The 57,671-nt window shown below is 65.5% G+C and carries 45 protein-coding genes and 1 tRNA gene (1 of these 46 running past the window's edge); 15 read left to right on the top strand and 31 right to left on the bottom strand.

Annotated elements, in window-relative coordinates; genetic code table 11:
• The 7 genes from kdsA to LJ656_RS17505 all read right to left on the bottom strand — a co-directional run.
• Positions 1–699: the 5' portion of a 3-deoxy-8-phosphooctulonate synthase gene (kdsA, locus tag LJ656_RS17535; RefSeq protein ID WP_230510653.1), read on the bottom strand. 156 nt of this gene lie to the left of the window's left edge; only the first 699 of its 855 coding nucleotides appear in the window; its start codon is at positions 697–699; its stop codon lies beyond the left edge, outside the window.
• Entirely contained in the window at positions 696–2,369 is a 1,674-nt protein-coding gene (gene pyrG / locus LJ656_RS17530) for a CTP synthase (protein WP_230510652.1), read from the bottom strand. Before pyrG ends, kdsA begins: the two co-directional genes overlap by 4 nt.
• A gap of 167 nt (positions 2,370–2,536) precedes the next feature.
• Positions 2,537–3,340 carry an alpha/beta fold hydrolase gene (locus LJ656_RS17525; RefSeq protein WP_230510651.1) on the bottom strand — a complete coding sequence of 268 codons (804 nt, stop codon included), beginning with the start codon at positions 3,338–3,340 and terminating at the stop codon, positions 2,537–2,539.
• A gap of 171 nt (positions 3,341–3,511) precedes the next feature.
• Complete coding sequence (locus LJ656_RS17520) at positions 3,512–6,175, bottom strand: ComEC/Rec2 family competence protein (RefSeq protein WP_230510650.1); 2,664 nt, start codon at positions 6,173–6,175, stop codon at positions 3,512–3,514.
• Between the two features lie 122 nt (positions 6,176–6,297).
• Positions 6,298–7,086 carry a TatD family hydrolase gene (locus LJ656_RS17515; protein WP_230510649.1) on the bottom strand — a complete coding sequence of 263 codons (789 nt, stop codon included), beginning with the start codon at positions 7,084–7,086 and terminating at the stop codon, positions 6,298–6,300.
• Between the two features lie 138 nt (positions 7,087–7,224).
• Complete coding sequence (lolD, locus tag LJ656_RS17510; protein WP_230510648.1) at positions 7,225–7,953, bottom strand: lipoprotein-releasing ABC transporter ATP-binding protein LolD; 729 nt, start codon at positions 7,951–7,953, stop codon at positions 7,225–7,227.
• 31 nt (positions 7,954–7,984) lie between these two features.
• The gene (locus LJ656_RS17505) at positions 7,985–9,238 is read right to left on the bottom strand and encodes a lipoprotein-releasing ABC transporter permease subunit (RefSeq protein WP_230510647.1); all 1,254 of its coding nucleotides are present in this window, start codon (positions 9,236–9,238) and stop codon (positions 7,985–7,987) included.
• A gap of 301 nt (positions 9,239–9,539) precedes the next feature.
• Between LJ656_RS17505 and LJ656_RS17500 the strand changes: the two genes are divergently transcribed.
• The 5 genes from LJ656_RS17500 to LJ656_RS17480 all read left to right on the top strand — a co-directional run bounded on the left by LJ656_RS17500 (position 9,540) and on the right by LJ656_RS17480 (position 16,445).
• Positions 9,540–10,649: a regulator gene (locus LJ656_RS17500; RefSeq protein WP_230510646.1), complete on the top strand. Its 1,110-nt coding sequence runs from the start codon at positions 9,540–9,542 to the stop codon at positions 10,647–10,649.
• A gap of 40 nt (positions 10,650–10,689) precedes the next feature.
• Positions 10,690–12,396: a single-stranded-DNA-specific exonuclease RecJ gene (recJ, locus tag LJ656_RS17495; RefSeq protein ID WP_230510645.1), complete on the top strand. Its 1,707-nt coding sequence runs from the start codon at positions 10,690–10,692 to the stop codon at positions 12,394–12,396.
• A gap of 188 nt (positions 12,397–12,584) precedes the next feature.
• Positions 12,585–13,689 (top strand): peptide chain release factor 2 gene (gene prfB, locus LJ656_RS17490; protein ID WP_230510644.1). Its coding sequence is split into 2 segments (ribosomal slippage): positions 12,585–12,665 and positions 12,667–13,689, totalling 1,104 coding nucleotides; the frame shifts between segments, so codons are not numbered across the junction.
• Positions 13,690–13,831: 142 nt separating this feature from the next.
• Positions 13,832–15,376: a lysine--tRNA ligase gene (gene lysS / locus LJ656_RS17485; RefSeq protein ID WP_230510643.1), complete on the top strand. Its 1,545-nt coding sequence runs from the start codon at positions 13,832–13,834 to the stop codon at positions 15,374–15,376.
• 331 nt (positions 15,377–15,707) lie between these two features.
• Positions 15,708–16,445 (top strand): glycine zipper 2TM domain-containing protein, encoded by a 738-nt coding sequence (locus LJ656_RS17480; RefSeq protein ID WP_230510642.1) that lies wholly within the window; start codon positions 15,708–15,710, stop codon positions 16,443–16,445.
• Between the two features lie 114 nt (positions 16,446–16,559).
• Here the strand turns inward: LJ656_RS17480 and iscX are convergent, their stop codons facing one another.
• The 10 genes from iscX to LJ656_RS17430 all read right to left on the bottom strand — a co-directional run bounded on the left by iscX (position 16,560) and on the right by LJ656_RS17430 (position 23,660).
• Positions 16,560–16,757 carry a Fe-S cluster assembly protein IscX gene (iscX, locus tag LJ656_RS17475; protein ID WP_027198111.1) on the bottom strand — a complete coding sequence of 66 codons (198 nt, stop codon included), beginning with the start codon at positions 16,755–16,757 and terminating at the stop codon, positions 16,560–16,562.
• A gap of 16 nt (positions 16,758–16,773) precedes the next feature.
• Complete coding sequence (gene fdx / locus LJ656_RS17470) at positions 16,774–17,115, bottom strand: ISC system 2Fe-2S type ferredoxin (RefSeq protein WP_230510641.1); 342 nt, start codon at positions 17,113–17,115, stop codon at positions 16,774–16,776.
• 130 nt (positions 17,116–17,245) lie between these two features.
• Entirely contained in the window at positions 17,246–19,117 is a 1,872-nt protein-coding gene (hscA, locus tag LJ656_RS17465; RefSeq protein ID WP_230510640.1) for a Fe-S protein assembly chaperone HscA, read from the bottom strand.
• 97 nt (positions 19,118–19,214) lie between these two features.
• Complete coding sequence (hscB, locus tag LJ656_RS17460) at positions 19,215–19,742, bottom strand: Fe-S protein assembly co-chaperone HscB (RefSeq protein WP_230510639.1); 528 nt, start codon at positions 19,740–19,742, stop codon at positions 19,215–19,217.
• Positions 19,743–19,909: 167 nt separating this feature from the next.
• Positions 19,910–20,233 carry an iron-sulfur cluster assembly protein IscA gene (iscA, locus tag LJ656_RS17455; RefSeq protein ID WP_169496103.1) on the bottom strand — a complete coding sequence of 108 codons (324 nt, stop codon included), beginning with the start codon at positions 20,231–20,233 and terminating at the stop codon, positions 19,910–19,912.
• A gap of 68 nt (positions 20,234–20,301) precedes the next feature.
• On the bottom strand, positions 20,302–20,712 hold the full coding sequence (gene iscU, locus LJ656_RS17450) for a Fe-S cluster assembly scaffold IscU (protein ID WP_230510638.1): 411 nt from the start codon (positions 20,710–20,712) through the stop codon (positions 20,302–20,304).
• A 72-nt stretch (positions 20,713–20,784) separates the two neighbouring features.
• Positions 20,785–22,008 carry an IscS subfamily cysteine desulfurase gene (locus tag LJ656_RS17445; protein ID WP_230510637.1) on the bottom strand — a complete coding sequence of 408 codons (1,224 nt, stop codon included), beginning with the start codon at positions 22,006–22,008 and terminating at the stop codon, positions 20,785–20,787.
• Positions 22,009–22,086: 78 nt separating this feature from the next.
• Entirely contained in the window at positions 22,087–22,617 is a 531-nt protein-coding gene (gene iscR / locus LJ656_RS17440; protein WP_230510636.1) for a Fe-S cluster assembly transcriptional regulator IscR, read from the bottom strand.
• Positions 22,618–22,779: 162 nt separating this feature from the next.
• Positions 22,780–23,277 carry a low molecular weight protein-tyrosine-phosphatase gene (locus LJ656_RS17435; RefSeq protein WP_230510635.1) on the bottom strand — a complete coding sequence of 166 codons (498 nt, stop codon included), beginning with the start codon at positions 23,275–23,277 and terminating at the stop codon, positions 22,780–22,782.
• A 149-nt stretch (positions 23,278–23,426) separates the two neighbouring features.
• Positions 23,427–23,660, bottom strand: coding sequence for a hypothetical protein (locus LJ656_RS17430; RefSeq protein ID WP_230510634.1), 234 nt, complete (start codon positions 23,658–23,660; stop codon positions 23,427–23,429).
• 276 nt (positions 23,661–23,936) lie between these two features.
• Between LJ656_RS17430 and LJ656_RS17425 the strand changes: the two genes are divergently transcribed.
• Positions 23,937–24,479, top strand: coding sequence for a hypothetical protein (locus LJ656_RS17425; protein ID WP_230510633.1), 543 nt, complete (start codon positions 23,937–23,939; stop codon positions 24,477–24,479).
• Between the two features lie 125 nt (positions 24,480–24,604).
• On the opposite strand, the gene LJ656_RS17420 is transcribed toward LJ656_RS17425, so the two are convergent.
• Positions 24,605–26,020, bottom strand: a complete 1,416-nt coding sequence (locus LJ656_RS17420; RefSeq protein ID WP_075301381.1) for a lactate utilization protein B — start codon at positions 26,018–26,020, stop codon at positions 24,605–24,607.
• Positions 26,021–26,054: 34 nt separating this feature from the next.
• Positions 26,055–26,777 (bottom strand): (Fe-S)-binding protein, encoded by a 723-nt coding sequence (locus LJ656_RS17415; protein ID WP_230510632.1) that lies wholly within the window; start codon positions 26,775–26,777, stop codon positions 26,055–26,057.
• A gap of 177 nt (positions 26,778–26,954) precedes the next feature.
• On the opposite strand from LJ656_RS17415, the gene LJ656_RS17410 reads away from it, so the two are divergent.
• Positions 26,955–27,779 carry an IclR family transcriptional regulator gene (locus LJ656_RS17410; protein ID WP_230510631.1) on the top strand — a complete coding sequence of 275 codons (825 nt, stop codon included), beginning with the start codon at positions 26,955–26,957 and terminating at the stop codon, positions 27,777–27,779.
• Between the two features lie 92 nt (positions 27,780–27,871).
• Here the strand turns inward: LJ656_RS17410 and pbpG are convergent, their stop codons facing one another.
• Positions 27,872–29,065: a D-alanyl-D-alanine endopeptidase gene (pbpG, locus tag LJ656_RS17405; RefSeq protein WP_230510630.1), complete on the bottom strand. Its 1,194-nt coding sequence runs from the start codon at positions 29,063–29,065 to the stop codon at positions 27,872–27,874.
• Positions 29,066–29,847: 782 nt separating this feature from the next.
• Here pbpG and LJ656_RS17400 point away from each other — a divergent pair.
• The gene (locus tag LJ656_RS17400) at positions 29,848–30,420 is read left to right on the top strand and encodes a phasin family protein (protein WP_075301389.1); all 573 of its coding nucleotides are present in this window, start codon (positions 29,848–29,850) and stop codon (positions 30,418–30,420) included.
• A gap of 377 nt (positions 30,421–30,797) precedes the next feature.
• On the opposite strand, the gene lpdA is transcribed toward LJ656_RS17400, so the two are convergent.
• The 3 genes from lpdA to aceE all read right to left on the bottom strand — a co-directional run bounded on the left by lpdA (position 30,798) and on the right by aceE (position 37,235).
• Positions 30,798–32,561 (bottom strand): dihydrolipoyl dehydrogenase, encoded by a 1,764-nt coding sequence (gene lpdA / locus LJ656_RS17395; RefSeq protein ID WP_230510629.1) that lies wholly within the window; start codon positions 32,559–32,561, stop codon positions 30,798–30,800.
• Between the two features lie 262 nt (positions 32,562–32,823).
• Positions 32,824–34,455 carry a dihydrolipoyllysine-residue acetyltransferase gene (gene aceF / locus LJ656_RS17390; RefSeq protein WP_230510628.1) on the bottom strand — a complete coding sequence of 544 codons (1,632 nt, stop codon included), beginning with the start codon at positions 34,453–34,455 and terminating at the stop codon, positions 32,824–32,826.
• An 83-nt stretch (positions 34,456–34,538) separates the two neighbouring features.
• Complete coding sequence (gene aceE, locus LJ656_RS17385; RefSeq protein WP_230510627.1) at positions 34,539–37,235, bottom strand: pyruvate dehydrogenase (acetyl-transferring), homodimeric type; 2,697 nt, start codon at positions 37,233–37,235, stop codon at positions 34,539–34,541.
• Between the two features lie 276 nt (positions 37,236–37,511).
• Between aceE and fixL the strand changes: the two genes are divergently transcribed.
• The 4 genes from fixL (at position 37,512) to LJ656_RS17365 (ending at position 44,409) form a co-directional block, all read left to right on the top strand.
• A complete protein-coding gene (gene fixL, locus LJ656_RS17380) occupies positions 37,512–40,028 on the top strand; it encodes an oxygen sensor histidine kinase FixL (RefSeq protein ID WP_230510626.1) in 2,517 nt (838 codons plus the stop codon).
• Positions 40,025–40,669, top strand: coding sequence for an oxygen response regulator transcription factor FixJ (gene fixJ / locus LJ656_RS17375; protein WP_075301399.1), 645 nt, complete (start codon positions 40,025–40,027; stop codon positions 40,667–40,669). The genes fixL and fixJ overlap by 4 nt, the downstream gene beginning before the upstream one ends.
• A gap of 445 nt (positions 40,670–41,114) precedes the next feature.
• Positions 41,115–41,978 carry a bifunctional methylenetetrahydrofolate dehydrogenase/methenyltetrahydrofolate cyclohydrolase FolD gene (gene folD / locus LJ656_RS17370; protein ID WP_230510625.1) on the top strand — a complete coding sequence of 288 codons (864 nt, stop codon included), beginning with the start codon at positions 41,115–41,117 and terminating at the stop codon, positions 41,976–41,978.
• A gap of 325 nt (positions 41,979–42,303) precedes the next feature.
• Positions 42,304–44,409 carry a M3 family metallopeptidase gene (locus tag LJ656_RS17365; protein WP_230510624.1) on the top strand — a complete coding sequence of 702 codons (2,106 nt, stop codon included), beginning with the start codon at positions 42,304–42,306 and terminating at the stop codon, positions 44,407–44,409.
• 93 nt (positions 44,410–44,502) lie between these two features.
• Here LJ656_RS17365 and LJ656_RS17360 read toward each other — a convergent pair whose 3' ends face one another.
• Positions 44,503–45,813, bottom strand: coding sequence for an amidohydrolase family protein (locus LJ656_RS17360; RefSeq protein ID WP_230510623.1), 1,311 nt, complete (start codon positions 45,811–45,813; stop codon positions 44,503–44,505).
• 213 nt (positions 45,814–46,026) lie between these two features.
• Here LJ656_RS17360 and LJ656_RS17355 point away from each other — a divergent pair, with 213 nt between their 5' ends.
• A complete protein-coding gene (locus LJ656_RS17355; protein WP_230510622.1) occupies positions 46,027–46,725 on the top strand; it encodes an aspartate/glutamate racemase family protein in 699 nt (232 codons plus the stop codon).
• 114 nt (positions 46,726–46,839) lie between these two features.
• On the opposite strand, the gene LJ656_RS17350 is transcribed toward LJ656_RS17355, so the two are convergent.
• Positions 46,840–46,916: transfer RNA gene (locus LJ656_RS17350), tRNA-Met, on the bottom strand.
• A 288-nt stretch (positions 46,917–47,204) separates the two neighbouring features.
• On the opposite strand from LJ656_RS17350, the gene xth reads away from it, so the two are divergent.
• Positions 47,205–47,981 carry an exodeoxyribonuclease III gene (xth, locus tag LJ656_RS17345; protein WP_230510621.1) on the top strand — a complete coding sequence of 259 codons (777 nt, stop codon included), beginning with the start codon at positions 47,205–47,207 and terminating at the stop codon, positions 47,979–47,981.
• Between the two features lie 54 nt (positions 47,982–48,035).
• Here xth and LJ656_RS17340 read toward each other — a convergent pair whose 3' ends face one another.
• From LJ656_RS17340 to glnA, 4 genes are all read right to left on the bottom strand, one after another.
• Positions 48,036–50,159 (bottom strand): prolyl oligopeptidase family serine peptidase, encoded by a 2,124-nt coding sequence (locus LJ656_RS17340; RefSeq protein WP_230510792.1) that lies wholly within the window; start codon positions 50,157–50,159, stop codon positions 48,036–48,038.
• Positions 50,160–50,327: 168 nt separating this feature from the next.
• Entirely contained in the window at positions 50,328–51,866 is a 1,539-nt protein-coding gene (ntrC, locus tag LJ656_RS17335) for a nitrogen regulation protein NR(I) (RefSeq protein ID WP_230510620.1), read from the bottom strand.
• A gap of 34 nt (positions 51,867–51,900) precedes the next feature.
• Positions 51,901–53,043 (bottom strand): nitrogen regulation protein NR(II), encoded by a 1,143-nt coding sequence (gene glnL, locus LJ656_RS17330; RefSeq protein WP_230510619.1) that lies wholly within the window; start codon positions 53,041–53,043, stop codon positions 51,901–51,903.
• Positions 53,044–53,203: 160 nt separating this feature from the next.
• Positions 53,204–54,619, bottom strand: a complete 1,416-nt coding sequence (gene glnA / locus LJ656_RS17325; protein ID WP_230510618.1) for a type I glutamate--ammonia ligase — start codon at positions 54,617–54,619, stop codon at positions 53,204–53,206.
• Positions 54,620–55,090: 471 nt separating this feature from the next.
• Between glnA and LJ656_RS17320 the strand changes: the two genes are divergently transcribed.
• Positions 55,091–55,555: a rhodanese-like domain-containing protein gene (locus LJ656_RS17320; protein WP_230510617.1), complete on the top strand. Its 465-nt coding sequence runs from the start codon at positions 55,091–55,093 to the stop codon at positions 55,553–55,555.
• Between the two features lie 409 nt (positions 55,556–55,964).
• On the opposite strand, the gene LJ656_RS17315 is transcribed toward LJ656_RS17320, so the two are convergent.
• A complete protein-coding gene (locus tag LJ656_RS17315; protein WP_230510616.1) occupies positions 55,965–56,810 on the bottom strand; it encodes a competence/damage-inducible protein A in 846 nt (281 codons plus the stop codon).
• An 11-nt stretch (positions 56,811–56,821) separates the two neighbouring features.
• A complete protein-coding gene (locus LJ656_RS17310; protein WP_230510615.1) occupies positions 56,822–57,664 on the bottom strand; it encodes an EI24 domain-containing protein in 843 nt (280 codons plus the stop codon).
• Positions 57,665–57,671 lie beyond the last annotated feature (7 nt).

Genomic DNA, 57,671 nt, shown 5'->3' with positions numbered 1-57,671 from the left:
CGCCACCCCGACCGCAACCGCGGCGCGCGCGAGCACCGGGACGAATTCGCGCTGGCCGCCCGAGCTCGTGCCCTGGCCGCCCGGCAGCTGCACCGAGTGCGTCGCGTCGAACACGACCGGCGCATTGGTTTCGCGCATGATCGCGAGCGAGCGCATGTCCGACACGAGGTTGTTATAGCCGAACGACACACCGCGCTCGCACGCCATGAAGCGGTCTTCCGACAGACCCGCTTCACGCGCGGCGTCGCGCGCCTTGTCGATCACATTCTTCATGTCGTGCGGCGCGAGAAACTGGCCTTTCTTGATATTGACCGGCTTGCCCGAACGCGCACACGCGTGAATGAAGTCGGTCTGACGGCACAGGAACGCGGGCGTTTGCAGCACGTCGACCACCGACGCGACCTGCTCGATCTCGTGCTCGGCATGCACGTCGGTCAGCACCGGCAAGCCGAGCTGGCGCTTCACTTCCGACAGGATACGCAGGCCTTCGTCCATACCCAGACCGCGGAACGACTTGCCGCTGCTGCGGTTGGCCTTGTCGTACGACGATTTGTAGATGAACGGAATGTTCAGCTTCGCGCAGATTTCCTTCAGGCGGCCGGCCGTGTCGATCGTCATCTGTTCGGATTCGACGACACAGGTACCGGCGATCAGGAAAAACGGCTTGTCGAGCCCGATTTCGAAATCGCCCAGTTTCATGCTTTCTCCTGGACCTCATTGACTGCGCGCGACTGCTGATGCGCAAGCGCCGCTTCGACGAACGACTTGAACAGCGGGTGACCGTCACGCGGAGTCGACGTGAATTCCGGGTGGAACTGCACGCCGACGAACCACGGATGCATGCTGCGCGGCAATTCCATCATTTCCGGCAGATCCTCGCTCGGGGTACGGGCGCTAATGATGAGGCCGCCGCCTTCGAGCTGGGGCACGAAACGGTTATTGACTTCATAACGGTGACGATGGCGCTCGTTCACGTCCTTGCCGTAAATCTCTTCGGCGAGCGTGCCCGGCTTGATCGGGCAGCGCTGCGAGCCGAGGCGCATCGTGCCGCCCAGGTCCGACTCTTCGGTGCGCTTCTCGACGCGGCCTTCGCGGTCGTACCACTCGGTGATCAGCGCGACCACGCGGTTCTTCGTGTCCTGATCGAACTCGGTGCTGTTCGCGTCCTTCAGGCCGACCACGTCGCGCGCGAATTCGATCACCGCGAGCTGCATGCCGAGACAGATGCCGAGGTATGGCACCTTCGCTTCACGCGCATAGCGGATCGCCGCGATCTTGCCTTCGGTACCGCGCCGGCCGAAGCCGCCCGGCACCAGCACCGCGTCGAGATGACGAAGGCTTTCGACGCCTTGCGTTTCGATCTCTTCGGAGTCGATGTACTCGATGTTCACGCGCGTCGACGTATGCATCGACGCATGGCGCAGCGCTTCGATCAGCGACTTGTACGACTCGGTCAGATCGACATACTTGCCGACCATGCCGATCGTCACTTCGTTCTTCGGGTTCTGCAGCTTTTCGACGAGGTCGGACCACATCGACAGATCGGCGGGCTTCGGCGTGAGCTTCAGCTCATCGCAGATGATCGCGTCAAGACCCTGGTCGTGCAGCATCTGCGGAATCTTGTAGATGCTGTCCGCGTCCCACACCGAAATGACCGCGTCTTCGGGCACGTTCGAGAACAGCGAGATCTTCGCGCGCTCGTCGTCCGGAATGCGGCGATCGGCACGGCACAGCAGCACGTGCGGCGAAATACCGATTTCGCGCAGCTTCTGCACGCTGTGCTGGGTCGGCTTGGTCTTCAGCTCGCCGGCCGTGGCGACCCAGGGCACCAGCGTCAGGTGCACGAAGCACGCGCTGTTGCGGCCCAGGCGCAGGCTCATCTGACGCGCGGCCTCGAGGAACGGCAGCGATTCGATGTCGCCGACCGTGCCGCCCACTTCGACGATCGCGACATCCGGCTCGCCGCAGGTCGCGGAAGCCGCGCCCCGTTCGACGAATGCCTGGATTTCGTTCGTGATGTGCGGGATCACCTGCACCGTCTTGCCGAGATAATCGCCGCGGCGTTCCTTGCGGATCACCGATTCGTAAATCTGGCCCGTGGTGAAGTTGTTGGCCTTGCGCATCTTCGTGCTGATGAAGCGCTCATAGTGGCCGAGGTCGAGGTCGGTTTCCGCTCCGTCTTCCGTCACGAACACTTCGCCGTGTTGGAACGGGCTCATCGTGCCGGGGTCGACGTTGATGTACGGATCGAGCTTGAGGAGGGTGACTTTAAGACCGCGCGATTCGAGGATCGCGGCGAGGGAAGCGGCGGCAATACCCTTGCCGAGGGAAGATACTACGCCGCCGGTGACGAAAACATATTTGGTCATCGCTGGATGCTCGCGGGAAAAACGGATTATACCGTAAAGCAAGGGCCCGACCCAGCAAAAAACGACCGACCCGCACGCGTCGATCCACCTCGCGCGGCATCGGCCGTCGCGAGTCGAAATAGCGAATCGAAATAGCGATAAGCAGCGCGGCGAGCCGCGCCGCGCCGTCAGGCGCCCCGCTCCAGTTCGCGCAACATCCGTTGCACCGCGCGCGCGGTTTCGAGCGGCTTTTCCATCGGATACAGGTGGCTGCCCTCGATCCACTCGATGTGGCCGCCGGTAGCGCGGCGAGTCGCGTCGAGTCCGGCCTGACGGATTTCCTTCGAGCGCGTGCCGGCGATGAAACCGACCGGCACCGGCGCGCCGCGCGCGAGCCGCGCGCCGAGCGTATGCGGCAGCGTCCGGTAGATCTGGTATTCGGTGCGGCGGTCGAACGCGAGCGCGCGGCTGCCGTCGGGCGAGCTTTGCGGAATACCGAAGTCGATGTAGTCGGACAGCATCCGTTCGTCCCAGCGCGCGAACGCGGGCTTCGAGTGGAAATGACGCCACGCTTCGTCGCGGCTCGTCCAGTGGGTGCGGCGGTTGCGCGTCGCGGCGGCCGGCGAGAGTCGCTCGTCGAGCCCGGTCCATTGCGAGACCCGCAGCATGCTGCTGCGCCAGCCGGCGATCACCGGCGAGTCGAGCATCACCACGCCCCTCACCCACTGCGGCTTTTTCAGCGCCGCCATCATTGACAGATAGCCGCCGAGCGAATGGCCGACCAGCCACACCGGCTGCTCGTACGTGCGGGCGATGTCGTCGAGCAGTTGTTCGACCAGATGCGGCCAGTCCTGGGTGACCGGAAAGCGCGGGTCGTGGCCGATGCGCTCGATCGAACGCAGCTCGTAGTCGTCGGAGAGCTCGGCGAAGATGGTCCGGTAAGTCGAGGCCGGAAAGCCGTTCGCATGCGAGAAATGGATGATGTTTTTCAACTGCGGCTATCTCCGTGGTGTTCTCGTTGTGTTTTCTTCGTGCTTTTCCGCGCGTGGCGGTCCGCAGCGCAGGGTCCGCACCGCGCGGGTTCGCTGTGCCGGGACCGCCGCCCGCGCGCCGGCGTTTGTTTGCGCGGTTCCCCGCCATGCGTGCTTCCGTCCACTCCGCGCTCAGCGGTCCATCCAATAGCGCCGCTGCGTCTCGCGATAGCGCTCGAGCGTCAATGCCGGCCCCTCGCCGCGCGGGTCCACGTCGACCCGCACCGCGCCGTGCTGATCGCTGCGCGCCAGCTCGATGCCGCGCGCGACGTAACGCGCATAGACGCCCGCATGCGGGTGATGAAAGCGATTTCCGAAGCCTACCTGAAATACCGCGATGGACGGATCGATAGAGTCGAGGAACGGTTCGGTCGACGAGGTCCGGCTGCCATGATGCGGCACGATCAGCAGTTGCGCGCGCAATGCGGCGGGATCGCGTGCGAGCAGCACCCGTTCGGCGGACGCTTCGAGGTCGGCGCTCAGCAGCGCGGCGAAGCGCGCCGGCTCGTTGCCGGGCCGCGGCGGCTTCAGTGATTGGGGCGTTGGCGGGCCACTCGCGGCGGCCGCCGACGTGCGCACGCTGAGCACGCAGCAATGCTCGTTCGGCTTGCCGGACAGCGGCCCCGGGTCCGGCCACAGCATCGCGAATTCGACCCCATCCCACTGCCAGCGCTGCCCGGCCGCGCACGGCGCGGTCTGCGCGCCGTGCTGTCGGGCGACCGACCACAGCGGATGATCTACCGCGAGCGCGGCCACCATCTGCCGCACGTCGATCGCGTCGAATACCGCCGGCACGCCGCCCGAGTGATCGGAATCGGAGTGACTGACGATCAGCGTATCGAGCGTCGTCACCCCATGCGCGCGCAGGAACGGCACGACCACCCGTTCGCCCGCGTGGCTCGATTCGGGACCTGGCCCGGCGTCGAACAGCAACGCGTGATGGGCGGTCTGCACCAGTACTGCGGTGCCCTGGCCGACGTCGAGCGCGGTCACGCGAAACCCGCCGGACGGCACAGCCGGCGCGCCGTCCGCCCCGGGAAGCAGCAGCGGCAGCCACGTCAGCGGCGCGGCCCAGCGCAGCGGCCAGCCGCGCGGCGCGAGACACCAGAGCACGCCGAGCGCCGCCGCCGCGAGCGCCCACGCGGACGGTTGCGGTAGCCACCAGACGGCCCAGCGCGGCCCCGTCAGCAGCTGCAAGCCCGCCATCAGCCACTCGAGAAGTGCGTGCGCGGCGTGCCATGTAAAGCCGTCGAGTGGCGCGGGCAGCGCGACACCCAGAAGCACGGCGGGCGTGACCAGCACGCTCACCCAAGGAATCGCGAACGCGTTCGCGAGCGGCCCGACGAGCGGAATCTGCGAGAACCAGTAAACGGTCAGCGGCGCGAGCGCGATGGTCACCGCGAACTGCACGTACGCGGCGCTGCGCAGCCGTTCGCACAGCGTGCGCAGATGCCGAAGCGCTGCGCCGCGCAGCGCCAGGCAACGCGGCGGCGCCGCCTTGTGCTGCTCGCCGCGCCGACCGCCCTGCCGCTGCCGGTCGTCGTCCCGCTCGCGCCGCGGCTGATCGGAAGCCGCCTCGGCCTGCTCCGTCACGGCCATGCGCGGCCGCCCCGACAGCGCGTACAGAATCGCACCGACCGCGCAGAACGACAGCCAGAATCCGGCCGACACGACCGCCCACGGATCGACCAGCAGCACGAGGCCGAGCGCCCACGCGAACACGGTCGAGCGCGCGAGCTGCCGCCCGCCGACGAACGCCAGCGCGGCAAGCATCGCCATCCACAGCGCGCGCTGCGCCGGTACATTGAAGCCGGCGAGCGCCGCGTGCAGCACCGCGAACAGCGCGCCGGCCGTCACGCCGACGAGTTGCGCCGGCAACCGCAGCGGCCAGTTGCGGCCGAGCCAGCCCGAGCGTCGCCACAGCGCGGCGGCAAGCCACCCGGTCAGTCCCGCGACGATACCGATATGCAGCCCCGAGATCGCCACCAGATGACTGGTGCCGGTGGCGCGCAGCAGCTGCCAGTCGGCATCGCTGATGTCGTCCTGCGCACCGATCGCCAACGCAATGACAATGCCGCGCTGCGGCGCATCGGCGAGCACGCTGTCGATCCGCGCGCGCAACGCGGCACGCCAGCGGTCGATCAGCACCGCAACGCCCTGCTCGCGGCCGGCGAGCCGCCTCGCGCGCTGCGGCGCGCTCACATAGCCCGTCGCCCGTACGTTGCGCGCGAGCAGACTCGCTTCGGCATCGCGCACGCCGAAGTTCGCGTTGCCGTGCGGGCGCTTGAGCCGCACCGGCAGCCGCCAGCGCTCGCCAGGTTCGAGCGCTGGCGGCGGCGCATCGCCGGCGATCCACGACAACCGGATCACCGGCGGAAATGCGGCGAGCCGCGCGTCGTTCGAGTCGACCGCGAACAGAAAGCGCGCGCCGTTCGCGTCGCGCGAGGGCAAGCCCTTGATGCTGCCGGTGACCTCGATGTCGCGCCCTTCCCACCCGGGCGGCAGGTTCACCGCGAGCCGCGCCTGCGCACGCAGTGCCGCATAGCCGAAGCCGATGCAAGCTGCCGCGCAGCAGAGCGCCAGCCAGCCGGCGCCGCGCCGCGCGCGGGCGGTCAGCCGGTGGCGGCGCGCGGGCGCGGAGCCACTGGCTGACCACCCGCGCAAGCCCCACACCGCAACACCGGCCCCCGCGCCGCCCGTCAGCACCAACACCCACCAGTCGCCCGCCTCAGGCAACACCGCCTGCTGCTGCAGCCAGAACACCCCCAGCGCAAACCCGCTCCATACCGCCCGCATTCGCCCTCCGCGCCACCGGCGCCGGCTTCGTCACACGCCGGACCGCGCACCGCAAACAGGCAGCAGCGAGCCCGCCGGGCGTGCAATTGCGCGGCGCGTAATTCGTTCGACCAACCAGTCGATTATGCAGACGAAAGTGCGAGTCGCGGCAGCGCGGCGAGCGCGTTAGCCGTTGTGCCTAGGGCCGTTGCGTCGGCAGTGAGGCCGCGCAGTTGCGCGAGGCCCGCGCCGATCGCGGGAATCTGCTCGGGCGAGTTGCGCTGCTTGTAGATCCACGACGGTGCGATGTCGGGCGCGTCGGTCTCGACCACCAGCGCGTCGAGCGGCAGTTGCTCCGCGAGCCGGCGAATCTGGCGCGCGCGCTCGAAGGTCAGATTGCCGCCGAAGCCCAGATGCATGCCCTGATCGAGATAAGCCTGCGCCTGCTGGAAGCTGCCGTTGAACGCGTGCGCGATTCCGCGATGAATCTGATGGCGGCGCAGCCCCGCGATTACCTGATCCTGCGATTTGCGCACGTGGCAGATCACCGGCAGATCGAATTCGCGCGCGAGCTGCAACTGGCCGTTGTAGAAAAACTGCTGACGCGCTTCATCGAGTCCCTCGACGAAAAAGTCCAGTCCGATCTCGCCGATACCGACGAAGCGCGGATCGTCCAGACTCGCCTCGATTTCCATGCGCAGCAGGTCGAGGTCGCCGTCGGCGGCGTTCGGGGTGAACAGCGGATGAATGCCGAGCGCGTACGCGCCGCCGTCGACGCGGTGCGCGAGCTCGCGCACCGCCGCGAAGTTCTGTCGCCCGATCGCCGGAATCACGATGCGCGACACGCCGGCGCGGCGCGCCGCCGCGGCGACCGCGTCACGGTCGGGGTCGAACTCCGAGGCGTCCAGATGACAGTGGGTGTCGATCCACATGGGCTGTCTCGCTAGCAATGGAACAGGCGCCGCCCGGCTCGCGCCGGCGGCGCCCGCAAGTGCGGGTCAGCGCGCAACGATCATGCCGCGCTTTACGTGGCCTTTACGTCGCGCTTTATGCCGCTCCGCCTGCCGCCGTCACACCGGCACCGGCGGCTCCTCATGCAGCACGCCGTCGCGCAGCCGCATGATGCGGTCGCAGCGGCCGGCCAGTTCCTGATCGTGCGTGACGATCACGAAGCTGGTTTCGAGCGTGCGCGACAGTTCGAGCATCAGGTTGAAGACGGTGTCGGCGGTGCCGCCGTCGAGGTTGCCGGTCGGCTCGTCGGCGAGCACGCACGCGGGCTTGGTGACCAGCGCGCGGGCAATCGCAACGCGCTGCCGCTCGCCGCCCGACAGTTCGCCCGGCCGATGCTTCGCGCGATGCCCCATGCCGACCCGCTCCAGCACCGCGAGCGCCTCGCGGCGCGCGACTTCGGGCGTCTCGCGGCGAATTCGCAGCGGCATCGCGACGTTATCGAGCGCGGAAAACTCCGGCAGCAGATGGTGGAATTGATAGACGAAGCCGAGCGCGCGATTGCGCAGGTCGTTGCGCTCGCGCTCGGACAGCTTCGTGAACGGCTTGCCGAGCACCGACACCTCGCCCGCGCTCGGATCGTCGAGACCGCCGAGCACGTGCAGCAGCGTGCTCTTGCCGGAGCCCGACGCGCCGACGATCGCCAGCTTCTCGCCGCGCCGCACCGACAGTTGCGCGTTATCGAGCACCTGCACGTTCAGCCCGCCCTGCACGAACGATTTGGAAATGCCGGTGGCTTCGAGCACGTACGGATGCGAGGCGGGCTGCACTGCGGGGTCCTGAGCGGTCATGGATGAATCGTTGGAAGAGTGAGCGAGGCGGTCATTCATAACGCAGCGCCTCCGCCGGACGGACCTTCGCGGCGCGCCAGCTCGGATAAAGCGTCGCCAGCGCCGACAGCACGAACGCGATGATGCCGATGCGCGCGACGTCGGCCGGCACCAGTTCGGACGGCAGTTCGCTGATGAAATACACCGACGGCGGCAGAAACTGCACGCCGAGCAGATGTTCGATCATCGGCACGAGCCACGGAATGCTCCACGCGATCAGACAGCCGAGCGCGACGCCGAGCGCGGTGCCGATAAAGCCGATCGTCACACCCTGCACGACGAAAATCTTCATGATCGAGCCGGGCTGCGCGCCGAGCGTGCGCAGGATCGCGATATCGGCCTGCTTGTTGGTCACCGTCATCACCAGCGACGAAACCAGATTGAACGCCGCCACCGCGATGATCAGCGTGAGGATGATGAACATCATGCGTTTTTCGATCTGCACCGCGGAGAACCAGGTCTTGTTCTGCTGGGTCCAGTCGCGGATGTAAAGGTCGCCCGACAGGCTGCGCGCGAGCTGATGCGCGACTTCCGGCGCGCGCTGCATGTCCTGCAGACGCAGCCGCACGCCGCTCGGCGCCGGCAGCCGGAACAGCGCCTGCGCGTCCTTGATGTTGATCAGCGCGAGCGTGCTGTCGTATTCGTAATGGCCCGACTCGAAGATGCCGACCACCGTGAACTGCTTCAGGCGCGGCAGCATGCCGGCCGGCGTGATCGTGCCTTCGGGCGCGACCAGCGTGATCTTGTCGTTCAGCTGCACGCCGAGACTGGCGGCGAGGTCCGCGCCGAGCACGATGCCGAAGTCGCCCGGCGTCAGGTCGGTCAGCTTGCCGCCTTTCATTTCCTTGCCGATGTCGGACACCTGCGGCTCCAGCGACGGCTCCACGCCGCGCAGCGCGACGCCGCTGACCGCGTTCTGGCGCGTGAGCAGCGCCTGCGCGTCGATATAGGGCGCGGCGCCGATCACCGACTTGTTCTGCCGCGCTTCCTGCGCGGTCAGCTGCCAATCGGGCATCGAGCCGGTCGGCGAGAAAATTTCGACGTGCGCGAGCACCGACAGCATGCGGTCGCGCACCTCCTTCTGGAAGCCGTTCATCACCGACAGCACGACGATCAGCGCGGCGACGCCGAGCGCGATGCCCGACATCGACACCAGCGCGATGAACGAGATGAAGCCGTTACCGGTCGTGCGTTTGCCGGCGCGGGTGTAGCGCCAGCCAATCTGCCATTCGTAGGGAAATTTCAAGCGAATCCTTTGTGCGTTTCTGCGGCGGTGTGCCGTGCTGCGCGGCAAACGCAAAGCGTCTGCCTGGGCGCCTGACGTCGTGATCGTTGGGCCTGCGGCGCGGCCGATCGTTCCGGGTCCGAGCGCGGGACCGACCGCGGGTCCGATCGGTCCGCGGCGCTCGCCGCCTGCCGCGATCAAGCGCGAAGTTTGCCATACAATGCCGCCGCCTCGCGTAACGCGCATGCGCGGCGAAGCCGCCGTCGATACCGCGGCGCCCGCCCACGCGCCGGCTCGAATCAACCGCCCCGTTTGCCCTACAATGCGCAGCATCATGCCTGCCGACCGCCTCCATCTTCTGCTGCCGTTCGCGCTGCCCGCCGCGGCCGATGCCTCCACCGCCCTGCACGACATCCATAGTCCCGCGCTCGACAAACTGATCGCGCGCGCCACCCTGGTCGAACGGGTGGCCGGCGAGGATTTTCAGCGCACGCTGCCGCACGAACGCTGGGTCGCCCGGCAATTCGGCGCGCTGGCCGACGGCGCGTCCGCCGCCGCCGACGAAGCGCCGCTCGCGCCCTACATGCTGCGCGCCGACGGCGGCGAGCCCGGCGACGCGACGTGGGCCTGCGTGCAGCCGGTGCACGTGCGCATCGCGCATGACCATCTGGTGCTGATCGACCCTGCATCACTGGAGCTGTCCGACGCCGATGCCAGCGCGCTGCTGGCGGTCGCGCGGCCGCTGATCGAGGAACTGGGCGTGCGTATCGAGGCGCCGCGGCCGGCCCGCTGGTATCTGTCGAGCGAGAACTTCGGCACGCTCGCCGGCGCATCGCCGCTGCGCGCGAGCGGCCGCAATATCGAGATCTGGCTGCCGCACGAAGCGCATTCCGGCGAGCGTTCGCGCGCGTGGATGAAGCTGCAGAACGAAGTGCAGATGGCGTGGTTCGAGCATCCGGTCAACGAAGCGCGCGAGGCGCGCGGGCTGCCGGCCGTGAACTCGATCTGGTTTCATGCGCAGGGCGTCGCGCGGCCGGTGCGCAGTCCGTTCGGGACGGTGCTCTCCGATGCCGCCGCGACCCGCGGACTCGCGCTCAGCGCGGGCGTGCCCATCGGCGCGCCGCCGGCATCGTTCGGCGGCCTGGCGGCGGTGCGGCGTGACGCCACCAACGGCGCCGCCGGCACCCTCGTCGAACTCGACCCGTTCTCCGCGCCGTACATCGAGCAGGACTGGGCGCGCTGGAACGACGCGTTCGCCGCGCTGCAAATCGACTGGTTCGAACCCGCGCTCGCCGCGCTGCAAGCCGGCGAACTGGCCGAACTCGGTCTGACGCTGTGCGGCGACACCGGCTCGGTCACGCTCAACATCACGCGCGGCGATCTGCGCAAATTCTGGCGACGGCGCGTGCTGGCCTCGCTGTTCATCGAATGACCGATCGCTTTGCCGATCGACTGATTGACGGCCTTTCCGCATGACCCAAATCGTTACACGCCCCTGCTCCCCGGTCGACGCCGAAGTGCTGACCCGCCACGGCCTGCACCCGGTGCTCGCGCGCCTCTATGCGTCGCGCGGCGTGTGCCTGCCCGAGGACATCGAAACCGGCCTCGCGCGGCTGGTGCCGCCGGCTGCCCTGAAAGGCTGCGACGACGCCGCCGCGCTGCTCGCCGACGCGATCCAGCACAAACGCCGGATGCTGGTGGTGGCCGACTACGACTGCGACGGCGCGACCGCCTGCGCGGTCGCGGTGCGCGGGCTGCGCATGTTCGGCGGCCGGATCGACTATCTGGTGCCGAACCGGATGGAGCACGGCTACGGCCTCACGCCGGACATCGTCGCGCTGGCGGCGAGCGCGCCAGCCGGCAAGCCCGATCTGCTGATCACCGTCGATAACGGCATTGCCAGCGTCGACGGCGTCGAGGCGGCCAACGCGTTCGGTATCGACGTGCTGGTCACCGACCACCACCTGCCCGGCGACGAGCTGCCCGCCGCGCGCGCGATCGTCAATCCGAACCAGCCGGGCTGCACGTTCCCGAGCAAATGCATCGCCGGCGTCGGCGTGATGTTCTACGTGCTGCTCGCGTTGCGCGCGGAACTGCGCCGCCGCGGCGCGTTCGGCGACGCGCTGGCCGAGCCGCGTCTGGACGGCCTGCTCGACCTGGTCGCGCTCGGCACCGTCGCCGACGTGGTCAAGCTCGACGGCAACAACCGCGTGCTGGTCGCGCAAGGATTGCAGCGGATCCGCAAGGGCCGCATGCAGCTCGGCATCGCGGCGCTCTTTCGCGCCGCCGCGCGCGATGCGCGCAGCGCGTCCGGCTTCGACCTCGGCTTCGCGCTCGGCCCGCGTCTGAACGCGGCGGGCCGGCTGTCGGACATGTCGCTCGGAATCGAATGCCTGACCACAGACGATGTCGGCCGCGCATGGGAACTCGCGCAGCAGCTCGACACGATGAACCGCGAGCGCCGCGAGATCGAGGCGGGCATGCAGCAGCAGGCGCTCGACGATCTGGCCACGGTCGATCCCGCGGGCTCGACCACGATCACGCTGTTCAACCCGAGTTGGCATCAGGGGGTGATCGGCATCGTCGCCGGGCGGCTGAAAGAAAAATTCCACCGGCCGTCGTTCACCTTTGCGCCGGCCGACGACAGCGGCGTGATGGTCAAGGGCTCGGGCCGCTCGATCGCGGGCTTCCATCTGCGCGACGCGCTCGATCTGATCTCGAAGCGCGAACCGGACCTGATCGTCAAGTTCGGCGGCCACGCGATGGCCGCGGGTCTGTCGATCGCCGCCGCCGACGTGCCGCGCTTCACCGCCGCGTTCGAGGCGGTCGGCCGCGAATGGCTGTCTCCCGAAGCGCTCGCGCGCACGGTCGAAACCGACGGCGAGCTCGAAGATGCGTACTTCACGCCGCAATTCGTCGAGATGCTCGATGCGGCCGTGTGGGGTCAGGGCTTTCCCGCGCCGCTCTTTTCCGGCGAGTTCGAGATCGCCTCGCAGGCGCTCGTCAAGGACAAGCATCTGAAACTGCAACTGCTGCGCGGCCGCCAGCGTTTCAACGCGATCTGGTTCAACCATACCGACACGCTGCCCGCGCGCACCACGCTCGCGTACCGGCTAGCGAGCGATACGTGGAACGGCGTGTCGCGCGTGCAGCTGATCGTCGAGCACGCGCTGAGCTGAAGCCTGTGGGCAACGCCGGCCGCGCCGGGCTGCGGCATTGTGCTTCCCGTGCGGAATGCCAGCCCGGCCAAAGCCTCGAAAATCTCCGCAAAATCAACCGCAAACCCACGCCGGATCGCCCGTAAGGCTCCGGCGCGGCGCGCCGATCGGCTATAATTTCTGCCTTTTACGCAGAATAGAAGATCGACATGGAAGCGGAACGTCTCAACGCGATCGAAGCCTCTCTGGCCGACCTGCGCAAGCGCGCGGACGACCTACGGGGGTATCTTTGACTACGACGACAAAGCACTGCGTCTAATCGAAGTCAACCGGGAACTCGAAGACCCGAACGTCTGGAACGACGCTAAACACGCCCAGGCACTGGGCAAGGAAAAGAAACTGCTCGACGACACGGTCGGCAAGCTCACGTCGCTCAGCAACGACGTGCGCGACGCCCAGGACCTGTTCGAGATGGCGCGCGAAGAAGCCGACGACGACACGCTGCTCGCGTGCGAAGCCGATGCGCAGGGCATCGAGGCGCGCGTCGCCGACATGGAATTTCGCCGCATGTTCGCGAACCCGGCCGACCCGAACAACGCGTTTCTGGACATCCAGGCCGGCGCCGGCGGCACCGAGGCGTGCGACTGGGCGTCGATGCTGCTGCGCCAGTATCTGCGCTACTGCGAACGCAAGGGCTTCAAGACCGAAGTGCTCGAACAGACCGAAGGCGACGTCGCTGGCATCAAGAACGCGACGATCAAGATCGAAGGCGAATACGCGTACGGCTTCCTGCGCACCGAAACCGGCGTGCACCGGCTCGTGCGCAAGTCGCCGTTCGACTCGTCGGGCGGCCGCCATACGTCGTTCTCGTCGGTGTTCGTGTATCCGGAAATCGACGACTCGATCGAAGTCGACATCAATCCGGCCGATCTGCGCATCGACACCTACCGCGCGTCCGGCGCGGGCGGTCAGCACATCAACAAGACCGACTCGGCGGTGCGTATTACGCATATGCCGTCGGGCATCGTCGTGCAGTGCCAGAACGACCGCTCGCAGCACCGCAACCGCGCCGAAGCGATGGCAATGCTGAAGTCGCGCCTGTACGAAGCGGAAATCCGCAAGCGTCAGGCCGAGCAGGACAAGCTCGAAGCGGGCAAGACCGATGTGGGCTGGGGTCACCAGATCCGCTCGTACGTGCTCGACAACAGCCGCATCAAGGATCTGCGCACCAACGTCGAAATCAGCAACACGAAGAGCGTGCTCGACGGCGATCTCGATCCGTTCATCAGCGCGAGCCTGAAACAGGGCGTCTAAGCGCAACCGGCGCGGCCCGCTGCGGCCTGCCCCTGGCCGCGTCGCCGTTTCTTGCCTCTTGTTTGACCGCCTGAGGTTTTTATACTGACTGGCTTGCCGCCCGCGGCCCACGCCGCGGCGGACCACCGAATACCACATCACCATGACCGAACCGACCCAGCCGAATGCCGCGCCCGCAGCGCCTGTCGCGCCCGAAGCGGACGACAACAAGATCATCGCCGAGCGCCGCGAAAAGCTGCGCGAGTTGCGCGAGCAAGGCGTCGCCTATCCGAACGATTTCCGTCCCACGCACCACGCCGAAGACCTGCAGGCGCAGTACGAGCACACCGACAAGGAAGCGCTCGAGGCGAACCCGCTCGAAGTCGCGATCGCCGGGCGCATGATGCTCAAGCGCGTGATGGGCAAGGCCAGCTTCGCGACGGTGCGCGACGGCTCGGGTCAGATCCAGTTCTTCATCACGCCGGCCGACGTCGGTCAGGACACCTACGACGCGTTCAAGAAGTGGGACATGGGCGACATCGTCGCCGCGCGCGGCGTGCTGTTCCGCACCAACAAGGGCGAGCTGTCGGTGCGCTGCACCGAGCTGCGCCTGCTGTCGAAGTCGCTACGCCCGCTGCCGGACAAGTTCCACGGTCTGGCCGACCAGGAAATGAAGTACCGCCAGCGCTACGTCGATCTGATCGTCACGCCGGAAACGCGCCGCACCTTCGTCGCGCGCACCAAGGCGATCGCGTCGGTGCGCAACTTCATGGCCAAGGCCGACTTCATGGAAGTCGAAACGCCGATGCTGCACCCGATTCCCGGCGGCGCGGCGGCCAAGCCGTTCAGCACCCACCACAACGCGCTCGACATGCAGATGTTCCTGCGTATCGCGCCGGAGCTGTATCTGAAGCGGCTGGTGGTCGGCGGCTTCGAACGGGTGTTCGAGATCAACCGTAATTTCCGCAACGAGGGCGTCTCCGTGCGCCACAACCCGGAATTCACGATGATCGAGTTCTACGCGGCCTACACCGACTACAAGTGGCTGATGGACTTCACCGAGCAACTGATCCGCCAGGCGGCGATCGACGCGCTCGGCACCGCGACCATCACCTACCAGGGTCGCGAGCTCGATCTGTCGAAGCCGTTCCATCGCCTGACGATCACCCAGGCAATCCAGAAGTACGCACCGCAATACACGAACGAACAGCTCGCCGATGCCGCGTTCCTGCGCACCGAACTCAAGAAGTTCGGCGTCGACGCGTCGCAGCCGCAGTTCCTGAACGCGGGTGTCGGCTCGCTGCAACTGGCGCTGTTCGAAGAGACCGCCGAGTCGCAACTTTGGGAGCCGACCTACATCATCGATTACCCGGTCGAGGTCTCGCCGCTCGCGCGCGCGTCGGACAAGGTGGAAGGCATCACCGAGCGTTTCGAGCTGTTCATCACCGGCCGCGAGATCGCCAACGGCTTCTCGGAGCTGAACGATCCGGAAGACCAGGCTGCGCGCTTCAGAAAGCAGGTCGACCAGAAGGACGCCGGCGACGAGGAAGCGATGTACTACGACGCCGACTACATCCGCGCGCTCGAATACGGGATGCCGCCGGCCGGTGGTTGCGGGATCGGTATCGACCGTCTGGTGATGCTGTTGACCGACAGCCCGAGCATTCGCGATGTGATTCTGTTCCCGCATCTGCGCCGCGAGGATTGAGTCCACGGGCGGCACGCCGCTGAGTACCGCTCAGTACCGCTGAGAGTTGCGCGGTGCACGCGACAAAACGCCCTTGAACAAGCGCCCGGTCATGCCGGGCGTTTTTCTTTTTTGCGCGCCGTTTTGGCGTGCTGTCCGCCGCTGCGACACGCGCAATCCAGGATCGCTTTCTGCTACGGATGGTTTGTAACCAGCGGTAAAAGCTGCCTCATTCCGTACCATTCCGACGGCCCTACTGAAGCGCCGGTTACAACTCGAAACGCCGCCCGGATCGAATTGCCCGACACTCGATCTCACCCCCAGTCGGCTCTGTCAGAAACGGAGGCCCAACATGGACAACCCCACCCAAACACAGCAGCAACGTCGTCTTCATCCGTTGATCGCGGTCGCCGCCGGCGCGGTGCTGATCGCGAGCCTCGTCGCGACCGCGGCCATCACCGGCGTGTTTCCGCAAGCGTCGAGCACCAGCGCGCAGAACGGCCAGACCCAGAGCGCGCAGATCACGGCCGCGCCGCAACCGGGCGTCGTCGATTCGGCCGCGCCGGTGAATCCGTCCGCGCAGCAACAGGCGGCGCAGGAAGCGGCGCAGGAACCCGCGCAGGCTCAGCCACCGGTGACAGCCGCGCCGGCCCCCGTCCCGGCTCCGCCACAACAGCAGCAATATGCGCGCCAACCCCAGACGCAAGCCGCGCCGCAATACGCGCAACAGCAGCAACCCGCCCCGCAAGGCGCGTACTGTTCGACCTGCGGCACCGTCGTCGCAGTCTCGGCGGTCCGTCATGAAGGTCACGGCACCGGGATCGGCGCGGTCGGCGGCGCGGTGGCCGGCGGCGTGGTGGGCAACCAGTTCGGCGCCGGCGGCGGCCGCACCGCGATGACGCTGCTCGGCGCGCTCGGCGGCGGCCTCGCCGGCAACTCGGTCGAAAAACATCTGCGCAGCTCGACCTCGTATTCGGTGCGGGTGCGGATGGAAAACGGCCATACGCGCTACTTCACGTATCACGACGCGCCGCCGTTCCGCGACGGCCAGCGCGTGCGGGTCGAAAACGGCACGCTGGTGGCGGACTGACGCGAGCGCACAGCTAACCGGCTCGGCGCTTCCTGCCGAGCGCCAATAAAAAAGGCGATTCCAATGGAATCGCCTTTCTTTCGATGCAGTCGTCGCAAAACCGCGACGACCCGCTCAATAATCCGCGTCTTCGATCCACGCCGCCTGAATCGCCTCGAGGATCTTTTCGCTCGAACGGTTCGGATCGTCGTCGAAGCCTTCGAGTTCGGTGACCCAGCGGTGCAGGTCGGTGAAGCGTACCTGCTGCGGATCGACGTCCTGATGCTTGTCCGTCAGAGCCATCGCGATGTCTTGCGTATCGGTCCACTTCATGGCGGCGCCCTCCTTGTTAGTGGTTTTCCTTCGCGTGATTGATCGAGTAACGCGGAATTTCGACGACCAGGTCCTGCTCTTCCGGCACGATCGCCTGGCACGACAGACGCGAAGCCGGTTCGAGACCCCACGCCTTGTCCAGCAGATCGTCCTCGTCTTCCTCGGATGGCGTCAAGGCGGCGAAACCCTCACGCACGATCACGTGACAGGTCGTGCACGCGCACGACTTCTCGCACGCATGCTCGATTTCGATCCCGTGTTCGAGCAGGCTGTCGCAGATGCTCTTGCCGGGAACGGCGTCGATCACCGCGCCTTCCGGGCACAGTTCGACGTGGGGCAGCACAACGATTTGAGGCATACAGTTTCCGTTTGGGTCTGACGCACGGCGGCTGCCGGCAATGCCTGGTGCAGTCTTCCGTGCCATTTTACTGGCGTCGCGCGGAGTTTTTAAGTCCGCCCGACGCGCTCCGGTGGTTCAGCAGCGGCGCTTAAATCTCGTCGAGCTTGCGGCCCGACAGCGCGCGGCGAATGCCCTTATTCATGCGGCGCGCGGCGAATTCGTCGGTGCCTTCGGCGAGCGTTTTAGTGGCCGCTTCGATCGCGCCGGCGTCGTCGCTTTGCGCGACGCGGCGCAACGTATCGAGCAGCGCGTCGAGCGCCGCGCGTTCGCTGTCGTCGAGCAGTTCGGCGTCGGCGGCCAGCGCCGCGTCGGTCGCTTCGACAAGGCGCTGCGCTTCGACCTGCGCCTCGCGCAATGCGCGGGCCCGCATGTCGACCTCGGCGGTCGAGAAGCTGTCTTCGAGCATCCGCGCGATGTCGTCGTCGGCGAGACCATACGACGGCTTCACCACCACCGATGCCTCCACGCCCGAGCCCAGCTCGCGCGCGAACACCGACAGCAGACCATCGGCGTCGACCTGATAGGTCACGCGAATCCGCGCGGCGCCGGCCGCCATCGGCGGAATCCCGCGCAGCTCGAAGCGCGCGAGCGAACGGCAGTCGCTGACCAGTTCGCGCTCGCCCTGCACGACGTGGATCGCCATCGCGGTCTGGCCGTCCTTGAAGGTCGTGAAATCCTGCGCGCGCGCGACCGGAATCGTCGAATTGCGCGGGATGATCTTCTCGGTCAGCCCGCCCATCGTCTCGACGCCGAGCGACAACGGGATCACGTCGAGCAGCAGCCATTCGTCGCCTTCCGCGCCCCGGTTGCCGGCGAGCAGATCGGCTTGCACCGCGGCGCCGAGCGCGACCACCTGGTCCGGATCGAGATTGACGAGCGGCGGCTGGCCGAAGAACGCTTCGACCGCGCGGCGGATCACCGGCATGCGCGTCGCGCCGCCGACCAGCACCACGCCCTTGATTTCCTTGGTCGTCACCTTCGCGTCGCGCAGCGCCTTTTTGGTCGGACCCAGCGTGCGCTGGACCAGCGCGGCGGAGAGGGTCTCGAAGGTCGCTTCGTCGAGCGTCAGATCGATCGCGCTGCCATTCGACAGCGTCACTTTCAGCGCGGCCTGCGGCGCGCTGGAGAGCGCTTCCTTCGCGTCGCGCACGCTATCGAGCAACAGCCGCACATCTTGCGGTGCGAGCGTCTGCTGCGCGATGCCGGCCTGTTCGAGCACGTGGCGATACAGCGCGTGATCGAAATCGTCGCCGCCGAGCGCGGAATCGCCGCCCGCCGCGAGCACTTCGAACACGCCCTTGGTGAGCTTGAGGATCGACAGGTCGAAGGTGCCGCCGCCAAGGTCATACACCGCGTACAGCCCTTCCGCGCCGTTGTCGAGACCGTACGCGATCGCCGCCGCGGTCGGCTCGTTCAGCAGGCGCAGCACGTTCAGGCCCGCGAGCCGCGCGGCGTCCTTGGTCGCCTGGCGCTGCGCTTCGTCGAAATACGCGGGCACCGTGATCACCGCGCCGACCAGCTCGTCGCCGAGCGTGTCTTCGGCGCGCTGGCGCAGCGTCGCGAGAATTTCGGCCGACACTTCGACCGGGCTCTTCACGCCGTCGACGGTGCGAATCTGCACCATGCCGGGCGCGTCGACGAAATCGTACGGCGCGTTTTCCGCGCCTTCGACCTCGGCCTTGCCGCGGCCCATGAAGCGCTTGACCGACACGATCGTGTTGCGCGGATCGCTGGCCGCCTCGGCCTTCGCGCGGCGGCCGATGCGGCGCCCGCCCTGCTCCAGGTAGCGCACCACCGACGGCAGCAGCGCATGGCCGTCTTCGTCGGGCAGCACGTCGGGCACGCCGCTACGCACGGCGGCGACGAGGGAATTGGTGGTGCCGAGATCGATGCCGACCGCCAGACGCCGCTGGTGAGGCGCCGGCGCCATGCCGGGTTCGGAGATTTGCAATAAGGCCATCTGGATCTTCTCGGGGACGTGGTGCCCCGTCCTGAATGTTCGCGTTGCTGGGGGTGTGATACCGCGGCGCGCGGCGGCTGGGCCGCGCCGCCTGTTGTCAGTCTTCGAGCCGTTCGATCTGCGTGCCGATTTCCGCGGCGACGCGCTCGATGAACATCAGCTGTCGCACCGCTTCGCCGGCCGCCTGGTTCGCGCCGCTGTCGAGCGACGCACCGAGCTTGTCCAAACGCCGGCGCTCTTCGTCGCGCAGCTCGGCGAGCAGCGCGTCGAGCGCGTCGACGTTCTTCGCCGCCGCCGCGTCCTCGATGTTCTCGCGCCATTCCATCTGCTGCATCAGGAACGCCGGCTCCATCGCCGTGTTGTTCTCCGCGCCGACGTTGATGCCGCGCAGCGACAGCAGATAAGTGGCTCGCTTGAGCGGATCGCGTAGCGTCTGATACGCCTCGTTCGCGCGCGTCGCCCACTGCATCGCGATGCGCTTTTGCGCGTCGCCAGCCGCCGCGAAGCGGTCCGGATGCACCTGCGCCTGCACGGTGCGGTACGCGTGATCGAGCGCGTTCGCTTCCAGCGCGAATTGCGCCGGCAGTCCAAACAGGTCGAAGTGGCTATCGTTCAGCGAGGCCATCGGATTAAACGTCCGTTGATCAAAGCGCACCGGAGTGCGGGTCTAAAAAACGCGGCCGGCAAGTGCGGGCCGGATTCAGCAGCGCGAGGCGACCGCCCGGGCTGCGCGGCAAATTAAAAAGGCGGCCCGCGCCGCCTTTGATCCGCCGCACGCGGAAAGTGTCGAACCTAGACGCGGAACGACTCGCCGCAGCCGCATTCGTCCTTCACGTTCGGGTTGTTGAACTTGAAGCCTTCATTCAGCCCTTCGCGTGCGAAGTCGAGCTCGGTGCCGTCGATATAGGCGAGGCTCTTCGGATCGACGACGACCTTCACGCCGCTCGTCTCGAATACCTGGTCTTCGGGCGCGAGTTCGTCGACGTACTCGAGCTTGTAGGCAAGGCCCGAGCAGCCGGTGGTGCGCACGCCGACGCGCAGGCCGATGCCCTTGCCGCGACGGATCAGATATTTCTGGACGTGCTGTGCTGCCTTTTCGGTCAACGTAATTGCCATAGCGTTTCTCAGTTGCGCAGTGCGGGCGCGGCGCGCTCGGGCGCGCCGCGCTCAGCCGTGACGGTTACTCAGGCGGCCTTGCCTTGTTCGGCAACCGCTTCGCCGTGGCGCTGCTTGTAGTCGGCAACCGCGGCCTTGATCGCGTCTTCCGCGAGGATCGAGCAGTGGATCTTCACCGGCGGCAGCGCCAGTTCTTCGGCGATCTGCGTGTTCTTGATCGACATTGCCTGATCCAGCGTCTTGCCCTTCACCCATTCGGTGACGAGCGAGCTCGACGCGATCGCCGAACCGCAGCCGTAGGTCTTGAACTTCGCGTCTTCGATGATGCCGTCCGCGCCGACGCGGATCTGCAGCTTCATCACGTCGCCGCAAGCCGGCGCGCCGACCATGCCGGTGCCGACCGCGTCGTCGTCCTTCGAGAAGGAACCGACGTTGCGCGGGTTTTCGTAGTGGTCGAGGACCTTGTCGCTATAAGCCATGATTACACTCCTTGATTCGTTTCAACCTGCAATCCGATGAACACCCGGGTTCGATGCCGACCAGCTGGCGCGTCAGTGCGCGGCCCATTGAATGGTCGACAGATCGATCCCGTCCTTGTGCATTTCCCACAGCGGCGACAGATCGCGCAGCTTGGAAATCTTCGTCTTCAGCAGGTTGATCACGTAATCGACTTCCTGCTCCGTCGTGAAACGGCCCACCGTGAAGCGGATCGAGCTGTGCGCGAGTTCGTCGTTACGGCCGAGCGCGCGCAGCACGTACGACGGTTCCAGCGACGCCGACGTGCACGCCGAGCCCGACGACACCGCGACGTCCTTCACCGCCATGATCAGCGATTCGCCTTCGACGAAATTGAAGCTGATGTTCAGGTTGTGCGGCACACGCTTTTCCATGTCGCCGTTCACATAGACTTCTTCCATTTCCGACAGGCCCTTGAGCAGCCGGTCGCGCAGCATGCGGATGCGCTCGTTTTCGGTCGCCATCTCTTCGCGCGCGATACGGAACGCTTCGCCCATGCCGACGATCTGGTGCGTGGCCAGCGTGCCCGAACGCATGCCGCGCTCGTGACCGCCGCCGTGCATCTGCGCTTCGATACGGATACGCGGCTTGCGACGCACGTACAGCGCGCCGATGCCCTTCGGGCCATAGGTCTTGTGCGCCGAGAACGACATCAGGTCGACCTTCAGCTTCTGCAGGTCGATCCCGATCTTGCCGGTTGCCTGGGCTGCGTCGACGTGGAAAATGATGCCCTTCTCGCGGGTGATCTCGCCGATCGCCTCGATGTCCTGGATCACGCCGATTTCGTTGTTCACCGACATCACCGACACGAGGATCGTGTCCGGACGCAGCGCGGCCTTGAATACGTCGAGGTCGAGCAGACCGTCGTCCTTCACGTCCAGATAAGTGACTTCGAAGCCTTCACGCTCGAGTTCGCGGCAGGTGTCGAGCACGGCCTTGTGCTCGGTCTTCACCGTGATGATGTGCTTGCCCTTGCTCTTATAGAAGTGCGCGGCACCCTTGAGCGCGAGGTTGTCCGACTCGGTCGCGCCCGACGTCCAGATGATTTCACGCGGATCGGCGTTCACCAGCGCGGCGACCTGCTCGCGCGCCTCTTCGACCGCGCGCTCGGCGTCCCAGCCGTATGCGTGGCTACGCGAAGCCGGGTTGCCGAACTGCTCGCGCAGATACGGGATCATCTTGTCCACCACACGCGGATCGATCGGCGTCGTGGCGCTGTAGTCCATGTAGATGGGCAGATGGAGAGAGTCGTTGTTCATCAATTGCTCCGGGGACGTCGTGTGCTCTGGCTTATGGGTTCGTGATCGTGCAGCGGCTTGTTCTATTTCGTGCCGCGCTCAGGAACCGGCCATGTTGAAAACGGAATTGGGGCCTTTCGGTGCCGCGCGGACCGGCTCGACCGCCGGCGCGTCGCTGCGCCTGTCACGCAGCACCGTCGGCGCGCCTTCGCGCGAACGCTGCTGGTCGACCAGGTCTTTCAGCGAGACCGAATCGAGGTATTCGACCATTTTCTGGTTCAGCGTCGACCACAACTCGTGGGTCATGCAATGGCCGTCGTGCTGCTTGGTGCCTTCGCACGTGCCTTTGCCGCCGCACTGGGTCGCGTCGAGCGGTTCGTCGACCGCGATGATGATGTCCGCCACCGTCACGGCTTCGGCGCGGCGCGCCAGATTGTAGCCGCCGCCCGGTCCGCGCACGGACTCGACGATTTCATGACGACGCAGCTTGCCAAACAGCTGCTCGAGATAGGACAGGGAGATATGTTGGCGCTGGCTGATACCCGCAAGCGTCACCGGGCCCTGCTCCTGGCGCAGTGCCAGGTCGATCATCGCCGTGACGGCGAAACGGCCTTTCGTGGTGAGTCTCATATGGTGTGGGAACCGCAATTCTCGACAAGTTTTGTCAAGTATAAATACATGAGCAAATTAGTCAAGTATGGCCAGCGTGATTTGTGCGATTTGCTTAATTGGCCGTCGGGCCGAGACGCTGCGCTTGCGCCCGTAGGGGTGACGCCTACGCCGGTTGGCCGATCAAGCCAGCAACTGCGGCCGCAGCGCGGCGATCAGGCCCCGGCACGCGGTCTCGCATTGATCGAGCACCTGCTCGAAGCCCTCCGCGCCGCCGAAATAGGGATCGACGACTTCGCGCGCGCCACCCCAGCGGCTGTCCGCCTCGGGCACGAACTCCATCAGCAACCGGATCTTGTCGCGCTGCTCGGGCGGGCAGACCTGCCGCAGCGCGGCGACGTTGCGGTCGTCCATCGCGATCAGCAGATCGAAGCGCTCGAAGTCGGCGGCCGCGATCTGGCGACCGCGCAACGCGCCGAGGTCGTAACCGCGTTGGCGCGCCGCTTGCTGCGCCCGCTCATCGGGCGCGGCGCCGATATGCCAGTCGCCGGTGCCGGCCGAATCGATCACGATGCGGTCCGCGAGCTTCGCTTCGTCGACCAGATGGCGCATCACGCCTTCCGCGGTCGGTGAACGACAGATGTTCCCGAGGCAGACGAAACAGACGGACACAGTTTTCATCGCGGAGTCAGGCGCCGGAAGCGCCGCGTGTGAGGGTCGACGGACAGGATGCGGATGCGCCGCGATTATACAAAGCTCGACGGATTCGCGCCGGGCGTGCTACAGGCATCCAGTCGCCGCCGCTCGTGTACCGGTGGACTACCGCGTGCTTACGACGCCTCGGCGACCGGCATCGCCGTCGCGTCGCGCAGCGGTTTGGCGGGCAGCACGGCGGCGTCGATGATCCCGTACGACACCGCGCGCGCGAGTTCGGCGGTCAGGTGATTGGCGTCGAGCGTTTGCGACGCGCGCGACGCGGCATGGCTGTTGATGTGCAAATAGGCGAGTGTCGCGAGCGACGCGACGATGGCGAGGGGCCAGTACACCGATATTGTGTTTTTCATGATGTGTTTTCCGATTAGAGGCGCATGAGCTCATGACCCACTATGCCCAGCCGAGATCCTATAGAAATTCACAATCAGGAAAAACCCACATCGGCGCGATAGATCGTTGCTTCAAAGGAAACAGTCCATTGATCAGCATTTCGCAGAACTAGTCGCGCGAGCTGGCACGAGAAAGAAAACCTTACAAACGAATACAAAGCTCCGAAGACGGACGGCGATAATAGTGGTCTCATTCTTACATCTGCATTTCTCTGCACTTACACGCGGTTTGACAAAATGAAACGCTTTGCTCCTCTCGCTGCTCTCGTCGCCGCCGCCCTGCTCGGCGGTTGCGCGGTCTACCCGGACGGCACGCCGATGTACGGCAACGGCTACGGTGCCTATGGCGATTACGGCTACGACGGTTACGGCTACGCGCCCGGTGCCGCCGTGGTGCCGCAAACCAACGTCTATCTCGGCTATGACAATTACGGGCCGGGTCGTTACTACGGACCGGGACCCGGGTATCGCGGCTATCCGGACCGCGGACGCCCGCACGATAACGACTGGCATCACGGCAACCGCGGCGACGGCGGCGGTCCGGGCCAACCGCGCGGCGGCCCGCCACCCCAAGGCGCAGCAGCCGGTCCGCACGGCCCCAGCGGCATGAGCGGCGGCCCGAGCGGTGGTCCGCGCCCCGGCGCGGGCGGCCCGCCGCCGTCTGCGCCGCCCGCTCAACCGCAGGCCGGCGGCGGTGGTCGCGGAGGTGGCGGTGGCGGCAACAACGCGTGGGTGAGAAACGCGCCCGCGCGGCAAGCGGGCCAAATGACTGAACACTGAAGATGCAAAAACGGGCGGGGCGGTGTGCGTTATCGTTACGCACGCCGCCCCGCCCGTTTCATCCGCGTCACCGGCTGCGCGCTCACGCGCCGCCGTTCAAACCGCTCCCTGCCGAAACCGCTCGCTCAGCCGATATGGCTTCGCTGCGCCGCATACAGTTCCCTGAAAGTTCGTCCGACCGGCGCCGGCATCTCGCGCGTGTTGGTCCAGCCGGCGCCGCCGAGCGGCAGCTTCGCGATCGACCGCTTGCTGCCGCCCATGCGCTCCAGCACACGTACCGCCAGTTTGGTCACGAGCGCATAGGCATCCGGATGTAACGCGAACCAGCCCCACAGCGCGAGGCCCGCCCGTTCCTTCCACGGCCGCAGACGTCGCTCCATCTGTTTTTCGCGCAGCTTGCGCAACAGATCCGACAGCGGAATGCCGACCGGGCACACGCTATTGCATTCGCCGCACAGCGTCGCGGCCTGCGGCAGATCGAGCGCCTTGTCGATGCCGACATAGCTCGGCGTCAGCACCGAGCCCATTGGCCCCGGATAGACCCAGCCGTACGCATGGCCACCCACCTTCTGATAAACCGGGCAATGATTCATGCACGCGCCGCAGCGGATGCAGCGCAGCATCTCCTGAAAGTCGCCGCCGATCAGCCCGGTGCGTCCACCGTCGACCAGCACCACATACATATGCTCGGGTCCGTCCTGATCGCCCGCACCGCGCGGCCCGGTCAGCATCGAGAAATAGTTCGAGGTCGCCTGACCCGTCGCCGAGCGCGGCAGCAGACGCATCGCGGTCGCGAGATCTTCGAGAGTGGGCAGCACCTTCTCGATGCCGGTCACCGCCACGTGCACGCGCGGCATCACCGTGCACATGCCTTCGTTGCCCTCGTTCGTCACGACCACCACCGAGCCCGTTTCCGCGACGATGAAGTTGCCGCCGGTCACGCCCATGTCCGCGCTCAGAAAATGCGGCCGGAGCATCTCGCGCGCCTCGCGCGTCATGTCGGGAATCTCGGTCAGCCGGGGCCGGCCGTGGGTCTTGGCGAAGAGGTCGGCGATCTCGTCCTTATCCTTGTGCACGACCGGCGCGATGATGTGGCTCGGCGGCTCGTTGTCATTGATCTGCAGAATGTATTCGCCAAGATCGGTTTCGATCGACTGCACGCCCATCTGCCCGAGCACTTCGTTCAAGCGCATTTCCTCGGTGACCATCGACTTGGTCTTGATCACCTTTTTCACGTCGTGCCGGCTCGCGATCTCGCCGACCAGCCGCGCGGCATCCTGGGTGCTCTCGGCGAACAGCACCGTCACGCCGCGCCGGGTCGCCTCGCGCTCGAACGTTTCCAGCCATACGTCGAGATTGTCGAGCGCGCGATTGCGGCGCTCCTTCAAGGCGGCGCGTGTCGCCGGAAAGTCGATCGCGGTCATCGCGTCGGCGCGCGCCGACACGAACTTGGTGGACAGCTTGGTCAGGTTCTGTTGCAGGCGCTGGTCGGCGAGCTTCTGACCGGCGCGAGCCTTGAACTGCATCGATTGAATCTGCATGGCAGCCTTGAGGGAGTCGGAGCGCAGAGCGCAATTACACGTCGCCGGCCAGCACCTGCGCGATGTGCAGCACGCGGGTGGTCGAATCGCCGTTGCGGCGCAGGCGCCCTTCGATATTGAGCATGCAGCCGAGATCGCCGAGCACCACGGTGCCCGCGCCGGTTGCCGCGATATTCGCGCATTTTTCGTCGACGATCGCGGTCGAGATATCGCCATACTTGACCGCGAACGTGCCGCCAAAGCCGCAGCAATGCTCGCACCCCTTCATCTCGGTCACCGCGACACCAACCTGCGCGAGCAACTCGCGCGGCTGCGTCTTCACGCCGAGTTCGCGCAAGCCGGAGCACGAGTCGTGATAGGTCACCTGCGCGGCAAACTCGCCCGGTTGCAGCCGCACCTTCGCGACGTTGACGAGAAAATCGGTCAGCTCGAACACCTTCGCGCGCAAACGGCCGAAGCGGTTCATCAGCTCGGGATCGTCGCCGAACAGATCGCCGTAGTGCGCGCGGATCATCCCGCCGCACGAGCCGGACGGCACCACCACGTAGTCGAACTGTTCGAATTCGCGCAGCGTTTTCTCGGCGAGGTCGCGCGCGAGGCGACGCTCGCCCGAGTTGTACGCGGGCTGCCCGCAGCAGGTTTGCGCGGGCGGCACGACGACCTCGAAGCCGGCGCCCTCGATCAGCTTGATGACCGAAAAACCGATTTCGGGCCGCATCAGGTCGATCAGGCAGGTAACGAACAATCCGACTCGCATGAGCCCTCCTTCGGGGAAACTTGCCTGATTATCCGCTGTTTGGCGCGGCAATACCAACGGCCGAACGGCATAGGACGCGGCTTGCGCGGATTCGAAGCACTCTTCGACCGCGCTCGCTTTTTTCACCATACGAGATACAATCAGTTTTCGCTGTTTGACGCATCCACCGATTCTCATATGAGCGATACCAACCCGGATCCCAAAACTTCGATCCAGGTGATCGAACGCATGATGCGCCTGCTCGATGCACTGGCGGCGCATAGCGACCCGGTCAGCCTGAAAGAACTGGCCCTGCGCACGGAACTGCACCCGTCCACCGCGCACCGCATCCTGAACGATATGGTGATGTGCCGGCTGGTCGACCGGTCGGATCCGGGCACCTACCGCCTAGGCATGCGCCTGCTCGAACTCGGCAATCTGGTCAAGGCACGCCTGTCGGTCCGCGACGCGGCGCTTACGCCGATGCGCGAGCTGCATCGACAGACCGGCCAGACCGTCAATCTGTCGGTCCGTCAGGGCGACGAAATCGTTTATATCGAGCGCGCGTATTCGGAGCGCTCGGGCATGCAGGTGGTGCGGGCGATCGGGGGCCGCGCGCCGCTGCACCTGACCTCGGTCGGCAAACTGTTCCTCGCCGCCGACGAAGCGACCCGCGTGCGCGCATACGCGACGCGCACCGGCCTGTCGGGTCACACGCAAAACAGCATCACCGATCTGGCGAAACTCGAACGCGAGCTGTCGCACGTGCGTCAACAGGCCTGCGCGCGCGATAACGAAGAACTCGAACTCGGCGTGCGCTGCATCGCCGCCGGCATCTACGACGACACCGGCAAGCTCGTCGCGGGTCTGTCGCTGTCGGCGCCGGCCGACCGCCTGCAGGATTCGTGGCTGGGTCAGCTGAGCCAGACCGCGCTGATGATTTCGGAGTCGCTCGGCTATCGGCCCCAGCCGCAGCAGGATCATGGGCATGGGCACGGCCACGGCCACGGCCACCATTCGTAACCGGCGCGCCGCTCATTGCACCCGTGTCGGCGGCATAAAAAAAGCCTCGCATCCGCGAGGCTTTTTCTTTACGGCTACAGAACCCGCTGGCTTCAGGTCCCCGCGCCGCCGGCATCGGCGCTGGTGATACGCGGCTGCTCGCCGCCGCCGTTATCGAGCCACGTGCGCAGACGCGTCGCATCGGCAAAGCGCGAATACTTGCCCGACGAATCGAGCAGCACCATGACCGTCGGCCGCCCGTGGATGGTCGCCTGCATCACGAGGCACTCGCCCGCTTCGTTGATGAAGCCGGTCTTCTGCAGACCGATGTCCCACGTCGGATTACGCACCAGCGCATTCGTGCTGTTGTAAGCGAGCGAGCGCTTGCCGGTGTACACCTCGTAGCTGTGATCGGTCGAGAACTTGCGGATCAGCGGATATTGATACGCCGCGTTGACCATCTTCACCAGATCGCGCGCGCTCGACACGTTCTGGCTCGTCAGACCGGTCGAGTTCTCGAAGTGCGTGTCGGTCATGCCGAGCTGCCTCGCCTTCGCGTTCATTGCCGCGAGGAAGGCCGGACGGCCGCCCGGGTAGTAGCGCGACAGCGCCGCCGCCGCGCGGTTCTCCGACGCCATCAGGGCGATATGCAGCATGTCCTCGCGCGACAGCACCGAGCCCACCGACAGACGCGAGCCGGTGTTCTTCTCGTAGTCGCGGTCTTCGTCGGTGACTTCGAGCTGGTCGGTCATCGGCTCTTTCGAATCGAGCACGACCATCGCGGTCATCAGCTTGGTGATCGAAGCGATCGGCACCACCGCATGCGAGTTCTTGTCGAACAGCGGCTCGCCGGTGTTCTGGTCGATCACATACGCGACGCTCGAACGCAGCATCAGCGCGTCCGGCGTTTCGTGCAGGCCGAACGCCTGGCCGACCGTCGGCGGACGCGGCTCGAACGCGACCCGGCGCACCGCCGAATGGTGACGGCCGTTGGCAGTAAACGACACGCGCTTGCGTTTGGCGCCGGCACGCGGCGCGTCGTCATCCGCGGCGGCCGCTTTCACGGCCGCGCTCTTGCCGGCCTTCGCCGCCCGGCTCGACACCTTCTCGGGAGCCGTGGCCGGGGCCGCTTTTTTCGCGGCTTTCGCGTGTTTGGTGGTTTTTGCGGTTGCAGCAGAAGTGGCTGCAAAAGTGTCGACGGGCGTGGCGAACGCTGCCGCGACGGCGAGCGACACGGCCACCGACAGAGCGGTGCTGCGCGCCGCGCCGTGGAGCACTTTTAGCGACGAAAACATGTCGGTTTTCATGGGTGTTCAATAGGGAGCGGCGAGAGGTTTCCGCAAGTGTAGTAAAGCAACGAAAAATTAGCAATTTGAAGCACTTATACGCGCTCCTTAAACCGGCTTGTAAGCTCCGATCGCAAAAACCCAAATAAGTGCCGCACATCGATCGAAAAAAGCGATCGCTGCAGTCCATGCCTCCCCATTGCCGCCGCCCAACAGAATCGAGCAGATTCTTGCAGCTTAACGGCAATTTCGAGACAACCTTGATCCGGGAAACTACGGTGGTGCATCGGCGGATATTGCGCCGCCGTGCGGTGAAGGCGTTGCGAGCAGGCGACACACACTGTTAAACGTCTGCCGAAAGTCGCTAACGCGCGTTCGACTATCGCACTTTCTTAACGTTCCGTAGCACTTTGTGGTTTACATCGAATTCACGAGGACGGCTTTTTTCAGGGGACGAATCGTAGCATCGACACGCTATCGTGCCTGCATATGCGTTTTGGCGGGGAAAAATAATTTCCAGCACCCCATCCAATTAGGTTTTTATCCTGCACCGGAACGGTGCAAAGAAAAATCATCGCGTGTCATCTGTATGACATGCCTACTGCATAACGTCTTGTTTTATTAGCGTTTTCCCTGAATTGTGCGGCGCACAAAAAGTGCTTGACATTATTTGTGACCATCCTAAAATGGGAACCATTGCTGCGATGCACAAATACATCGCGGTCCAGGCAGACGATCCACTGCGTCTCGCCACCAACCCAATGCGGTCCGCACAGACGGTCCGCGATCCAGGAGCGTAAACGATGACTCTGCTGACCCCCGAACAATTCGCCGCCGCCCAGAAAGCCAACTTCGAAACGCTGTTCGGTCTGACGACCAAGGCATTCGAAGGCGTTGAAAAGCTGGTTGAACTGAACCTGCAAGTCGTGAAGTCGACGCTCGCGGAAAGCCAGGAAAACGCCCAGCGCGCGCTGTCGGTGAAGGACGCACAGGAACTGCTGGCACTGCAAGCGAGCCTCGCGCAGCCGGTCGCCGAAAAAGCGCTGTCGTATGGCCGTCACGTGTACGAAATCGTGTCGGCAACGCAAGGCGAATTCACCCGCGTCGCTGAAGCGCAATTCGAAGAGCAAAACCGCAAGGTCCAGGCTCTGGTCGAAAACGTCGCGAAGAACGCACCGGCTGGTTCGGAAACCGCCGTTGCCGTGATGAAGTCGGCTATCACCGCCGCCAACACGACGTACGAAACGGTCCACAAGGCAACCCGCCAGGCTGTCGAAATCGCCGAAAGCAACTTCAATGCAGCTGCAACGGCCGCATCGAAGGCAGCTTCGCAAGCTGCTGCGCAAGCATCGCGCGCTGCCAAGAAGACCGCCTAAGCTTTACGGCGTTCAGGCATCGCGACGCCAGGCTTCGGCCTGGCGTTGTCGTTTCTACGCCAGCAGCCAGCCCAGCCGCTGCTGCCGGCGTCACCGCAAGCAACAGCGTCGTGCCGTTGCCGTTCCATACGCGTGATTGGCCGAACGCTCCGATACGTCAGATGACGTATCGTTTGCCCGGCCATCGCGCCGGGATTTTTTTGCCGGCGGCATTTGCGCTCGCGCATTTGCACTCGCCCTCGAGTTCGCACGCGCAGACGCACATCCAGACGCACACCCCGCACCAAACAGAAACGGCGCGCTCCGCAAGGAACGCGCCGTTTTGCCTTTGCCCCACTGCCCCGCCCGCCTCTCGCGAGACCGGCGGAGCAGCCGGCTTACTTCTTCTTGACCGGCGGCAGGTCGGTACAGACGCCTTCGTACAGCTCGGCGGCCATGCCGATCGATTCGCCGAGCGTCGGATGCGGATGGATCGTCTTGCCGATATCCGTCGCGTCCGCGCCCATTTCGATCGCCAGACACACTTCGCTGATCAGGTCGCCCGCGTTCAGACCGACGATACCGCCACCGATCACGCGATGCGTTTCCTCATCGAACAGCAGCTTCGTGAAGCCTTCGTCGCGGCCGTTGGCGATCGCGCGGCCCGATGCGGCCCACGGGAACACGGCCTTGCCGAACTTCACACCTTCGGCCTTCAGCTGGTCTTCGGTCTTGCCGGCCCACGCCACTTCCGGGTCGGTGTAAGCAACCGACGGAATCTGCATCGCGTCGAAGTAGGCCTTCTCGCCATGCGCGGCTTCCGCCGCCACGTGACCTTCGTGCACCGCCTTGTGCGCGAGCATCGGCTGACCGACGATGTCGCCGATCGCGAAGATGTGCGGCACGTTGGTGCGCTGCTGCTTGTCGACGTCGATGAAGCCGCGATCGGTCACCGCGACCCCGGCCTTATCCGCGCCGATCCGCTTGCCGTTCGGCGTACGGCCGACCGCCACCAGCACGAGGTCGTAGCGCTGCGGCTCGGCCGGCGCCTTTTCGCCTTCGAACGTCACGTAGATGCCGTCGTCCTTCGCTTCAGCCGCGGTGGTTTTGGTCTTCAGCATCACGTTGGCGAAACGCTTGCTGTTGTACTTCTCCCAGACCTTGACCAGATCGCGGTCCGCGCCGGCCATCAGGCCGTCGAGCATTTCGACCACATCGATCTGCGCGCCGAGCGTCGAGTAGACGGTCGCCATTTCCAGACCGATGATGCCGCCGCCGATCACCAGCATGCGCTGCGGAATCTGACGCAGTTCGAGCGCGCCGGTCGAATCGACCACGCGCGGATCTTCCGGAATGAACGGCAGCTTCACCGCTTCCGAACCCGCGGCGATGATCGCCTGCTTGAACTTGACGACCTTCTTGCCGCCTTCGCCCTGCACTTCCATGTGGTACGGATCGACGAACGAACCGGTGCCGACGACCACTTCGACCTTGCGCGCCTTGGCCATGCCGGCGAGACCGCCGGTCAGCTTCTTGACGACGCCGGACTTGAAGTCGCGCAGCTTGTCGAGATCGATCTGCGGCTTGCCGAACGTGATGCCGTGCGACGCCAGATCCGCCGCTTCGTCGATCACGAGCGCGGTGTGCAGCAGCGCCTTCGACGGAATACAGCCGACATTCAGACACACGCCGCCGAGCGTCGAATAACGCTCGACCAGCACCGTCTTCATGCCGAGGTCGGCGGAGCGGAAGGCGGCCGAATAGCCGCCGGGGCCCGAACCGAGCACCAGCATGTCGCATTCGATATCGGCACCGCCCGCATAGCTGCCCGCTTGCGGCGCAGGCGCCGCGGCCTTCGGTGCGGCAGCCGGTGCGGGCGCTGCGGCGGGAGCCGGCGCCGGGGCCGCGGCGGCTGCGCCGCCAGCAGCTGCCTCGACCAGCGCGATCACCGTGCCTTGCGAAACCTTGTCGCCCGGCTTGATGCGCACTTCCTTGACGGTGCCGGCGGTGTCGCTCGGCACTTCCATCGACGCCTTGTCCGATTCGAGCGTCAGCAGCGACTGCTCTTTCTCGATGGTGTCGCCCGGTTTGATATTGACTTCAATGACGTCGACGTCCTTGAAGTCACCGATGTCCGGCACTTTTACTTCGACGAGACTCATAGTGTCCCCTTCTCCTGTTGATTGTGATGAGCGCAGAACTTGCAACATTCGGCCGGACAGGCGCCACGGGCATGAACAGAAACATCCTTTGCCGTCCGCCCAAGGACGCGCCTTTCTTTTGCCTACTTTTCTTTGGAAGACAAAGAAAAGTAGGTGCCGCCCCGCACAGGGGCAACACTAATAGACCGACAAGAAAGCAGGTTCTACAGAGAGACGCGGATCACAGACAAAACAAAACCCGCGCCCCACGCACCTCACCACATCAAAGAATCACACGCCGGAAATCGGCAAGAATCGCACCCAGGTACGCATTGAAGCGCGCCGCTTCCGCCCCATCGATCACGCGATGGTCATACGACAGCGACAGCGGCATGGTCAGCCGCGGCACGAACTGCTTGCCGTCCCACACCGGCTTCATCGCGCTGCGCGACAGACCGAGAATCGCAACCTCAGGCGCGTTGATGATCGGCGTGAAATGCGTGCCGCCGATGCCGCCCAGCGACGAGATCGAGAAACAGCCGCCCTGCATCTGGTCCGGCTTGAGCTTGCCCTCGCGCGCGGCCTTCGACAGATCGGCCATTTCCTTCGCGATGTCGATCAAACCCTTCTTGTCCGCGTCGCGGATCACCGGCACCACGAGGCCGTTCGGCGTGTCCGCCGCGAAGCCGATGTGGTAGTACTGCTTGAACACCAGGTTGTCGCCGTCGAGGCTGGCGTTGAAGGTCGGGAATTTCTTCAGGGCCGCGACGCAGGCCTTGATCACGAATGCGAGCATCGTGAACTTCACGCCCGCCTTTTCGTTTTCCTTGTTCAGCTTCACGCGCAGCGCTTCGAGCTCGGTGATGTCCGCTTCGTCGTTGTTCGTGACGTGCGGGATCATCACCCAGTTGCGGTGCAGGTTCGCGCCGGAAATCTTCTTGATGCGCGACAGCGGCTTCGGATCGACCGGACCGAACTTCGTGAAGTCGACCTTCGGCCACGGCAGCAGATTCAGCTCGCCACCGCCGCCCGCCGCCGGCGCGGCACCAGCCGGCGCGGCGCGCTGGCCGGTCATCACGCCCTTCACGAACGCGGTCACGTCGGCCTGGGTGATACGGCCTTTCGGACCCGTGCCCTTGACCTGACCGACGTCGACGCCGAGTTCGCGCGCGAACTTGCGCACCGACGGCGACGCGTGGCTCGGATGGCGCGAACCGCCCTCGCCGGCCGGGATCAGCGGCGCCTGCGCGAGCGCGGACGGCGCGGCCGGTGCCGGAGTCGGCGCGACCGGTGCGTCGGCCGGCTTCTCGGCGGCCTGCTTCGGCGCGGCGGCCGGTGCCGGTGCCGCGGCGGCGCCTTCCGCTTCGATCACGACGATCACCGAGCCTTCCGACACGGTATCGCCGACCTTGACCTTCACTTCCTTGACGACGCCGGCGGCCGAGCTGGGCACGTCCATCGTCGCCTTGTCCGATTCGAGCGTGACGAGCGACTGCTCTTTCTCGACGCGGTCGCCGACCTTCACCGCGATCTCGATCACGGGAACGTCTTTATAGTCGCCGATATCCGGGACCTTGATTTCCTGCGTACCGCCGCCCGCGGCGGGCGCGGCGGCCGGGGCCGCGGCAGCCGGGGCCTGGGCGGGAGCCGCCGCAGGCGCGGCGGCCGCGGCACCCGCGGCTTCCAGCACGACGATCAGCGAGCCTTCCGACACGTTGTCGCCGACCTTGACCTTCACTTCCTTGACGACGCCGGCCGCCGAACTCGGCACGTCCATCGTCGCCTTGTCCGATTCCAGCGTAACGAGCGATTGCTCTTTCTCGACGGTATCACCCGCCTTCACCAGCACCTCGATCACAGGAATGTCCTTGTAATCGCCGATGTCCGGCACCTTGACTTCGATCGCTTGACTCATTGTTAGTGTCTCCTGGGCCGCGCACGCCGCCGCCCCTCGCATTCGAGGAGCGACCGCGTGCGACGTGGCACACGGGTGATGCCTTAGACGGTCATCGGGTTGGGTTTGGCGGGATCAAGGTTGTACTTCTTGAGCGCCTCGGCGACCACCTTGCGTTCGATCGTGCCTTCGTCCGCCAGCGCGTTGAGCGCGGCGACCGTGACCCAGTAGCGATCGACTTCGAAGAAGTGACGCAGCTTTTCGCGCGTGTCCGAGCGGCCATAGCCGTCGGTGCCCAGCACGACGAAGCGTTGCGGCACGAACGCTCGGATCTGCTCGGTCAGCGCGCGCACGTAGTCGGTCGACGCGATCACCGGGCCCGGCGCATCCTTGAGCAGCTTCTCGACGTGCGAGAGCTTCTTCTCTTCGGTCGGATGCAGCAGGTTGAAGCGCTGCACTTCGTGACCTTCGCGCGCCAGTTCCGTGAAGCTCGGCACGCTCCACAGATCGGCGTTGACGCCCCAGTCGTTCTTCAGCAGGTCGGCGGCGGCGATCACTTCGTTGAAGATCGTGCCCGCGCCCATCAGCTGCACGTGCGGCGCCTTCTTGTCGGCGGCGACCTTGCGGAACGAGTACATGCCCTTGATGATGTCCGCGGCTACGGTGTCGCCCTGCGGAATCGCCGGGTGCTCGTAGTTCTCGTTCATCACCGTGATGTAGTAGTACACGTCCTCCTGCTCAGCGACCATGCGGCGCAGACCGTCCTGCATGATGACCGCGAGTTCGTAACCGAACGTCGGGTCGTAGCTGATGCAGTTCGGCACCGAAGCGGCCCACAGCAGCGAGTGGCCGTCTTCGTGTTGCAGACCTTCGCCGTTCAGCGTCGTGCGGCCCGCGGTGCCGCCCAGCAGGAAGCCGCGCGAACGCATGTCGCCCGCTGCCCATGCGAGGTCGCCGATGCGCTGGAAGCCGAACATCGAGTAGAAGATGTAGAACGGGATCATGATCTCGCCGTGCGTCGAGTACGACGTCGCGGCTGCGATCCAGTCGGCCATGCCGCCGGCTTCGTTGATGCCTTCCTGCAGGATCTGACCGGTTTCCGACTCACGGTAAAACATGAGCTGGTCGGAATCTTCCGGCACGTACTTCTGGCCGTCCTGATTCCAGATACCGATCTGGCGGAACAGGCCTTCCATACCGAAGGTACGCGACTCGTCCGGCACGATCGGCACGATGCGCTTGCCGAGCGCCTTGTCCTTGAGCAGGATGTTCAGGATCCGCACGAACGCCATCGTCGTGGAAATCTCGCGGCCTTCGCCGGTGCCCTTGAGCAGCGGATCGAATGCCGACAGTTCCGGCACCGGCAGCGACTCGGCCTTCTGACGGCGCGCCGGCAGATAGCCGCCGAGGTCCATGCGCCGCTGGCGCATGTACTCGAGCTCCTTCGAGCCTTCTTCGAAAGTCAGGTACGGCACGTCGACGATCTGCTCGTCGGTGATCGGCAGACGGAACTGGTCGCGGAATTTCTTCAACTGCTCCACCTGCATCTTCTTCTGCTGGTGGGTGATGTTCATCGCCTGGCCGGCTTCGCCCATCCCGTAGCCCTTGATCGTCTTCGCGAGGATGACGGTCGGTTGGCCCTTCGAGTTCGACGCTTCGGTGAACGCCGCGTAAATCTTGTGCGGATCGTGACCGCCGCGATTCAGATTCCAGATGTCGTCGTCCGACCAGTCGGCGACCAGCGCCTTCAGTTCCGGCGTGTTGAAGAAGTGCTCGCGTACGAACGCGCCCGACTCCGACTTGTAGGTCTGGTACTCGCCGTCGACGACTTCCATCATCCGGCGCATCAGCGCGCCCGACTTGTCGCGCTGGAACAATGCGTCCCAGCGGCTGCCCCAGATCACCTTGATCACATTCCAGCCGGCGCCGCGGAATTCGCTTTCGAGTTCCTGGATGATCTTGCCGTTACCGCGCACCGGACCGTCGAGGCGCTGCAGGTTGCAGTTGATCACGAACACGAGGTTGTCCAGACGCTCGCGGCCGGCCATGCCGATCGCGCCGAGCGATTCCGGCTCGTCCGTCTCGCCGTCGCCGAGGAAGGCCCAGACCTTGCGGCCGTCGGTCTTCGCGATGCCGCGCGCCTGCAGGTACTTCATGAAGCGCGCCTGGTAGATCGCCATGATTGGGCCCAGACCCATCGACACGGTCGGGAACTGCCAGAAGTCCGGCATCAGCCACGGGTGCGGATACGACGAGATGCCCTCGCCGCCGACTTCCTGACGGAAGTTGTCGAGCTGCTTGTCGGTCAGGCGGCCGAGCAGGAACGCGCGCGCGTAGACGCCCGGCGACGAGTGGCCCTGCACGAACACGAGGTCGCCGCCATGCTCGGCGGACGGCGCATGCCAGAAGTGGTTGTAGCCGACGTCGTACAGCGTGGCGGCCGATGCGAACGACGCGATGTGGCCGCCGACGTTGGTTTCCTTGCCGGCGCGCAGCACCATCGCCATTGCGTTCCAGCGGGTGTACGAGCGAATGCGGTGTTCGATGTCCTGGTCGCCGGGGTTCTTCGCCTGGCGCGCGACCGGAATCGTATTGATGTACGGGGTGTTGGCGGAGAACGGCAGATGTTCGCCGTGCACGCGCGCGAATTCGATCTGCTTCTCGATCAGGTAGTGGGCACGGTCAGGGCCAACAGCAGAAATCACGCCATCCAGCGCTTCCAGCCATTCGCCGGTTTCCTGGGGATCGTCGTCTTTCTCGGCGGCGACATATTTCATGACTTCGTCGGGTACAGCGGACATGCTCGTCTCCTGGATATGGGAACGCACTTTGAACAGACCACGCGGAACGCAGGAAACGACCGCGGCAGCTCCGGCCGATTGTAATAAGGGTCCCGACGTCCGCGCAAGGAAATTTTCAAATTACGAGATCGATTCTCATAATGCGGAAAATTGCTGCACTGCAACCTGATTTGACTGCTAATCGACGAATCCGTCGGCTAGTTTGCGCCGATTAACGAGACTTTCCGTGCTTTTTTGCGTCATTTGTCAGGGACGTGCTGCGCTACAATGCCACGCATGTTGACCGAACGGCTTTTCTCACGCTCGGCGCGCACCGCCGGTTCGCCAGCGGATTCGTCGCCGTCTCCTCGCTGGCACCATGGCCCATGGTGGTCCAATTCGTATTTGTTGACGCCGCTGCTGTCGATCCTGGTTTTCCTGGTCGTCATGAGCCTGATTCTGTGGAGTCTGAACCGGCGCGAGCAGCAACAGCAGGAAGACACGCTGTACCGCAACGTCGCGTGGGCGCAGCAGCAGATCCGACTGTCGATGACCGGCGCGCAGGAACAGATCCAGGCGCTCGCGCGCGATCTGGCCACCGGCCATGCCGACCAGCATTCGTTCGAGGTCAGCACCACGGACATCATGCAGGGGCACCCGGAAATCCTCTATATGAACTGGTACACCGGTCAGCAGCAGCCTCGCTGGCCGAACGCGGCGCCGCCGGTGCTCGGCCAGCGGCTCGCGCGCCCGAACGACGCGCAGATGGACGAAGCGGTCAAAGCCGGTTTCGCCGAAGCGCGCAACACCCGCCGCCAGGTCTACTCGCCGCTCATTTACGACGACCTCGGCAACGGCTTCATCACGCTGCAAACCCCGATCTTCCGCGACCGTGAATTCCTCGGCACGATCGCCGCGGTGTTCTCGGTCGAAGGCATCCTGAAGCGCGACATCCCGCCCGAACTGTCGGCCAAGTACAAGATCTCGATCATCGACGTGAACAACCGCGAGTTGACCACCACGTCGACCCGCCCGCGCCTGCCGCGCGACATGTTCTACGACCTGCCGCTCGACCCGCCGGGCCAGGGCATTTCGGTGCGCGTGTACGCGTTCCCGCAAATCACCAACTTCACGAACAACACGCTGGTGTGGCTGGTCGCCGGCCTGTCCTGCTTCGTGCTGTGGAGCCTGTGGAGCCTGTGGAAGCACACCCGCCAGCGCTTCGAGGCGCAGCAGGCGCTGTACGCGGAAGCGTTCTTCCGCCGCGCGATGGAAAACTCAGTGCTGATCGGCATGCGCGTGCTCGACATGCACGGGCGCATCACTCACGTGAATCCGGCGTTCTGCCGGATGACCGGCTGGGACGAAAGCGACCTCGTCGGCAAGAGCGCGCCGTTCGCGTACTGGCCGCGCGACGCGTATCCGGAAATGCAGCGCCAGCTCGACATGACGCTGCGCGGCAAGGCGCCGTCGTCGGGCTTCGAGCTGCGGGTGCGCCGCAAGGACGGTTCGACCTTCCACGCGCGGCTGTACGTGTCGCCGCTGATCGACAGTTCGGGGCGTCAGACCGGCTGGATGTCGTCGATGACCGACATCACCGAGCCCAAGCGCGCGCGCGAAGAACTCGCCGCCGCGCACGAGCGCTTCACGACCGTGCTCGAAAGCCTCGACGCGGCGGTCTCCGTGCTGGCCGCCGACGAAGCCGAGCTGCTGTTCGCGAACCGCTACTACCGCCACCTGTTCGGGATTCGCCCGGACGGGCATCTGGAACTCGCGGGCGGCGGCTTCGACAGCTCGCAGGCCTCGTCCGATTCGATCGACATGGTCGACACCTACGTCGGCCTGCCCGCCGCCGCGCTGACCGAAAGCACCGCCGACGCCCAGGAAATCTATATCCCCAGCATCCAGAAGTGGTTCGAGGTGCGGCGCCAGTACATCCAGTGGGTCGACGGCCATCTCGCGCAGATGCAGATCGCGACCGACATCACGACCCGCAAGCAAGCCCAGGAACTGTCGCGCCAGCAGGACGAAAAGCTGCAGTTCACCAGCCGCCTGATGACGATGGGCGAAATGGCCTCGTCGCTCGCGCACGAACTGAATCAGCCGCTCGCCGCGATCAACAACTATTGCTCCGGGACCGTCGCGCTGGTCAAGTCCGGCCGGACGACGCCCGACAACCTGTTGCCGGTGCTCGAAAAGACCGCGCAGCAGGCGGTGCGCGCCGGCATGATCATCAAGCGCATCCGCGAGTTCGTGAAGCGCAGCGAGCCGAAGCGCCAGGCGACCCGCGTCGCCGATATCGTCGCGGACGCGGTCGGGCTCGCCGAGATCGAGGCCCGCAAGCGCCGGATTCGCATCGTCACCGACCTGCGCTCGCGCCTGCCGGTGATCTACGTCGATCCGGTGCTGATCGAGCAGGTGCTGGTCAACCTGCTGAAGAACGGCGCCGAAGCGATGGCCGAGGCCCGCCCGAACGCGGTCGATCCGGTGATCCGGGTGGTCGTGCGGCTCGAGGGCGGCTTCGTCTGCATCAGCGTCGTCGACCAGGGTCCGGGCGTCGACGAGGCGACCGCCGAGCGCCTGTTCGAACCCTTTTACAGCACCAAGTCCGATGGCATGGGCATGGGGCTGAACATTTGCCGTTCGATTATCGAATCGCACCGGGGCCGTCTGTGGGTGGTCAACAACGTCGAGTCCGACGGCCACATCACGGGCGCCACCTTCCATTGCAGTCTGCCCATTGGAGAGCCTGACGGCCCGAGCAACGGCGGGTCCGAGGCGCCGACACCACAAACCGTTACGGGAGAGCTATGAACAGCCCAGTCACCACACAGGAAACCGTCTTTGTCGTCGACGACGACGAGGCCGTGCGAGATTCGCTGCGCTGGCTGCTGGAGGCGAACGGCTACCGCGTGCAATGCTTTTCGAGCGCCGAGCAGTTCCTCGACGCGTGGCAGCCGCATCAGCATCCGGGCCAGATCGCCTGCCTGATCCTCGACGTGCGGATGTCCGGCATGAGCGGGCTCGAGCTGCAGGAGCGCCTGATCGCCGACAACACGCTGCTGCCGATCATCTTCGTGACCGGCCACGGCGACGTGCCGATGGCGGTCTCGACGATGAAGAAAGGCGCGATGGACTTCATCGAGAAGCCGTTCGACGAAGCCGAACTGCGCAAGCTGGTCGAGCGCATGCTCGACAAGGCGCGCAGCGAAAGCAGCAGCGTCCAGCAGCAGCGCGCCGCCGCCGAGCGCCTGGGCAAGCTGACCGCGCGCGAGCATCAGGTGCTCGAGCGGATCATCGCCGGCCGCCTGAACAAGCAGATCGCCGACGACCTCGGGATCAGCATCAAGACGGTCGAAGCGCATCGCGCGAACATCATGGAAAAGCTGAACGTCAACACGGTCGCCGATCTGCTGCGCCTCGCGCTGTCGAACAAGCCGCAGGCCGCGCAGTAAGTATTGCCGTGGTTGCGGGCGCGTCGCGGCACCCTGCCGCGCGCGCGTCCGCGCGCACCATCACCGCGGCACGCGCGGCTTCTTCGTCGAAAGGGTTGCGCGTGCCGGACGGGCGCTGGTGCGCGAGTCCCACAAAGTCCCCACAGCGCCTGATCGCGCTCCCCTCGCATTTGCGCGGCCCGTCACAAGGCGCCGCCACGCCCCTCATCGTCACCACGCCGCGCCTCGAATCCCTGCGGAAGCCCGCCGCCGCGCCGGTATAATGTTGGACTTTGCCGTGGCGCTGCCCCAAACCCGCCGTTGCATGCCTGCCGCGAACCGACAGATTCGTGCCGCGACGCGCCAACGCACCGCGCCATCGCGCGTGCCGGCGCAAACACTGCAACCTCGCCGCGCCAATCCGCTCCTGTCCCGATTCCATTCTCGACTCAACGCTCGACCGACCATGACTGCCAAACTGATCGACGGCCTCGCCCTCTCCAAGACCTTGCGCGCCGACGTCGCCACGCGCGCCGCCGCCCTGACCGCCCGCGGCCATCAACCGGGCCTCGCCGTGATTCTGGTCGGCGACAACCCGGCCAGCGAAGTCTACGTGCGCAACAAGGTCAAGGCCTGCCACGACAACGGCCTCGGTTCGTCGTTCGACCGCTATCCGGCCGACCTGTCCGAAGCCGAACTGCTCGCGCGCATCGACGAACTGAATCGCGACCCGTCGATTCACGGCATCCTCGTGCAACTGCCGCTGCCCAGGCATATCGACAGCCACAAGGTGATCGAGGCGATTGCGCCGGAGAAGGACGTCGACGGTTTTCACGTCGCCAATGCCGGCGCGCTGATGACCGGCCAGCCGCTGTTCCGTCCGTGCACCCCGTACGGCGTGATGAAGATGTTCGAGGCCTACGGCATCGATCTGAAGGGCGCGAACGCGGTGGTGATCGGCCGCTCGAACATCGTCGGCAAGCCGATGGCGCTGCTGCTGCTCGAAGCGGGCGCAACCGTTACGATCTGCCATAGCAAGACGCGCGATCTCGCCGCGCACACCCGCAACGCCGACGTCGTGGTCGCCGCGACCGGTCTGCGCAACATCCTGACCGCGGAAATGGTGAAGCCGGGCGCGACCGTGATCGACGTCGGCATGAATCGCGACGACGCCGGCAAGCTGTGCGGCGACGTCGACTTCGCGGGCGTCAAGGAAGTGGCCGGCTACATCACGCCGGTGCCGGGCGGCGTGGGCCCGATGACGATCACGATGCTGCTGGTCAACACGATCGAAGCGGCCGAGCGCGCCGCGGACGCCGCGCAGGCGTAACCCGCCAACCCACTCGCGCGCGGCCCGCTCGCCGCGCGCGAGGCCGGGTGTCGGCGCGTCGCGAGCGCCGCGATGCATTGCTGCACCATCAAGCCATCCGCACCATGCGCTGTCGCACGAAACGCGCGACGGACCGATCCGCCCCGCCCGCCGCCACATCTGTTAATTTGTCTGCGACTGGATTGGAATCGGCTCACCCCGCCCCAATAATGTTCGTACCCGGTGCTGCCATGCGCGCTGCGCCGCGCGTCAGGCAAGCATCGCCCGACGCCCCGCGCGAGCGCCGCCGCACCGCCCCGTTCACCCGCGTCAGACAGGAAGCCCTATGTCCACCACCGCCACGCATCAAGACAATCCGCTCCTCGATTTTTCCGACCTGCCGCGCTTTGGCGAGATCCGCCCCGAGCACGTGACGCCCGCGCTCGACGTGCTGCTCGCGAACGCAGCCGCCGCGGTCGAGCGCGCCGCGCTGCCGGCCACGCCGACCTCGTGGACCGACGTCGTCGAACCGGTCGAACGCGCGACCGAGCCGCTGTCGCGCGCATGGAGCGTGATCGGCCATCTGAACGCGGTCGCCGATACCCCCGAGCTGCGCGCCGTGTACGGCGAAAACCTGCCGCGCGTGACCGAGTTCTGGTCGAGCGTCGGCCAGAATCTGGCGCTCTACGAGAAGTACAAGACGCTGAACGCGAGCGACGAATTCGCCGCGCTCAACAGCGAGCGCAAGAAGATCCTCGGCAACGCGCTGCGCGATTTCCGCCTGTCGGGCGCCGAACTGCCGGAAGATCAGAAGCCGCGTTTCGCCGAACTGCAGGAGCGCCAGGCGGCGCTGTCGAAGGCGTTTTCCGATCACGTGCTCGACGCGACCAATGCGTACGCGTATGTCGTCGACGCGGGCAACGAGGCGCAACTGGCCGGCCTGCCCGAAGACGTGATCGCGGCCGCGAAAGAAGCGGCCGAGCGCGAAGGCAAAAGCGGCTACAAGTTCACGCTGCACTTCCCGTCGTATTTCCCGGTCATGCAGTACTCGGAAAACCGCGCGATGCGCGAAGCGATGTACCGCGCGTACGTGACGCGCGCGTCCGAACTGGGCGCGCAATACGGCAACGGCAAGCCCGAGTGGGACAACACCCAGGTGCTCGCCGACGAACTGAAGCTGCGCGCCGAAGAAGCCGCGATGCTCGGCTACAACAACTTCGCCGAAGTGTCGCTCGCACCGAAGATGGCCGAGTCGCCGGCGCAGGTGATGGCCTTTCTCGAAGACCTCGCGACGCGCGCGCGTCCGCACGCTGAGCAGGACTGGAAGGAGCTGCAGGCGTTCGCGGCGACCGAACTCGGCATGAGCGATCTGCAGCCGTGGGACATGACCTTCGCGGCCGAGCGTCTGCGCCAGAAGCGCTATTCGTTCTCCGAAAACGAAGTGAAGCAGTACTTCCCGGAAGACGCAGTGTTCAAGGGCCTGTTCAAGGTCACCGAAACGCTGTTCGGCGTGCGCATCCGTCGCGATGAAGCGGCCGTGTGGCATCCGGACGTGCGCTTTTTCCGTGTCGAGAATCAGGACGGCGGTCTCGTCGCGCAGTTCTATCTCGACCTGTATGCGCGCGAAGGCAAACGCGGCGGTGCATGGATGGACGATGCGCGCGGCCGTCACAAGCTCGCGCACGGCGCGGTGCAGACGCCGGTCGCGTATCTGACCTGCAACTTCTCGGCGCCGGTCGGCGGCAAGCCCGCGTGCTTCACGCATGACGAAGTGATCACGCTGTTCCACGAGTTCGGCCACGGTCTGCATCACATGCTCACGCGTGTCGATGAACTTGGCGTGTCGGGGATCAACGGCGTCGAATGGGATGCGGTCGAACTGCCGTCGCAATTCATGGAGAACTTCTGCTGGGAGTGGGACGTGCTGTCGGACATGACTTCGCACGTCGATACCGCGAAGCCGCTGCCGCGCGAGCTGTTCGACAAGATGCTCGCCGCGAAGAACTTCCAGAGCGGCCTCGGCACGCTGCGCCAGATCGTGTTCTCGATGTTCGACATGCAACTGCACACCGGCTTCGACGCGAACGGCGCGACCAGCGCGAACGACCTCGCGCGCGAGATCAACGAGCGCTTCCACGTGGTGCCGCAAGCGCCGTTCTCGCGCTGGCCGAACACGTTCAGCCATATCTTCGCGGGCGGTTACGCGGCCGGCTACTACAGCTACAAGTGGGCCGAGGTGCTGTCGGCGGATGCGTACGCGGCGTTCGAGGAAGCCGCGCAGGCGGCCGGCAGCGTGCTCGATCAGAGCACCGGGATGCGCTATCGCCGCGAGATTCTGGAGGTTGGCGGCAGCCGTCCGGCGATGGAATCGTTCAAGGCGTTCCGCGGCCGCGAGCCGAATATCGATGCGCTGCTGCGCCACAACGGGATGGCGCCGGGCGCCGCGCATTGAGGCACCGACGCAACGGTAGCGACGAACAAAACCGGCGGTCTGCGCGAGCAGGCCGCCGGTTTTTTATTGGCGCTTCACATCGATGCAACCGCGCTACGCGCGATGCAGTTTGAAGTCCACCTCGCGCGGCCGCCCTTCGATCGACAACGCCGCCCGCGCGGCCGGCGCGCGGCTCACCACCCTGCCCCGGCTCACGACCGCGAGCCGCGCGGCGCGCAAACGGAGCGCGTCGATTTCATCGCGCGCATCGAGCAGCACGAGATTGGCCGCGCAGCCGGGCGCGATCCCGTAACCGTCCAGACCGAGGATTTGCGCCGCATTGACGGTCACCGCGTCGAAGCACGCACGCATCCCGTCGATGCCCGTCATCTGCGCGACATGCAGCCCCATGTGCGCGACTTCGAGCATGTCGCCCGAACCGAGGCTGTACCACGGGTCCATCACGCAGTCGTGGCCGAACGCGACGGTAATCCCCGCGGCCAGCATCTCCGGCACGCGGGTCATCCCGCGCCGTTTCGGATAACTGTCGCTGCGCCCTTGCAGCGTGATGTTGATCAGCGGATTGGCGATCGCGGCGACGCCCGACTCGCGTATCAGCGGCAACAGCTTGCTCACGTAGTAGTTGTCCATCGAATGCATCGAGGTCAGATGCGAGCCGGCGACGCGGCCGTGCAGACCGAGCCGGTGCGTTTCGGCCGCGAGCGTTTCGATATGGCGCGACAGCGGATCGTCCGATTCGTCGCAATGCATGTCCACCCGCAAGCCCTGCTGCGCCGCGTACTCGCACAGCATGCGCACCGACTGCGCGCCGTCGGCCATCGTGCGCTCGAAATGCGGAATCCCGCCGACCACGTCGACGCCCATGCCGATCGCGCGCTTCAGGTTGTCGAACGCGTCGGCGCTGCGCAGCAGTCCATCCTGCGGAAACGCGACCAGTTGCAGATCCAGATATGGGGCGACGCGCCGCTTTACTTCGAGCAGCGCTTCGACCGCGAGCAGCCGCGAGTCGCATACGTCGACGTGGCTGCGGATCGCCAGCAGGCCGCGCGCGACCGCCCAGTCGCAGTATTGCAGCGCGCGCTCGATCAACGCGTGCTGCGTGAGCTCGGGCTTCAGCTCGCCCCATAGCGCGATCCCTTCGAGCAGCGTGCCCGACGCGTTCACGCGCGGCAAACCGTACGACAGCGTCGCGTCCATGTGGAAATGCGGATCGACGAATGGCGGCGTAACGAGCGAACCGGCCGCATCGAGCTCTTCGCGCGCGCTCGCGGCCAGCGACGGTTCGACCGCGACGATGCGGCCGGCGTCGATGCCGATGTCGACCGGCCCGTGGTTATGCCGTGACGCCGGCAGCAGTTGCGTGGCGCTGCGCGGCAGCGTCGCGCGGCGGATGATCAGATCCATGTATCGCTCCCGTTGATCGCTTCGGACTCGCTACGATTCTAGCGGCGCCAGAAATGCGCGCGCGGGTCGTGTCGCGTGCGCGCACCGTGATGGCCGTGGCCGCTCGTCAGGGCAGCGAGGCGTACCGGCCAGCGCGCTACGATCCGTACCGGCGGCGGGCATCGCGACGCGCCTATACTCGCCGTTTCGGGCAAGCATTCACGGAGCGTACAGATGAAAACGATCGGCGTGATCGGCGGCATGAGCTGGGAGTCGTCCACCGAGTATTACCGGCTGCTGAACCGTCACGCGAAGGCGCGCCTGGGCGGCCATCACAACGCGCGCAGCCTGCTGCTGACGGTCGACTTCGCCGAGGTCGAAGCGAACCAGCGCGCCGGCGACTGGGCCGCGCTCGGCAAGCAGATGGCCGATGCCGCGAGCCAGCTCGAACGCGGCGGCGCCGATCTGGTGATCCTCGCGACCAATACGATGCATCGCGTATGCGATTCGATCGAGCGGGCGATCAGCGTGCCGTTCCTGCACATCGCCGATCCGACCGGCGAAGCGCTGCGCGCGGCGGGCGTCGAACGGGTCGGCCTGCTCGGCACCCGCTATACGATGGAGCAGGAGTTTTATACCGGCCGGCTGCGCGAGCGCTTCGGCCTCGACACGCTGGTGCCCGACGACGCCGAACGCGCGGACGTGCATCGGATCATCTACGACGAGTTGTGTCACGGCAATGTGGAAGCCGAATCGCGCCGCGTGTATCAGCGCGTGATCGAGCATCTGGCCGCGCGCGGCGCGCAGGCGGTGATTCTCGGCTGCACCGAAATCACGCTGCTGATCAAACCCGAGGATTCGGTGCTGCCGGTGTTCGACACCACCGCGTTGCATGCACAGGCGGCGGTGGAATGGGCGATCGGGTCGGCGTGAGTTGACTGCGAAAGCCCGGGCTGAAAGGCGCCGGGCTAGAACGCCGAGCCGAAATGCCCGGCTGAAAGTCAAAAAGCCCGCATGGCTTGCGCTATGCGGGCTTTCAACAAAACTTGGTTGCGGGGACAGGATTTGAACCTGTGACCTTCGGGTTATGAGCCCGACGAGCTGCCAGACTGCTCCACCCCGCGTCAGAGAAAAAAGATTATAGCCGGCCTTTTGATAAACGTCAAACGGTGGTCCGAATCTTGTTCATCCGCCACACGTGACGCATGCAAATGCGGCGCGTCTCGCGCGACGCAAGCCCTCGCCCGTTACCCGCCCCATACGCTGCTCGCGCGCGATAAGATGCGGGGCATCGAACCCCGAATCGTCCGCGACCGCGCATGCGCGCTGCGCTGCACCGCACGGCGACCGATCAGAACAAAAGCGTGAGGCTCGGGTGACGAGGCCCCGCTCCGCAACAAAGTGAGAACGACATGAAAATCGCCACCTGGAACGTCAACTCCCTCAAAGTCCGCCAGCAACACGTGATCGACTGGCTCGCGAGCAGCGGCACCGACGTGCTGTGCCTGCAGGAGTTGAAACTCCCCGACGAAAAATTCCCGCGCGCGGAGCTCGCCGAGATCGGCTATCAGAGCTGGTACGCGGGGCAGAAAACTTATAACGGCGTCGGCATTCTGGTGCGCGACGGCCTGCACGTCGAAGAAAGCAGCATCGTGCGAAATATCCCCGGTTTCGAGGATCCGCAGCAGCGCGTGATCGCGGCGACGATCGAAGGCGTGCGCATCATCTCCGCGTATTTTCCGAACGGCCAAGCGCCGGGCACCGAGAAGTTCGCGTACAAGCTGCGCTGGCTCGACGCGCTGCACGACTGGCTCGCGACCGAAATGACGCTGCATCCGAAGCTCGCGTTGCTCGGCGACTACAACATCGCACCGGAAGATCGCGATGTGCACGATCCGAAGGCATGGGAAGGTCAGAACCTCGTGTCGCCGGAAGAACGCGCGGCGTTCGTGCGGCTGATCGGACTCGGTCTGCTCGACGCGTTCCGCCAGTTCGAGCAGCAGGAAAAGATCTATTCGTGGTGGGACTACCGGATGATGGCGTTCCGCCGCAACGCGGGACTGCGCATCGACCACATCCTGCTGTCCAAGGCGCTCGCCGACATCTGCACCGCGTGCGATATCGACAAAGCGCCGCGCAAGCTGGAACAACCGTCAGATCACGCGCCGGTGTTCGCGCAACTGGGCTGACGCGCCGGGAGGCCGACGCTGCGAGGCCGCGAGGCAGCGGCGCAGCGGCGCGCGTCAGCGCGCCATCGCCTGGGCGGCCGCCGCGTCGCCCAACACACCCCACAAGAAGCCGTACACCATCGCATCATGCTCGGCCTGCTCCAGTTCATCGGAGCCGCCGTGCCCGCCTTCCGTGTTCTCCCGATACCACACCTGCGGCGCGCCGAGCGCCTGCATCCGCGCGACCATCTTGCGCGCGTGGCCGGGATGCACGCGATCGTCGGCGGTCGAGGTCATGAACAGCACCGGCGGATACGCGACGCCCGCCGCGAGGTTGTGATACGGCGAATACGCGGCGAGCACGCGCGCTTCGTCGGCTTCATCCGGGTCGCCGTATTCGTCGATCCACGACGCGCCCGCGTGCAGCAGGTGGTAGCGGCTCATGTCGAGCAGCGGCACTTCGCACACCACCGCGCCGAATAGCTCGGGCCGCTGCACCATGCACGCGGCGACCAGCAGGCCGCCGTTGCTGCCGCCCTGGATGCCGAGTTGCGCGGCGCTCGTCACGCCGGTCGCGCTCAGCGCTTCTGCGACCGCGATGAAATCGTCGAACGCGCGCTGGCGATGCTCGCCCTGCGCGGCCGTATGCCAGCGCGTGCCGAACTCGCCGCCGCCGCGAATATGCGCGACCACGTAGACGCCGCCGCGCTCGAGCCAGCCGATCCCCTGCCCGGTCAGATAACTCGGCAGCAGCGGAATCGCGAAACCGCCATAACCGCTCAGCAGGCATGGACGCGGCTTGCTTTGCTGTCCTGACGATGCGATGTCCTTCGGTCCGATCACCGTGTACGGCACGGGCGTGCCGTCGGCCGATACCGCGTGAGCGCGCGTCACGGCAAAGCGCGTCGCGTCGAACTGGGTCGGCCAGCGGTCGAGCAATTCCCAGTCGGCCGGTGCGTCGCCGGCCAGATCGGTGAGCCAGTAGGCCGGCGGTTGCAGATAGTCGTCGGTATCGACGAATACCTCGTCGTTCAGCGTCGATTCGACCGGTGATACGTCCACCTGCGCATCGCCGTGCGCGGCGAACACGCGCTCGCGCCACTGCCATGTGCCGTCCTCGCGCTGCGTCGGCGTCCAGATCAGCGTCTTGCTGCGCACGTCGTCGAGGTACGACACGATCAGATGATGCCGCGTGTGCGACCACTCGCAGGCCGAGGTCCGCTCGTTCGGCATGAACAGCGGCGTCACATCGCGTTCGCCGCGCAGGAACGCGTCCTCGCGAATCGCCAGCAGCGCGCCGCCCGGAAAATGCGTGCCGTCGTCGCGCTCCCAGTCGAGCCGCGGTTCGAGCAGCAGCCAGCCCTGCCATGCGCCGACCGCGACGTGCTCGGGCACCTCGTAGCGGCGCCATGCGCCGGTCGCCGCATCGAGCCAATAGGTCTGCGAATCGAAAAAGTCGACGCTGCTCGTCACCGTATGGCGCCGGTCGATCGGGTCGTAATGCGCATCGACGCCGATGTCGTCGAACTCGCCGCGAAACACCACCGGCGCGTCGGCGAGCGCGCTGCCGCGGCTCCAGCGCCGCACTTCGCGCGGATAGCCGGAGCGCGTCAAGGTCTTGCGACCGTTGTCCCAGCCGACGTACAGCGTGTCGCGATCGATCCACGAAGCGGTGTGCTTGCCAGCCTTCGCAATCGCGAAGCCGCCGTCGACGAAGCACTGCGCGTCGAGGTCGAATTCGCGCACCACGACCGCATCGGAGCCGCCCGGCGACATCGTGATCAGCGCGCGATCGCCGTCCGGATAGAGGATGTCGAGATCGACGCAGACCCACGGCGTGCCTTCGGCGGCGCCGAGCGCATCGAAGTCGAGCAGGTTCTGCCACACCGGCGCGCCCGCGCGCCACGCGGCCCATGTCGTGCGTCGCCAGATGCCGCGCGGATTGCGCTCGTCCTGCCACAGATCGTAGGCCCAGTCCTTCCAGCGGTCCGGAATCACCGGACGTTCGCGCGGCAGATAGGCGTCGGCAAGGCGCCGCTTCAGAGTCTCGAACGCCGCGCCGCTGCACCACGCGGCGCGCGTGCGCGCGTTCTGCGCTTCGACCCACGCGAGCGCCGCGGGATCGTAGAGCGCCTCGAGCGGCAGGAATGGATCAGGGGAAAGCGGCCACTGGAACGGCACGGGGGAAGAAGCTGGCATCATCGGCTGTAGGATCGGAACAGCGTCGATTATGCCTGTTGCGCGCGGCACGGGCCGTGGGAAGGAGCGGCGAGCCGCGCGGCGCGGCAGTCGACGCGAGCGTGAACCGCAAAAACGACGAAGGCGGCCTGAGCCGCCCTCGCCTGCCGCTTCAACTCACGCGGGCCATCACGGTTCGAGATGCAGTTCCTGAATCTTGCGCGTGATCGTATTGCGGCCGATCCCCAGCCGCTCGGCCGCCTCGACCTTGCGGCCGCGCGTGAAGTCGAGCGCCTCGCGAATCACCGCCGCCTCGAAGCGGCGCGCCAGTTCGTCCATCACGTCGGCCGCGTTTTCGCGCAGCATCCGCGCGACTTCGGTGCGCAAGCCGCCTTCCCACGCGCTCAGCGCGCTCGCGACCGCCGCCGCCGAAACCGCCGACGCGCCCAGCGGATGCACCGCGCCCCCCGCACCGAGGCCCACGCCGCCCAGCGACGCAGCGCCGTTCAGCGCCGTGCCGTCCGGCGCCGCGACCGCATTCGCACTGGCGGACAGGTCACTCGTGCCCACCGACGCCGGCCCGAGATCGGGCGGCAGATCCTTGATCTCGATCGTCTGCGCGGGCGCCATCACGGTCAGCCAGTTCGCGAGATTCTCCAGTTGCCGCACGTTGCCCGGAAACGGCAGCGCGGCCATATACGCGAGCGCCTCGTCGGACACGCGCTTGGGCTCGACGCCGAGATCGCGCGCGCTCTTTTGCAGGAAGTGGCGCGTGAGCAACGGAATGTCCTCGCTGCGCTCGCGCAGCGCGGGCAGCCGCAGCCGGATCACGTTGAGCCGGTGATACAAGTCTTCGCGAAACAGCCCCTGACGCACGCGCGATTCGAGGTTCTGGTGGGTCGCCGCGATCACCCGCACGTTCGAGCGCAGCGGATTGTGGCCGCCGACCCGATAGAACTGCCCGTCCGACAGCACCCGCAACAGGCGCGTCTGCAGATCGAACGGCATGTCGCCGATTTCGTCGAGAAACAGCGTGCCGTTCTCGGCCTGCTCGAAGCGCCCCTGGCGCATCGCCTGCGCGCCGGTGAACGCGCCGCGCTCGTGGCCGAACAGTTCGGACTCCAGCAGATCCTTCGGAATCGCCGCGGTATTGAGCGCGATGAACGGACCGTTCGCGCGTGGGCTATGTCGGTGCAACGCCCGCGCGACCAGTTCCTTCCCGGTGCCTGATTCGCCGGTAATGAGCACGGTCGCCGCCGAATGCGACAGCCGCCCGATCGCGCGAAACATGTCCTGCATCGCCGGCGCCTGACCGAGCATCTCGGGCGCCTCGGCAACACGCTCGTCGACGGTCTGCTCGCCGCGCATGCTTTCGTCGACCGCGCGGCGGATCAACTCGACCGCCTTGTCGATGTCGAACGGCTTGGCGAGATACTCGAACGCACCGCCCTGAAACGCGGCTACCGCGCTATCGAGATCGGAGAACGCGGTCATGATGATGACCGGCAGCCCCGGCACCTTGTCGCGCACGGTCTGCAGCAGTTCGAGCCCGGAGCCGCCAGGCATCCGGATATCGGAGACCAGCACCTGTGGGCTGTCGTGATCGAGCGCGGCCGACGCTTCGCGCACGTTCGCGAAGCTGCGGGTCGCGAAGTTTTCGCGGGCGAGCGCTTTTTCCAGCACCCAGCGAATCGATTGATCGTCGTCTACTATCCAGATCGGCTTCATATAGGTCGGTCAGAAGTCTTGAGTGCTTGTGAAGTCAGTAGTCGAGCGGCAGCAGAATCTGAAACTCGGTATGGCCCGGCCGGCTGTCCACTTCGATCAGACCTTCATGCTGCTGCACGAAGGTCTGCGCGAGCGTCAGACCCAGACCGCTGCCGTCCTCGCGCCCCGACACAAGCGGATAGAAGATGCGGTCGCGAATCTCTTCCGGAATGCCCGGGCCGTTATCGATCACATGCAAGTCCAATGCCAGCTTGCACAAGCGTTTTGAAATGGTGATCTTGCGCGCGATGCGGGTGCGCAATTCGATCTTTGCGTCGCCCTGCGAGATGCGCTCGCGCAGCGCCTCGGCTGCATTGCGCACGATGTTCAGGAGTGCCTGGATCAACTGCTCCTTGTCGCCGCGCAGGTCCGGCACGCTGACGTCGTAGTCGCGTTCGATCGTCAGGCCGCGCGGAAACTCGGCGAGGATCACCTGGCGCACGCGCTCGCACACCTCGTGAATATTCACGTCGCCGACGATATGCGGATGCCGGTGCGGCTCCAGCAAGCGGTCGACCAGCGTCTGCAGCCGGTCCGACTCCTTGATGATGACCTGGGTGTACTCGCGCAACTCGTCGCGTTCGCGCTCGCCGAGTTCAAATTCGAGCAGCTGCGCGGCGCCGCGAATGCCGCCGAGCGGATTCTTGATTTCGTGCGCGAGATTGCGGATCAACTGCTTGTTGACCGCGGTCAGGTCGTTGATGCGCTCTTCGCGGTCCGTGCGCAGATGCCGCTCGTTTTCGAACAGCTCCAGCAGCACATAGTCCTGCGCGCTTTCCAGAAAGCCAACGATCGCATGCACGTGCAGCGGTTCGTGGCCCGGGCGTTCGAGCACCGCGTCGAGATGGGTCGCATGAAAACGGTGCGCGGCGATCGCGGTGATCGTCGCGACCAGTTCGTCGGCGTTCGAGAAGATGTCAGGCCACGCCATCTGCGTGAGCTGGCGGCGCGACATTTCGAGCATCGATTCGGCCGACGGATTCGCGAACGCGACCCGCAGCGTGCGCTTCTCGAGCACCAGCACCACCGTCGGCAGCGCCTCGAAGCCCGGCAGCAGGCCGGAGTTCAGCAGCTGCACGTCGTCCGACAGCGTCTGTTCGTGTCCTTTCCTTGCCTTGATCAGATTCTTCAGAACCATCTTGCAGTCTGGCCGGTGGGAGATGGTGATAAATCGGAAAGAGCGGCTTTGCAGCGCTTCATAACGAAAAAGGGACGGCGCCGCCGTCCCTTCGTGACCGATCGCGAGCGTCGGACCAGGCGCTTCGCCGCATAACCGGCCGGCGAAGCGCGATGGCCGCTTACAGCGAGTAGTACATTTCGAATTCGAGCGGGTGCACCGCCTGACGATAGCGCTGCAGCTCGCCCGTCTTCAGTTCGATGTACGCGTCGAGCATCGAATCCGTGAACACGCCACCGCGGGTCAGGAATTCGCGGTCCGCGTCGAGTGCGTCGAGAGCCTGGTCGAGGCCGGCGCACACGGTCGGGATCTTTGCATCCTCTTCCGGCGGCAGGTCGTACAGGTTCTTGTCGGCGGCTTCGCCCGGGTGAATCTTGTTCTGCACGCCGTCCAGACCCGCCATCATCAGCGCGGAGAAGCACAGGTACGGGTTCGCCAGCGGATCCGGGAAGCGCGTTTCGATACGGCGGCCCTTCGGGTTCGACACGTGCGGAATACGGATCGATGCCGAGCGGTTGCGTGCCGAGTAAGCGAGCTTGACCGGTGCTTCGAAGTGCGGCACGAGACGCTTGTACGAGTTGGTACCCGGGTTCGTGATCGCGTTCAGCGCGCGAGCGTGCTTGATGATGCCGCCGATGTAGAACAGCGCGAATTCCGACAGGCCGGCGTAGCCGTTGCCCGCGAACAGGTTCTGGCCATCCTTCCAGATCGACTGGTGCACGTGCATGCCCGAGCCGTTATCGCCGACGACCGGCTTCGGCATGAAGGTTGCCGTCTTGCCGTACGTGTGCGCGACGTTGTGGATGATGTACTTCATCTGCTGCAGCCAGTCGGCGCGCTGAACCAGCGTCGAGAACTTAGTGCCGATTTCGTTCTGGCCTTGACCCGCCACTTCGTGGTGGTGCACTTCGACCGGGATGCCGATCTGTTCGAGCAGCAGGCACATTTCCGAACGGATGTCCTGGAACGTGTCGACCGGAGCAACCGGGAAGTAGCCGCCCTTGGTGCCCGGACGGTGGCCGGTGTTGCCGCCTTCGAATTCCTTCGACGACGACCACGGTGCTTCTTCCGAACCAATCTTCAGGAAGCAGCCCGACTGATCCGTGCTCCACTGGACCGAGTCGAAAATGAAGAATTCCGGTTCCGGACCGAAGAATGCGGTGTCGCCCAGACCCGAGCTCTTCAGGTACGCTTCGGCGCGCTTCGCGAGCGAGCGCGGGTCGCGCTCGTAGCCCTTGCCGTCAGCCGGTTCGACCACGTCGCAGGTCAGCACGAGGGTCGACTCTTCGAAGAACGGGTCGATGAACGCGGTGTTCGCATCGGGGACCAGCAGCATGTCCGACGCTTCGATACCCTTCCAGCCGGCGATGGACGAACCGTCGAAAGCGTGGCCGCTTTCAAACTTGTCTTCGTCGAAGTGCGACACCGGCACCGAAACGTGTTGCTCTTTGCCGCGCGTGTCGGTGAAGCGGAAGTCGACAAACTTGACGTCTTCGTCTTTGACGAGTTGAATGACGTCGGCCACGGATTTACTCATAACCTATCTCCTGGATTAACAAATTCGGCGGATTTCAGCCGCCGCCCAATCTAGCTGACACGCCCGGGCGCGTCCACCGAAAACGGCGTCGCGAGGCAGGAAAATTTGCCGGGTCGAATCGATCGACACCAATAAAGCAGATAGCGTGCCAGTCTTGGCGCCCAGGCCACCGCTGCGACGGCACAGCCTTGTCACGCTTGGGTCTGCGCGAGGTGCGCCGGTCCCGAATGAACGCCCGGCTAAATCCGCCCGCAGCGCCACGCACCAGTTCCGTGCATTCACCGCTTTGGAAAACTCCGACCATTCCATTTTGGTGCATTTCTCCGAAATTGCACCAGATTTGCGCATCCTCACGTGCGCGGAAATGTCAGGCCAAGCGTCGCCGTTCGCCGCCGCGGCAGGCTCACAGCCGCATTCGGCGTGCATCGCGCGCGCTAGAATATTCATTTGGTCCGAAGGAGATTGACGCTCATGAGCACGCTTGAACAGCTGTACGCGCAGGCGGACGCCCGCCGCACCGAGAATCAACTGCCCTACGCGGGCGCGGTATCGCCCGCCGAGGCGTTCGAACTGCTGCAACTCGACCCGCGCACCCGCCTCGTCGACGTGCGCACCCGCGCCGAACTCGACTGGGTCGGCCGGCCGGTGACCGGCGACGGGCAATACGCGCACGTCGAATGGACCCGCTATCCGGGCGCGGTGCCGAATCAGGAGTTCGTCCAGCAACTCGCGCAGGTCGCCTCGCCCGACACGCCGGTGCTGTTTCTGTGCCGCAGCGCCGCGCGCTCGAAGCTCGCCGCGATCGCCGCGACCCAGGCCGGCTTTACGAAGGCGTATGACCTGCTGGAAGGCTTCGAAGGCGACAAGGACAGTCAGGGGCATCGGAAGACGGTGTCGGGCTGGTGTTTTCGCGGCTTGCCGTGGATCGGGGCGTGACCGGAGCGGCCAACGCATCGGTTGCCGAAGGCGGGCGCCAGCGCTAGCGAGCCGCCTGCGTCGTATGGAACGGTGCATCGCGCGGTGGTCGAAGCTGAAACCCCGCCCGCCCCCGCCTGAAACAACATGCGCCGGCGACACATGGAGTGCATCGTCGGCGCGTGCCGTGACACTGATATGTCGCGCGGCGGGTGCGCCTCGAAGCGCCCCCTTTCTCTCACGCGAAGCCTGCCTGCCTTACCAAGCACCGCGCGCGGCGGTCCAACAGCCAATACCCGATACCCAACGCGCGCTGAGCGCGCATCTCACTGCGCGGCCGCAATCCCGAACGCATGCAGCTTGCCCGCGCTGACATGCCGCGGCAACGTCACGCGACGCAGCCCCACCCGGGCACACCGTGACTAAACGCCTAGCTGCGCGGCTTGCCCGCCGCCGCAGCCGCCGCCGCCGCTTCCGGTTCGACGATATCGCCGCCGAGCAGATGCACGCCTTCGCGCAATTTGACAAACGCCGCCGCGACCGCTTCCGGTTCGCCCTTCACACCGAGATCGATGTGATGCCGCGCGTAGACGCCGCCGCGCTCCGCGTCGCCGACGCTCGGCAGGCTGAACACCCGCACGCCCGGAAAATCGCGTTCGATTCTCTCCATCAGCGGCGTCACGCGCGACTCCGGCAACTCGAACACCAGCAGTGATTTCTCCGCGTGCGGCGTGGTGTGATGCAGGTGCACGTAGTACGTGTCGAGCACCCATTCGATCATCGGCCATGCCATCACCGGGAAGCCCGGCACGAAGTGGTGATGGCGGATCGAAAAGCCGGGAATCTTGTTGTAGCCGTTCGGGATGATCGCCGCGCCCTGCGGATACGTGCCCATGTTCAGCCGGTGACGGTTCTCCGGCGAATCGAGATCGAGCGGCGAGCCGTCCTTCGGCTGATACATGTCGCGGATGCGCTCCTGAATCAGCTTCGCCGCCTCCGGATGCAGCTCGAGCGGCACACCGAGCGCGGCCGCCGCGCACTGGCGGGTGTGATCGTCCGGGGTCGCGCCGATGCCGCCGGTCGAAAACACGATGTCGCCCGACGCGAACGTGCGCCGCAGCGTTGCGGTGATCCGCTCGGGATCGTCGCCGACGTATTCCGCCCAGCTCAGCGACAGCCCGCGCGCGCCGAGCAACTCGATGACCTTCGGCAGATGTTTGTCGACGCGTCTGCCCGACAGGATTTCATCGCCGATGATGATGACGCCGAATGCCATTGCCGCCCTCTTCAGTTTGATCGATAGGAAACCGACGCGACCTGATACGCGCCGTCTTGATGCTGAGCGCGCATGCGTTGCAGCGCGCGCAGGCAGTAGTAGCCGAACCACAGCGCCGAGAACACGAGGATGAACGCATAAATCCAGATCGTCACCGTCGTGATCACCGGGAACAGCACGATCAGCCACACCGACGATGCCCACAGCAGCGTCGGCACCGAACCGAGCAGCCCGCTGACGATGCCGATCAGCAGCAGCGGCCAGCGGTGGCGTCGCACCAGCTCGCGGCGTTCGTCGCGGCTCGCATGGAGCGCGAGCGCGTCGTAGCACATCACCCGATACGTGAGCCAACCCCACAACAGCGGCGGAATCAACGCGAAGAACGGCGGCACGAGCCACAACGGCAACGTGACGACCAGCAGCAACAGACAGACCAGCGTGGTCGACAGCGCCTGACCGAGGCTACCGTACCATGTTCCGCCGCGCCGCATCTCGAGCTCGGGGAAGTGGCGCGCGGCGAGGAAGCGGATCACCGCGGGCATCGACAGCATTGCGATCAGCAACAGCACAGTGACGACGATCAGCGGAATCGCCATCGCGATCACGATGAAAGGCGCGATCACCGCATGCAGCGCGGAAAAACCGAGCCAGTCGAACAGGCGGTAAAGCGTGGCGGTAAACGACCAGTCGTCGAGCCACGCGCGGGTCGCGCCGGTCAGCGTCTGCCAGAAGAACCACAGCATCATGCCCCAGCCGACCGTCGCGACGATGAACGGTTTGAAAGTCAGCCACAGCATGCGCGGATGAAACGCGCTTGCGAATGCGCGTCCGAACGAGCGCAACAGATCAGTCATGCGAGCC

It is taken from the genome of Paraburkholderia sejongensis (genome assembly GCF_020880815.1).
In the GTDB taxonomy this organism is placed as follows: Bacteria; Pseudomonadota; Gammaproteobacteria; order Burkholderiales; family Burkholderiaceae; genus Paraburkholderia; species Paraburkholderia sejongensis.
This window is presented reverse-complemented; position numbering and strand designations above follow the sequence as displayed.

Bases quoted from the DNA above. Each gene is read 5' to 3' on its own strand.
- xth (WP_230510621.1), top strand. From the start codon at position 47,205: ATGAAAATCGCCACCTGGAACGTCAACTCCCTCAAAGTCCGCCAGCAA.
- LJ656_RS17425 (WP_230510633.1), top strand. From the start codon at position 23,937: ATGAAACGCTTTGCTCCTCTCGCTGCTCTCGTCGCCGCCGCCCTGCTC.
- fixJ (WP_075301399.1), top strand. From the start codon at position 40,025: ATGAACAGCCCAGTCACCACACAGGAAACCGTCTTTGTCGTCGACGAC.
- ntrC (WP_230510620.1), bottom strand. From the start codon at position 51,866: ATGAAGCCGATCTGGATAGTAGACGACGATCAATCGATTCGCTGGGTG.
- LJ656_RS17320 (WP_230510617.1), top strand. From the start codon at position 55,091: ATGAGCACGCTTGAACAGCTGTACGCGCAGGCGGACGCCCGCCGCACC.
- hscA (WP_230510640.1), bottom strand. From the start codon at position 19,117: ATGGCCTTATTGCAAATCTCCGAACCCGGCATGGCGCCGGCGCCTCAC.
- lolD (WP_230510648.1), bottom strand. From the start codon at position 7,953: ATGACCGCTCAGGACCCCGCAGTGCAGCCCGCCTCGCATCCGTACGTG.
- LJ656_RS17515 (WP_230510649.1), bottom strand. From the start codon at position 7,086: ATGTGGATCGACACCCACTGTCATCTGGACGCCTCGGAGTTCGACCCC.
- pyrG (WP_230510652.1), bottom strand. From the start codon at position 2,369: ATGACCAAATATGTTTTCGTCACCGGCGGCGTAGTATCTTCCCTCGGC.
- recJ (WP_230510645.1), top strand. From the start codon at position 10,690: ATGACCCAAATCGTTACACGCCCCTGCTCCCCGGTCGACGCCGAAGTG.
- LJ656_RS17315 (WP_230510616.1), bottom strand. From the start codon at position 56,810: ATGGCATTCGGCGTCATCATCATCGGCGATGAAATCCTGTCGGGCAGA.
- LJ656_RS17420 (WP_075301381.1), bottom strand. From the start codon at position 26,020: ATGCAGATTCAATCGATGCAGTTCAAGGCTCGCGCCGGTCAGAAGCTC.
- iscX (WP_027198111.1), bottom strand. From the start codon at position 16,757: ATGAAGTGGACCGATACGCAAGACATCGCGATGGCTCTGACGGACAAG.
- LJ656_RS17400 (WP_075301389.1), top strand. From the start codon at position 29,848: ATGACTCTGCTGACCCCCGAACAATTCGCCGCCGCCCAGAAAGCCAAC.
- iscU (WP_230510638.1), bottom strand. From the start codon at position 20,712: ATGGCTTATAGCGACAAGGTCCTCGACCACTACGAAAACCCGCGCAAC.
- iscR (WP_230510636.1), bottom strand. From the start codon at position 22,617: ATGAGACTCACCACGAAAGGCCGTTTCGCCGTCACGGCGATGATCGAC.
- iscA (WP_169496103.1), bottom strand. From the start codon at position 20,233: ATGGCAATTACGTTGACCGAAAAGGCAGCACAGCACGTCCAGAAATAT.
- LJ656_RS17410 (WP_230510631.1), top strand. From the start codon at position 26,955: ATGAGCGATACCAACCCGGATCCCAAAACTTCGATCCAGGTGATCGAA.
- glnL (WP_230510619.1), bottom strand. From the start codon at position 53,043: ATGGTTCTGAAGAATCTGATCAAGGCAAGGAAAGGACACGAACAGACG.
- pbpG (WP_230510630.1), bottom strand. From the start codon at position 29,065: ATGAAAACCGACATGTTTTCGTCGCTAAAAGTGCTCCACGGCGCGGCG.
- LJ656_RS17445 (WP_230510637.1), bottom strand. From the start codon at position 22,008: ATGAACAACGACTCTCTCCATCTGCCCATCTACATGGACTACAGCGCC.
- aceE (WP_230510627.1), bottom strand. From the start codon at position 37,235: ATGTCCGCTGTACCCGACGAAGTCATGAAATATGTCGCCGCCGAGAAA.
- hscB (WP_230510639.1), bottom strand. From the start codon at position 19,742: ATGGCCTCGCTGAACGATAGCCACTTCGACCTGTTTGGACTGCCGGCG.
- aceF (WP_230510628.1), bottom strand. From the start codon at position 34,455: ATGAGTCAAGCGATCGAAGTCAAGGTGCCGGACATCGGCGATTACAAG.
- glnA (WP_230510618.1), bottom strand. From the start codon at position 54,619: ATGAGTAAATCCGTGGCCGACGTCATTCAACTCGTCAAAGACGAAGAC.
- fixL (WP_230510626.1), top strand. From the start codon at position 37,512: ATGTTGACCGAACGGCTTTTCTCACGCTCGGCGCGCACCGCCGGTTCG.
- LJ656_RS17520 (WP_230510650.1), bottom strand. From the start codon at position 6,175: ATGCGGGCGGTATGGAGCGGGTTTGCGCTGGGGGTGTTCTGGCTGCAG.
- fdx (WP_230510641.1), bottom strand. From the start codon at position 17,115: ATGCCTCAAATCGTTGTGCTGCCCCACGTCGAACTGTGCCCGGAAGGC.
- LJ656_RS17310 (WP_230510615.1), bottom strand. From the start codon at position 57,664: ATGACTGATCTGTTGCGCTCGTTCGGACGCGCATTCGCAAGCGCGTTT.
- LJ656_RS17360 (WP_230510623.1), bottom strand. From the start codon at position 45,813: ATGGATCTGATCATCCGCCGCGCGACGCTGCCGCGCAGCGCCACGCAA.
- LJ656_RS17435 (WP_230510635.1), bottom strand. From the start codon at position 23,277: ATGAAAACTGTGTCCGTCTGTTTCGTCTGCCTCGGGAACATCTGTCGT.
- LJ656_RS17500 (WP_230510646.1), top strand. From the start codon at position 9,540: ATGCGCAGCATCATGCCTGCCGACCGCCTCCATCTTCTGCTGCCGTTC.
- LJ656_RS17355 (WP_230510622.1), top strand. From the start codon at position 46,027: ATGAAAACGATCGGCGTGATCGGCGGCATGAGCTGGGAGTCGTCCACC.
- LJ656_RS17430 (WP_230510634.1), bottom strand. From the start codon at position 23,660: ATGAAAAACACAATATCGGTGTACTGGCCCCTCGCCATCGTCGCGTCG.
- LJ656_RS17365 (WP_230510624.1), top strand. From the start codon at position 42,304: ATGTCCACCACCGCCACGCATCAAGACAATCCGCTCCTCGATTTTTCC.
- LJ656_RS17415 (WP_230510632.1), bottom strand. From the start codon at position 26,777: ATGCGAGTCGGATTGTTCGTTACCTGCCTGATCGACCTGATGCGGCCC.
- lpdA (WP_230510629.1), bottom strand. From the start codon at position 32,561: ATGAGTCTCGTCGAAGTAAAAGTGCCGGACATCGGTGACTTCAAGGAC.
- folD (WP_230510625.1), top strand. From the start codon at position 41,115: ATGACTGCCAAACTGATCGACGGCCTCGCCCTCTCCAAGACCTTGCGC.
- LJ656_RS17480 (WP_230510642.1), top strand. From the start codon at position 15,708: ATGGACAACCCCACCCAAACACAGCAGCAACGTCGTCTTCATCCGTTG.
- lysS (WP_230510643.1), top strand. From the start codon at position 13,832: ATGACCGAACCGACCCAGCCGAATGCCGCGCCCGCAGCGCCTGTCGCG.
- LJ656_RS17340 (WP_230510792.1), bottom strand. From the start codon at position 50,159: ATGCCAGCTTCTTCCCCCGTGCCGTTCCAGTGGCCGCTTTCCCCTGAT.